We start from the raw sequence: 57,671 nt of genomic DNA, 5'->3' as shown, positions 1-57,671 counted from the left end.
CATCCCATAATTTGTAGCGTCCTCAAAACCTTTCGGGAGATTATCATTTACCGCATCGTAAAGCTTTTTGAAAGCTTCCTGTCTTTCTTCAGGAATCTTTGAGATATAATCTTCTATGGAAACTGACTGAATCTGCATATTGTAATTTTTTCTAAAATACGATTATTTTATAAAATTGTATACACTGAACATCTGAACATCTTTGCTGCTCTTTTGAAGGAACATCATTTTGTTGACATTCGGAACATACTGAATCATATTTCCATCTGCAAAACCGTAGTTCTGGAAGAAGTTTCTTCCTTTATAATCAAGGCTTACTTCCTGAGGTTTCAGGTTGGCAAAATCAAAAACTTTCATAGAAAATCCTGTATTTCCAAATGCTCCTTTAGGGTAAAATGCAGAAATATAAAGTTTATCTCCGGCTTCAACCACGTGAATTCTTTTTCCTGTAGAAGTTCCAGCTGCCACAAATTGCTTTACTTCCCCTTCTTTATTAAATTTAATCAGCATTCCTGCATCCAGTGAATATACAGGATCCGGGAAACGATTCATTGTGGTAGGCATCGGTCTTGTCACCGTCTCCTGCTGAACAGCCATTAAAGTTTCATCCCCTTTCACAATAGTTTTGATAACCTTCACATCGTTCATATCTTTGCTTCCCGCTAAATTGGTATTGCTGATCACCGCTTTTCCGGATTTCATATCGTAGTACATTACCGTTCCGAAAGTACTTGCTCCGATAGTAACCGCCGCATTTTTTCTTCCAAAAGTTACCAGATAATCGTTATCGTTTTTGCTGAAAGCATATAACTTCTCAGGAATATATTTATCATCGAACGGAAGGTCTTTATCTTCCGTATTGGAAACCAGTTCCAGCTTATAAGATTCTTTCCATCCTGACGCTTTACGCAATACAACAATTTTTGCTGAATTCGTTAATGTCAAAGACTTTTCAACATAATCACTGCTCAATGTAATTTCTTTGTTCCAAACCGGAGAAAGAGTTCTCAGGTCCAATACCAGAACATCATTTATATTATCTGTTTTTTTGTTGGCAAATCTGTCATTGAAGATGGCTGCATATTTTCCGTTTTCTGAGAAAAGAACATACGTTGTACCCGATCTGTTGGTAGATTCAATATTGTATCTTGCAATACTCTTTGTTGTAAAAGTGCCTTCCTTTCTGCTGAAAACATGTTGAAAAACTTCCTTTCTGTTTTCTTTTCCGAAATATTCTTCTGTAAATGCTATAAATTTATCATCATCAATCTGCTGTGATCCCAAATAGTTGTGAAGAACACCATTCGTTTTGTTGGCGTAATCTTTCACATAAGTATCCACAAGACTTCCGTTCTGATCCAGTTTTCTCATCAATAATTTCTTGTGAGGGAAAACATTTCTCATCAGTCCGTCAATATTGATGGCACTGAACATATAAGAATTGTAATCATCTGCCAGTACCAGTTTATCATCCGTTTCAAGATTGGCATCCACCGTGAATTTTGTTCCCTCAGTCACTTTCGTCTGTGCATAAGAATACACAGAAGCAGTAATTAATGCCGAAGCAATAATCTGTTTAATCATATCGTTTTCTTTAGTTATTATAAATTTTTTCTTCTAATCTTTTCAGTTCAAGATTAGCATCGTAGGATAGTTTAATATCTACTAAGTGTTCCTGTAACTCATTTAAATATTTCTCTGCTTCCTGGTAGTTCCCTAATGCAATATTCAATCTGATCAGGTTGAAATAAAGATACTCCCCGATCTTTTGGTTGTAAAGCGCTTTCTTATCGTTGTAATTTACTTTTGTCAAAGCACTTTTCCAAAGATCAATCCCTTTCTGCATGTTTTCCATAGCTACTTTATTCGGAGCATAATCTGATTTTGCCTGAAGTTTTTTAAGATTGGTCGTAACGTAGATGTATGCTTTTTCCAAATCGTCATACTCTCCTTTGTTCTTTACAGTTGCCAAAGTCACTGTAGAATTGATGGTCTGATACCCAAAATTTTCATTAATAATATTCCTTGTACGGTCAATGGTTCTTTGCAGGAATCTTTTTTCCTGAGCATTAAGATTAATTTCATTGGTCGGAACGCTTGCTATTTCCGCAAAATCTGAGAAATAAGTTTTATCCAGTTTTACAGCACCACCCTGCTTCGCCGTGATCCTTGTAGGCTGATTGGCGAAAGTTTTCCCCTGATTGTCCTGAAAATTTGTTCTTTCCATTTCAATGACAATATCAAGATAATTTCCGCCTTTTGAAAAACCGATCACATCTATTTGTGAAGCCAGAATTTTATTATCCACAATTAAGGCATCTCTAAGATCTGGCTGCTGATACACCGGAACCGGCGGAATATTAAGGATAGGTCTTGAAGGTAATCTCAGCGTAGGAGCGCCATTAGTTGCCGCAATTTTTTCAACTGCTGATAACTTGCTGTATTCTGCAGACTCAAGTTTGTACTTTTCCTGAAGCTTTTTCACTTCAGCATCATAATCCTTCAATCTTTCTCCATGTTCATATTTGGCATTTTCAACGTTTGCCTGATAATTATCCACCTTTTTCTGGTGATCTTCTTTTGACAGTCTTACAACATCATCTTTTGTAATGTTATAGGGAGATTTTACCGTAATCGTATAGTTTCTGTTGGAAAGGTCTGTAGGAAAAACCGGTTCTTTCAAAAGCTGGAAGCTGATCATTTCTTTGTCAATTCTTTGAGCCTGTGAAAATTCGGAATAAAATAATGGGAGTAAAAAAAGTAGTTTTAATTTATTCATGGATGTTATAGTTTTCAGTGCAAATGTATAATAATTTCATCAACATTTTTTAAGAATAATTTGTCCAGTTATTATGTAATGGATGATAAAAAAGGCAGCCACACGAATGCAACTGCCTACAGAAATTATTAACTCAAAAAATTTTATTTTTTAATGGCTTTTACAGTAGATTTTGAACCATCTTTAAAGTTCATTGTCACTAAGTATAAACCAGTATTTAATTCTCCTAACTGAAGTTCTGTCGTTGGATTATCAATAGTTTTCACTACTCTTCCTGCCACATCAGTAACCGTTACAGATTTAACATTTTTGATATCTGCAACATGCAGAACATCTTTGAAAGGATTAGGATATATATTCACTTCTTTTTTCTTCAGATTTGTTTCTGAAGTTGATAAAGAGGTAGCCACTTCAAAGGTAAAATCAATAAATTCTCCTCTTGAAATAGCTCCACAAGGGTTTGATGGCGCTGTACTGTTATAATCAGTTACTACTCTCATTCTATAAGTTCCTAGAGGAGTTCCCGCAGGTACAGTAATAGTTCCGGAAGTATTTGTTATATAAGTATTAGTAACAAACATTCTTTCCGAAGCTTCAAAAGTTAAATTGTTATTCCAGTCTACCCAAACCGCTATTCCACATGTTGGACCTCCTGCAGTGAAAGACACTGAAGTGTCGGATCCTGGAGCATTTATAATCTTGTTATTGCTTGTTATTAAATTTTGATATCCACCTGCAACACTTGAGCCAGATGAATAAGCCATATTTATCAATCCTCCGGTAGAACTGAAGTCAGAAAGCCACGAGTTCTGAGAAGCAGATGAAGGCAGACAGTATCCTGTTCTGAATGCAGTAACTTCACTCCAGATACTTTTGTCACTGCCACTACATACAGATCTTACCCATGCATAGTAATTCGTGTCAGCAGATAGTGAACTTAATGGTGCTGAAGTTGTGGTAGAAGTTACGGAATTGGTAGCATTCAACACAGTTGTAGCATCAGGTGCGGTATTGGTTGTACTGTAATATACTTCGTATCCGTTTGCAGGAACTGAGGATGGTGCTGTCCAACCTATCATTGCAGCATTCGTTGTCACGTTTGATGAAGTAGCTGCTGTTGGCTCAAGACAGGAAGGAATATTCTGAACGGTAATATTATCAATATAAATAGAACGTGAAGTACCTCCCAAACCATGTTTAAATGCTAACTGTAAATCAGAACCCGCAGGAATATTAACAGTATATTGTGTGTGGGTAGTTGTCAGAGCAATAGGAGAACCAATTGGTGTAAAAGAAGCAGGATCAGCAGGGTTTGATAATGTCCCCACTAATAATGTGTAATTACTTCCTCCTCCTTTTGCATAGAATCTTACACGCTTGGTACCATCTGAAAGGTTTACAGTTGGAGGTGCAACCAGCATTTGGCTACCCGTAGTAGCAGTTGAATTGGTCATGTAATACGCATTAGGTGCTGAATAGTTACTTGTTGTAGTTACATACCCATAGCCTGCAAATGATGCACTTTCCAGATATGCCCAGCAGCTTGGTGCATTAGTATTTGATGAGGAACCTGTACTTGTTGTATCAAAGTTTTCTGTGTAAGGAACCGTAAAAGTAGAACAAGCTGTTTTAAATGTTCCTGCAAAAGACCATACACTTTGGCCTGTCGCCGTGTTACAATTGGATCTTACCCAATAATAATAGGTTGTATTGGAGTTAAGACCTCCAATCGTTGTACTTGTCCCTGTTACTCCCGGATAAGTAGGCATTACTGTGCTTGCCGGTGTTGTATTTGATGTACTGTGGTATACATCATAACTGGCAGCACTACCTGTCCATGACACTAAAGCAGAATTAGCTGTGATGCCTGAAACCGCCTGCAATACAGGAGGCATACAATCCGAATAAGCGTCTGCTGAAAAAGCAAAAATATTTGGTATTCCTGAACCACTTACCTTAGTTACTGTTACACTTTGTATCAGTTTTGTCTGATTTGCTGCATCTATTGCCAGTTCAGCCTGATATAATCTTGGATTGGTTCCGCCTTCAGGAGAAGGAACATCATCACCAGCTCCAGGAGTAGCTCCCGGCTTTTTAATCCTTCCTATTCCCTGGATTGCAAAATTAGATCCATTATACCAGTCTGCAAGACTGATACTTGAAAACGTCTGTGAACTCCCATCTGTAAAATTGACCACTACACTTACTGTAGAAGTCCCACTTCCACTTACAGCAAGCATATAGAGTTTGGTCGCCGCCTTTGATGTTGTAAATGCCAAAGTTCCGTTATCACTGGTTGCAGCCAGTCTTAAAGAATTGTTCGCATTCAAACTTGCTAACTGAAAACTCAATCCGGGAGTGGTTCCCACTACAGAATTAATAACTCCATCAACAGGAATACCATACGTAATCGCTGCACTTGTGGAGGTCAGCTGAAAATCTTTCGCTATAAAAGCGTAAGAAACTCCGTCTACGTCATTATTTGTAGTAACTGTTGAAGAACCTATCCCGTTGGCAATTACATCAGCTGTAAAGCCTGAAGAAACCGGCATAGTTTGATAATTTTGAGCCATGAGTACACTGGCAGAAAAGAGAGCGATAGCAGGTACCACTCTAGAAAATAAATTTATTACCATTTTAATCACATTTGAGGCGAAATTTAGTAAAAATAATAATACGAAAATGTTATTTTTAACAAAATCTTAAACTTTATTCAAAAAGTGTGAAAAATTAACACCAAACATCATTTAAATAAGCAACTTTCAAAGACAACGTAAAACTTAATGAAACATCTTCTTATTGATTCTTAATTTTATTATTGAGAAATTAAATCCTATTTTTGTCATACAAATTTTTTGAACAATGCCGAATATTTCAAACAGAGCACTGCATATGCCGCCATCGCCGGTAAGAAAACTGGTTCCCGTTGCATTACAAGCAAAACAGAAAGGAATAAAAGTATACCACCTTAATATCGGACAGCCTGATATTGAAACTCCGGAAACAGCTTTAAATGCTTTAAAAAACATCGATTTAAAAGTATTGGAATATGCGCTTTCTGAAGGAAATATAGAATACAGAAAGGCCCTTACAGAATATTATCATTCTTTAGGTTTTTCAGATCTTACTCCTGATAACTTCATTGTTACCAATGGAGGTTCTGAAGCCCTGAACTTTGCCATTTCTACTTTATGTGATGAGGGTGACGAAGTGATTATTCCTGAGCCTTACTATGCCAACTACAATGGTTTCACCAGCACATTTGATGTAAATGTAGTAGCCATATCTTCTACTATTGATACTGGTTTTGCTTTGCCTCCTATTGAAGAATTCGAGAAAAAAATCACAGAAAAAACAAGAGCAATCATTATCTGTAACCCAGGAAACCCTACCGGATATCTGTATACCCGCGAGGAACTTCAGAAGCTTGCAGACATTGCTTTGAAATATGATATTGTAATCATTTCTGATGAAGTATACAGAGAATATGTATATGACGGAAAACAGCAGATCTCTATGTTTGATTTCCCTGAATTAGCTGAAAACTGTATCATCATTGATTCTGAATCCAAACGTTATTCTATGTGTGGAGTAAGAATCGGATGTCTGGTTACCCGTTCTAATAAAATCCGTAATGCTGCCATGCTTTTTGCACAGGCGAGATTAAGCCCGGTTCTTTTAGGACAGATTGCCGCAACAGCAGCACACCAGAATGATGGTGCCTACATCAGAGCAGTAAGAGAAGAGTATACTCACAGAAGGAATGTATTGGTAGATCTTTTGAATGCTATCCCAGGCGTAATCTGCCCAAAACCTAGAGGAGCTTTCTACTGTGTTGCTGAACTTCCGGTAGATGATACTGAAAAATTTGCACAGTGGCTGCTTGAAAAATATTCTCTTAACAACGAAACCATCATGGTAGCTCCTGCAGGAGGATTCTACAGTGATCCTGAATTAGGAAAAAAACAGGTAAGAATTGCCTACGTTCTGAAAGAAGAAGATTTAAAAAGAAGTGCTGAAATTCTGAAAGAAGCTTTAAAGAAGTACAGAGAAGAATTCAGTCTGTAAAATATATCCTATGCCGACAACAAAAAAACTACATCTGAAAATACCGTTTTCGATTCTTTTGCTGTCGGCATTTTTTTCCTGTGATTCCAAAAAAACGGAACAGACTATTTCTCATCAAAATCCGCACGAGATTACTTTCATCAGTGTTTCCGACATCGGAGGACATCTTGGGAATTACAGAATTGTTAAAGTCACAAAAGATTCCGTTTTTGCAGAAAAAGGAATGACGGCCAATCAGACCCATAAAAAATGGACATCTGCCATCAGTTCCAACACATGGAAACAGCTTGTATCATCAGTAAGGATTGTAGATCTCGACCATATTAAAAGCTCTCCCAGCCTACAATCGGTAGACGGAACAGATGAAACTTTTCAGATCCGGACTCCGAAAAAATCACACATCTACGTGAATGCTTATGTAGACACTTTACATTACAAGCAATTACAACAACTTAAAGAACAAATAGACAAAATTCTTCCCAAAGAATACAAATAAACATGCAGGAAAATTTTTCACTAAAGCCTTATAACACATTCGGTGTTGAAGCCAAAGCCCGCTATTTTACTGAAGTCAATACAATTGATGAACTAAAAGAGGCTCTTATTTTCTCGAAAAACCAATCTCTTCAGCTTCTGTTTTTAGGAGGAGGAAGCAATATTCTTCTTACCAAAGATTTTGACGGTCTTGCCATCAGACTTAATTTAAAAGGAATTGCCGAAGAGAACATCAATGAAAATGAAGTATTGGTAACAGCTAAGGCAGGTGAAAACTGGCATGAATTTGTAATGTACTGCCTGCAGCAGAATTTTGGAGGGTTAGAAAATCTTTCTTTAATCCCGGGAAATGTAGGTACTTCTCCGATGCAGAATATCGGGGCTTATGGGACAGAGATCAAAGATATTTTTGTAAGCTGTGAGGTATTGGATTTAGAAAATCTTGAACTGAGAACATTCAATCTTGAACAGTGCAGGTTCGGTTACAGAGATTCTATCTTTAAACAGGAAGGAAAAGGCAGATATGTTATTCTCGAAGTCACTTTTAAGCTTACCAGAAAAGACCATTCGATCAAAACAGAATATGGTGCGATCAAATCTGAACTGGAAAATCTCGGCATTGAAAATCCAACCATTCAGGATATTTCAAAAGCAGTTATCAATATAAGACAAAGCAAACTGCCGGATCCTAAAGAAATCGGAAATGCCGGAAGCTTTTTCAAAAATCCAACTATTCCTCTAGCTCAATTTGAAGATTTAAAGCAAAAGTTTGAAAATATTCAGGGGTATCCTAATGGTGATATGGTAAAAGTTCCTGCAGGATGGCTGATTGAACAATGTGGCTGGAAAGGAAAGCAGATCGGAAATGTAGCTTCACACAAATTGCAGTCCCTGGTGATCATCAACGCTACCGGAAATGCTACTGGAAAAGAAATTTTTGATTTTTCCACAGAGATTATTAATTCTGTAAAAGAAAAATTCGGAATTGAACTCGAAAGGGAAGTTAATATTATTTAATCTAAAAAATATATAAAGGCTGGTGAATACAGTCTTTTTTTATACACTATTTCTAAAAATATTGGTAAACGCAAAGGCGCAGGGGTATTAATTTCTTTGAGTTTTTAAGGCACAAGGATTTTATCTCAGATAAAATGCGTTATGGCTGCATGATAGCTGGAAAATGTAAGGCTGGATTCTTTCAGAATGACAAACACAACGCTTAGCTTATCCGTACACTTTGTCATTCCGTAGGAATCTATGCATAGATGGAATGAAAAATACAAGGATACAAGTTATTTTCTAAGCTTTATGTTGTAAGGCGCTAAGATTTATCTCCGATAAAATTCAATGCTGTTCGATCTTTGTGCGACAAAAAGGATTAACCTTATCTTATTTCATTCTCACCCTTGCAGAAAATCTCACATTGAGCGGAGTCGAAATGTTCTTGCGCCTTAAAACAGCATGTCATTCAAAATCTTTGCGCCTTTGCGTTTTCCAACAATAACTCGTCACAAATTATTCCTGCATCCCAAAAAATCATTATTTTAGCTTAAAAATTACAATTTGTGATGAAAATAGCTATTCTTGGAGCCGGAAACATGGGACTTTCTTTTTCGAAATCATTTTTGAAATACGAGCTGATCAAACCTGAACATCTGCATCTGATTATCAGAAATCAGGAAAAAATCTCCAAAATAGCTGAAGAATTTCCCAAATCTAAAATTTCCACCTTTGAAGAAGTAAAGGAACTCGATGCTGATTTGATTATCATCGCTGTAAAACCTCAGGATTTTCAGTCCGTTGCCCAAAATATTCAATTTACTTTAAAAGAAAACCAGATGGTATTATCCATTATGGCGGGAATCAATATTGAAAAAATTCAAAAATTACTGAATCATCCGCTCGTTGTAAGAGCAATGCCGAACTCCCCTACCCTTTTGGGAATGGGAATTACGGGATATACTGCTGCAGACGGAATTTCTTTCAGTCAACTGATAAGTATAGAAAGATTACTGAACAGCACCGGAAGATCGGTTTATCTGGAAGAAGAAGAACTTCTGGACGGTGTTACGGCGCTTTCAGGGAGTGGCCCTGCTTACTTTTATTACATCATTGATGCAATGATTAAGGCTGGTATTGAAATGGGAATTGAAGAAAACCTCTCTAAACTTTTTGTAAAACAGACAATGCTGGGAGCTTACCACCTGATCAACAACTCAGAAAAAAACCTTGAAGAACTTATTAAAGATGTTGCCTCTAAAGGCGGAACTACTGAAGCTGCTTTAAAAACATTTGAAGACAACAGTTTCAAAGAAATTCTGAAAAAGGGAATTCTGAATGCCGAAAAACGCGCCAAGGAACTTAATAATTAAATCTTTTTTCAAAAATCCTGCAAAATACCCATCCCAGATACACCCCAAATGTATTCAGGATGATATCGTCTACCTCAAATATTCCCATTCTTGTAAAGTATTGCAGTGCTTCAACAATAACTATGCACGAGATAAAGCTAAATAGTAATGGTTTTAGTTTTTTCAGATCAGGCAAAACCCAGCCCAAAAATCCAAAAGGAATAAACATGATAATATTTCCAAGGACAATCATTACAATATCTATTGTCCTATTCGGGCCCTGGATAAATCTTATTGTAGAAAAAACAGGTTCTAACGTAAGGAGATTTTCTTCATACTGAAACCTGCCCATTCCCAAAAACATCAGGTAAAGCAGAAACAGAGTGTACGGAACAATACTAATTTTATATATTTTCTTTAACATTGAACTGCTAATATATTCATTTCAAAAACATTAAATTTGTGTATTAAAATAATTTAATGAAATACGTTCTACTTACACTTATTTCAGCAATGCTGCTGTCGGTTTCATGGCCAACTTATGGAGTTCCGTTTTTTATATTTTTTGCCCTTGTTCCTCTTCTGATGATGGAGCATGGAGTTTCAAAATTCTCAGATTATAAAAGGAAAAGCTGGGTCGTCTTCGGATTGTCTTATCTATGTTTTGTGATCTGGAACATAGTCACTACAGGATGGCTGTATGGCTCAAAGAATCCTGACGGAAGCCATTCTCTGATGGCTGTAGTATTCCCGGTATTGGTCAACTCTCTTTTATATTCATTAGTATTCCAATGTTATCACTGGTACAAAAATGCTCAGGGAACTTATTGGGGACTAGGATTCCTAATCGCGATCTGGATGAGCTTTGAAAAATTTCATTTGGGATGGGAACTGACATGGCCATGGCTGAATCTGGGGAATGTATTTGCCGACTACCCAAAACTGATCCAATGGTATGACACTTTAGGAGCTACCGGAGGAAGCTTCTGGATTCTTCTGATCAATGTTCTGATTTTTTATACCGTAAGAACCTGGGAAGCTGGAAGAAAGAGAAAAGACCTGATTAAAAATTCAGCCATTGTTGGAGCTTTAATTATTCTTCCGATGATTATTTCAATGATCAAATACAATAATTTTGACGAAAAACCAGCCGGACAGGTCAGCGTTCTGATGCTGCAGCCGGATCTTGACCCTTATGCTGAAAAGTATTCGAAAGACAGCCTTACCATTGAACAGGATTTACTGGCACTTGCTGAAAAAAATTCTACCGGTAAAATTGATTATTATATTGCGCCGGAAACTGCTCTTCCCGGCAGAGGATCTATTTCCGAAACAGCTTTTGAAAAGAGTTTACTTTTAAACAATATCAAAGGATTTCTATCCAATCATCCGGGATCTGTTTTTGCAACCGGAATTTCTTCGCACCGTTTTTTTTATAATCCTGCTGATTTACCTAAAGAAGCTTACCAGATCAATAGCGGTGTTTGGGTAAGCAGTTATAATACGGCGATTCAACTTGTGCCTAATCAGAAAGTACAAGCCTACCACAAAGGAAAACTGGTACCTGGTGTTGAAATATTTCCTTATATGAATGTTTTAAAACCTCTTTTAGGAGATGCCATGCTTAATCTGGGAGGTACTGTAGCCTCGCTGGGAACAGACAAGGAAAGAGTTGCTTTTTCAAATCCTTATAATAAAGGAAAACTGGCACCTATCATCTGCTATGAAAGCATCTATGGTGAGTTTGTAACAGACTACGTAAAAAAAGGAGCTAATTTTTTAGCCATTATGACCAATGATTCCTGGTGGGGTGTTACAGAAGGCCATAAACAGCTTTTATCTTATGCTAAACTGAGAGCTATTGAAACCAGAAGAGAAATTGCCCGTGCTGCAAACAGTGGAATTTCTGCCCATATCAATGCTAAAGGTGAGGTGACCGCTGATACTTTCTATGGAGACAAAACAGCCTTATTTGCAAAAGTGAACCTGTATGATACAATGACATTTTATACAAGGGCGGGTGATCTTCTTTCAAGATTTTCAATATTTGCACTCGGATTTTTACTGTTTTATTTCTTAATCGAATGGTTCAAAAAGAAAACAAAGAAAGCATAGTTTTTTAAACACAAATTGCACAATTTTTTGCACGAACAACACAAGAATCAACGATCAAAGATTCTGCAGATTATTCAGATTTATTCCATAAAAAAGAGAAAAGCCAGCTGGACGTCTGGCTTTTCTCATTGATAGAAGATAGAATTGATTCAATTACTTAATCGTAAGCTTCCTTGTGGTTATTTCAGTTTTTATCTTCAGTTTTAATAAATAGACTCCTTTAGGTAAATGAGAAACATCAATTGACTGATCTCCATTTACACTGATATTCAGCTTTTTTCCATCCATTGAATACATTTCAGCTTCTGAAACCTTCTCTCCTTTGATATACACTTTATCTGATGTAGGATTCGGATAGATCACAACATTTTTATCAGATTTAATTTCTGCTGTTCCCAGTACACTTTGCACGGAAGCATCAGAATATACCTTTGAAGCATCAATAGATTTCACACTCCAGTACACATTCTGAATGGCCGGATCAAGATCCAGAAACCATGATGGGGTCGTCACGACATATTTAGCAATATCATGAGCGCCCTGTGTAGATCCTACCGTAATTTCATAACGCAATGCATTTACCGGAGTTTTGTCATCCGAAGCACCACTCCATGTAAAATTAAAACGGTTTCCGTTTTTGGTCATATTCAGTTGAGTTGGCGGTGTAGGCTTTGCATTTGCGGCAGCAGAATTATTTTTAAATACTTTAGTGAGTGAAGGCAGATCAGAAGCAGCCCAGTCAAATCCACCCAACAGGATATCCAGATGATGATCATTATTAAAATCAAACAGCTGTACCAGTCCCGGACCTCCAAGCGCAGTTATACCCGTTAATGCTCCTTCATTAAACTTGTTATTAGAAACATCATAAATATATGTCTTCACAACAGCATTATAGTTTTCATTTCCTGAAATGATAAAGTCATAATACCCGTCATTATTAAGGTCACCAACACTCAGCGAAAGATCTGAAATATCAGTTCCGGTAATTGTTTGAGGGGTCAGATTACCTGTACCATCGTTCATCAGAACAGCAAAATATCCTTCATCATTTCCGTCTCTCCCAATCACCACAACATCCTGAAAACCATCCGCATTGAAGTCTGCAAAATCTATCTTCCCAACAGCTACAGGTGCGAGATCCTGCGTAGGAGTAAGAACGCCTGCCTGATTCATATATACTTTAGAAACCGGATCACCATTGATATCTGATCCGATAATGACCAGATCAAGAAGCTTGTCATTATTAAGATCTACTACTTTAAAGCTTCCGCTCTGAGTTCCGTCCACCCAGTTTGCTGTCAGATCAAAACCGGTACCTGTATTCTTATAATAATCCAATGTATTTCCAAACCCTCCTCCATGGGCATATTGAGTTCCGTTGATGGCATAATCCGATTTCCCATCATGATTAAAATCAAAAACTTCTACAGATCCATAAATTTTCCCGGGAAGTTCAGCTTCTTTTACAAACCCTGTTCCTGTATTTTTGAATCTGTATAGTTTATAATTTACAACATCCATATAGCTGAGTCCTGTGGAGATAATATCCATCAACCCGTCATTATTATAATCAATAAATCTGATATCTCCCAGATGGGTCACATCAGCTCCTAATCCGGTATAAGGCAATAATGTCGTTCCATTGTTCTGATATACTTCATTATAAGTACTGTCTACATTTCCATCACCATCAGAATCTATTGCTCCGTTCAGCACGATATCCATTGTACCATTGTTGTCTATATCAGCAATGTCTGCCGCTGAATAATAAAAATTATTCATGCTGGTCTGTACCTCTGTAAAATTCTGGGCCATCAGACTTACAGGCAACATAGACAATAAAATATAAATCCTCTTCATAGTTGTTTTTATTTAGATTAATTAAAAACAAAGATAGAATATTAACTTCTTTGCTTAAAAAAAAGGCTGTATGAATTATATCAGCACTGATTATCTGCTGTATCCCAAGGATTCTGCTATTTTAAAAATTCATGATTATTAATCAGTCACTTATTTGCAAATATTTTCTAAAAGATTTGTCTATCTAAAAAATTCTTCGTTATTTTGCACTCTCAAATATTATACAAATAAGAACATCGAGATATGTCAAGAATTTGCCAAATAACAGGAAAGCGTGCAATGGTTGGTAACAACGTTTCTCACGCTAATAACAAAACGAAGCGTCGTTTTGAAATTAACTTATTAGAGAAGAAGTTTTACCTTCCAGAGCAAGATAAGCACGTAACACTGAAAGTATCAGCTCATGGATTGAGAGTGATTAACAAGATTGGAATCGAGGAAGCTATTGAAAGAGCTACTAGAAACGGATTGATTAAAAAGAATTAATAAATCATGGCAAAAAAAGGAAATAGAGTTCAAGTAATCCTTGAATGTACAGAGCACAAAGAAAGCGGTATGCCAGGAATGTCTAGATACATTTCTACAAAAAATAAAAAGAACACTACAGAGAGATTGGAATTGAAAAAATACAATCCTGTTCTTAAGAGATCTACCCTTCACAAAGAAATTAAGTAATTTATAAATAATAACTTACCATGGCAAAGAAAGTAGTAGCAACCCTACAAAGCGGTCAGTCTAAGAAAATGACAAAAGTGGTGAAAATGGTTAAGTCTTCTAAATCAGGAGCTTACGTTTTCGAAGAAAAAGTAATGAATGCTGACGAAGTAGACGGTTATTTGAAAAAATAATCAGTACTTTGTTTACAATATAAAAAACTACTCATATTTTGGGTAGTTTTTTTGTTATCTTTGTGCACCAGATTATTAATCAGTAAAGTATGAAAAAGATACTTGTTCTGGCCTGCACAGCAACTTTTCTATTTTCATTCAGTCAGAAAACAATGAACCCTGTAGAATATAAAAGTTCGCCAAAAGTTTTCAACATCAAAGGACTGTCACAGTCAGTAAGTATTGACTGCGGGAGTTCCAAAATGATTTTATTATCCGGACAGGTGCCTTTGGATCCGGAAGGCAACCTTGTGGGGAATACGATAGAGGAGCAGACTCAGCAGGTTTTCAAAAATATCGAGAACATCCTGAAAGAATATGGAGGAACAGGAAAAGACATCATTAAGCTGGGAATCTTTACCACAGACATCAAAAAAACACCTGATTTCAGAAAAGTAAGGGATTTGTATGTCAATCTTCAAACCCCTCCTCTAAGCAGCCTTGTGGAAGTAAGCAGGCTTTTCAGAGATGATGTGCTTATAGAAGTAGAAGCCACAGCAGTGATTAAAAATAAATAAGAATAAACTAAAACTATGAGTTGGTTTAAAAATATTTTCAAAAAAGAAGAAAAAGAAACCTTAGATAAAGGATTGGAAAAATCCAGCCAGGGATTCTTTGAAAAAATGACGAAAGCCGTAGTCGGTAAAAGCAAAGTAGATGACGAAGTTCTTGATGATCTTGAAGAAGTACTTATTGCATCCGATGTAGGCGCCTCTACTACTATTAAAATCATAGGAAGAATTGAAGAACGTGTTGCCAGAGACAAATATGTAAGTGTAAACGAACTGGATAAAATTCTTCGTGATGAGATTTCAGGATTATTGCTTGAAAATCCTCACGCCGGTACAGGAAATATTGATACCTCCAAAAAACCTTATGTCATCATGGTGGTAGGAGTAAATGGAGTGGGAAAAACAACGACTATCGGAAAACTGGCTCACCAGTTCAAATCAGAGGGTAAAAAAGTAGTTCTCGGAGCTGCTGACACCTTCAGAGCCGCTGCAGTAGATCAACTGGTGATCTGGAGCGAAAGAGTGGGCGTCCCTATCGTAAAACAGGAAATGGGATCTGATCCCGCTTCTGTGGCATTTGATACTGTACAAAGCGCTGTAGCACAAAATGCAGACGTTGTGATTATTGATACGGCGGGAAGACTTCACAACAAGATCAACCTGATGAACGAACTTTCCAAGATCAAAAGAGTAATGCAGAAAGTAATTCCTGATGCACCTCATGAGATCCTGCTGGTTCTTGACGGCTCTACCGGACAGAATGCCTTTGAACAGGCAAAACAGTTTACAGCAGCCACGGAAGTAAATGCATTGGCAGTTACAAAACTAGACGGAACAGCAAAAGGAGGTGTGGTAATTGGTATCTCTGACCAGTTCCAGATTCCGGTTAAATATATTGGTGTAGGCGAAAAAATGCAGGATCTACAGCTTTTTAATGGTACGGAATTTGTAGACTCATTCTTCAAGAAAAGATGATTTATATCATGTTTTCCCTTATATTAGCAACAAATCAATTTTAAATACTAACAATTAAAAAAATTTGCAACTATGGGAATACTAACATGGATCTTATTCGGTCTTATTGCAGGTGCAATCGCTAAAATGATCATGCCCGGAACTCAGGGAGGAGGATGGCTAATCACTATTATCCTGGGGATTCTGGGAGCATTTATAGGGGGAGCTATAGGAGTTTACATTCTCCATTGGGGAGATGTCACTTCATTCTGGAATCCGAGAAGCTGGATTCTTTCAATCGGAGGCGCATTAATCATCCTCTGGATTTACGGAATGGCTACCAAGAAAAGCTGATATTAACGCTGATAAAAAATAAAATCCCGGATCTGAAATTTCAGATCCGGGATTTTTGTATACAATATAAATTTAGTTAGTTGTTGATTCTGATCTGGTAAGGCATTTCCATTTTTACCTCAGACTGCAGCTTTTTGTCTGTAATCTGCTGTAGAATCTCATAGTTGGATTTACCGATCTTGTTCTTAATAATTCTTGCAGAAACGTCCTCTTCATTCAGATCCTTGAAGATTTGCTCAAATGGTGACATTCTCTTAGGGAAAGCGTCTACCTGGTAAGACTTCAGTCCTGCTTTTTGTGCAGCAAATTTCACAGCATCATTCAAAGTACCAAGTTCATCTACTAAACCGATCTCTTTGGCACGAACTCCGCTCCATACTCTACCACCACCTACATTATCAATCTGCTCAAAAGTTTTCTTTCTGTTCTGCGTTACAAAATGTACAAATCTTTTATAAGTACCTTCCACACTTCTCGTCATCATATTTACCCCATAAGGAGTCACTCCGTTTAGTCCTGAATAATACATAGAATTAGCATTCGTAGAAACAATATCCGCACGGATTCCGTTTTTGTTCGCAATATCTTTATAATAAGGCATTACCCCAAATACTCCGATAGAACCGGTAAGTGTATTAGGCTCTGAATAAATCTTATCAGCTGCCATGGCAACATAGTATCCTCCTGAAGCCGCATAGTCACCAAAAGAAACTACCAATGGCTTTTTCTTTTTCAGCTGCTGCAATTCAAATAAAATCTCATCTGAAGCATTGGCACTTCCTCCAGGAGAGTTGATTCTGAAAACTACTGCCTTCACTTTGTCATCATCCTGAAGCTTTTTAATATACTTCACATATTTCTCAGAATGAATATCATTATATTCGTCTCCGTTGTTGATAGATCCTGAAGCATAAAGCACCGCGATCTTTTCACCGGATTTGTCCTCATCAGCATAAGAATTGATATAGCTCGTCAAAGAAACCTTATTCAGTTTTTCTTTTTCTTTTACACTCAGTTTTGCCTTAAGAAGATCTTCATATTCTGATTTCTGAATAAGTTTATCCGCAAGCTTATATTTTAAGCTCTGCTCAGGAATCATTCCGTATAAGCTGTCTGTAATTGTTCTGAACTGAGCGGTATCAATTTTTCTTGAAGCAGCCATTTTATTGGACGTATTTTTCCAAAGATCATTCAAGAGAGTACTTAACTGTTCTTTATTTTCAGGAGAAATATCATTTCTTAAAAAGGGTTCTACGGCAGATTTGAATTTACCATGACGGATCACTTCAATCCCAATACCATATTTATCAGCAAAATCTTTAAAGAAAGTAACTTCAGTGGAAAGACCTTTCAATTCAATACCTCCAGCAGGATGCAGATAATATTTATCTGCTACTGATCCTAAATAATAAGCTGATTGTGATACTCCGTTTCCGTAAGCATACACAAATTTTCCGCTCTTCTTAAAATCTTCAATAGCATTTCTAAGATCATCAATCTGAGTCAGACCTGCATTCAGATTATCTGCCTCAATACTGATTCCTTTGATATTATCATCGGTCTTTGCTTTATTAATAGCTTCCAATGCATCATATAAAAGAACACTTTTATTTTGGCCACCTATACCAAACAATCCCATCTCCTCTTCAGTAGGACTATCGATTATATTTGTCTTTAAATTAATCGTAAGAACCGAGTTCTTTTTCACCGCCACCGACTTATCATTTCCCATAGAACTGAACACGAGCATCATAATGAAAAAGATGAAAAATAAAGCGCAAAGTATGACAATTGCTACTATATTTGCCAAAACATTTTTGAAGAAACTTCTCATAAATCAATCAATTTTCTAATATGTCGCAGCATAAGGTCGTTTTGTTACTAGGAAGTAACTTAGGAGAGCAAAAAAAAAATGTAGAGCTTGCATTAAAGAAGCTAAAAGATGCTGGAAATCACATTTCACAAACCAGCGAATATTTAATGTCTGAGCCTGTAGAGTTTGTCAGTTCCAATATTTTTTGTAATATTGCAGCAATAATATTCACTCCTCTTTCACCAATTCAACTGCTTGATTGTATTAAGAATATAGAAGTTGAGATGGGAAGAATTAATGATTCAAAAGTATCCGGAGGCTATACTGACAGGATAATAGACATTGATATCATTAAGTATAATGAATTAAATTTTCAATCAGAAAGATTAGAAATCCCTCATAAAAAACATCTTTTTGAAAGGGATTTTTCCAGAGTATTATTAAAAGATTTTATTTAAAACATAAAACATATTGTATGAAATTAGGTTTATTATTATTGGCTACGACATTGCCAATTGCAGCTTTCGCACAGAACAGCAGCACTACAGTAAACTCTTCCACAGAGTATCCTAATACATTCTCCTCAGGCTCCGCTAATGTACAACCTTTCGACAATAAAGCCAGACGCTTCAGAGACTGGTCTATTTCTGTCGGTGGAGGTCCTGCATTTATGGTTCACTCCGATTTAAAATCTATCCGCAAGGATAAGACCAATTGGGGGTACAATGCCTATGTAAGCGTAGACAAACAAATCACACATGCATTCGCTCTAAGCGTTATGTATATGAGAGGAGAAACGAAACAGACAGCACAGCTTCCCGGTGTTGCAGGTGTAAAATCAGGAATTGCTACTGCAACAACACAGTTTGACAACATCTCTTTATTAGGAGATATTAACTTCTCGAACTTATTCAGAAGAGTAGACAACCATTCCCCATACAGATGGGCATTCCATGGATATATGGGAATTGGAGTTCAGGGATTCAGAACGTCGTTACATGATAATGATGAATTCAGATGGAGCACTACCCCAAGAAGAACTCCTTTATTCATTAAGCAGGACATTGACATCAATTCTATCTTCTACCAGGGAGGTGTAGGAATTAAATATAATGTCTCAAAACTTATTGATGTTGAAGCAAGAACCATGTACATCATCAGTGGTGATGATGAATTTGATGGCGGCGGATGGGCTGATCCTAATGACTATGATCCTTCAACGCCAGGTTCAAAATATAATATGCTAAACCCTAGAAGATCAGATAATGCCTGGACAGTAAGTTTAGGAGTATCTTTCAAATTAGGAAAGCAATTATCTCATCTTGCTTGGCATGACCCACTTCAGGAAGCTTACTACAGAACCAGTGTTCTTGAAAATGCATCAACAGATCTTGTTGTTTGCGAAAAAGGAGATGCTGACAATGACGGAGTATGTGATGATTGGGACAGACAGCTTGATACTCCTGCAGGAGCAAGAGTAGACGGCGCCGGAGTTGCTTTAGACATGGACCTTGACGGAGTTATAGACCTTTATGATAAGTGTGTAACTGTACCAGGACCTGTTGAAAATAACGGATGTCCTATCAAATAATTAAAAATCTAAAAATTCTTTCTCAAAAGAAATCAAATAATAATACACGATGAAATTAAGTTTAGCAATTGTAGCATTAGCTTTGGCAATTCCTTCTGCCACTTATGCACAAGACTCAACGGCAGTTTCAAAAGGAGAATACCCTAATACGTTTTCTTCAGGATCTGCTAATGTTGCTCCATTTACCAATCAATCTAAAAGATTTAACGATTGGTCTATTTCAGTAGGAGCTGGAGTTCCTCTTCTTCAGTCGGCAGATTTAACCTCTATCAAAAATGGTAATGGTAAAAATCTTTTTGGATATTCAGCCTATGTAAGTATTGATAAAGCAATTACACATGCTTTCGGAATCAATCTACAGTATGACAGGGGTGAAACCAGACAAGGATGGTTCAATACTAAAGATTCAGCACCAGATGCAACAGCAGTGGGAGCAAGAACTCAGTATGATGCTATCTCAATCTTAGGAGACATTAACTTTTCTAATTTATTAAGAAGAGTTGATAACCATTCTCCTTACAGATGGGCTCTTCATGGATATGCAGGTATCGGTACTATCGCATACAGAACATACCAGAAGGACGGAAACAACAGACAGAGATTGATGACTGAAATTAAACCTTTCCAATTAGGTTCTATGTTCTTTCAGGCTGGTACAGGTCTGAAGTTTAAAGTGAACAGAAGAATTGATATTGAAGGTAGATTAATGTATGTGGTAACCGGTGATGATGAATTTGATGGTGGAGGTGATGCTTACAGCGCTATCAACAAACGTTCTGAGCAGGTTTCTGACAACTTCTTCAATGCGACTTTAGGTCTTACTTTCAAATTAGGAAAACATGAGTCTCACTTAATGTGGCATGACCCGCTTCAGGAGATCTATTACAAACTGGATGTACTGGCTAATAAAAACCAGGATATCGAAGTATGTAAAAAAGGAGATGCTGATAACGACGGAGTATGTGATGATTGGGACAGACAACTTGACACTCCTGCAGGAGCAAGAGTAGATGGTGCCGGAGTTGCTCTTGATGTTGATTTAGATGGCGTAATCGACCTTTACGACAAGTGTGTAACGGTTCCTGGACCTGTTGAAAACAACGGATGTCCTATCAAAAAAGACAACAAGGAAACTGCTGTAGAAGTAGAGAAAACCCTTAAAGATATTTACTTCAATTTTAATAAAGCGACTATCAGACCTGAATCTAATGAAAAATTGGATCTGGCTGCTTCAATTATTAAAGAAAACGGAGGAAACTATCTATTGACAGGACATACCGATATCAAAGGAAATGCAGCTTACAACTTAAGACTGTCTAAAGAAAGAGCAGCTGCTGTTGTAGGAGCTCTGGAAACCAGAGGTATCAATGAAAATGTACTGAAATCAAGAGGAGTAGGCTCTGCAGAAGCTACGATCCCTGCATCAGCTTCAGATGCTGAGAGAATGGCAGACAGAAAAGTTACAGTAAGATTTATAGAAACATCTGAATGGGATTCTATCAAAAAGAAAGACTATGAAGATGCACCTGTAAAGAAAGCAGTAAAAAAAGTACCTGCTAAGAAAAAGAAGAAATAATTTTCATAATACACCAAAACCGAAAAGAATTACTCTTTTCGGTTTATTTTTTTTCTACTACGAATTATTTTACATACCTTTATCATTATTTTCAGGATAGTAGTATGAAACACATTAAAAATCAACTAGTTTGATTTGAAAAAAAATAACATAAAATCGCTTTTTGGCGTAAAAAATCATTTAAAATAACTTAACTTAAAAAAATAACACTATGAAATTAAGTTTAGCAATTGTAGCATTTGCTTTGGCAATTCCTTCTGCCACTTATGCACAAGACTCAACGGCAGTTTCAAAAGGAGAATATCCTAATACATTTTCTTCGGGATCTGCTAATGTTTCCCCTTTCACCAGCCAATCTAAAAGATTTAACGATTGGTCTATCTCTGCAGGGGTTGGAGTTCCACTTCTTCAGTCGGCAGATTTGACTTCAATCAAAAATGGTAACGGTAAGAACCTTTTTGGATATTCTGCCTATCTAAGTATTGATAAAGCCATTACTCATGCTTTCGGAATCAATCTACAGTATGACAAAGGTGAAACCAGACAAGGATGGTTCAATACTAAAAATGCTGCACCTGATGCAACAGCAGTAGGAGCCAGAACTCAGTATGATGCTATCTCAATCTTAGGAGACATTAACTTTTCTAATTTATTAAGAAGAGTTGATAACCATTCTCCTTACAGATGGGCTCTTCATGGATATGCAGGTATCGGTACTATCGCTTACAGAGCATACCAGAAAGACGGAAGCAACAAACAGAGATTAATGACTGAAGTAAAACCTTTCCAATTAGGTTCTATGTTCATGCAGGCTGGTACAGGTCTGAAGTTTAAAGTGAACAGAAGAATTGATATTGAAGGTAGATTAATGTATGTGGTAACCGGTGATGATGAATTTGATGGTGGCGGTGATGCTTACAGCGCTATCAACAAACGTTCTGAACAGGTTTCTGACAACTTCTTCAATGCTACTTTAGGGGTTTCCGTAAAATTAGGAAAACACGAATCTCACCTAATGTGGCATGACCCGCTTCAGGAAATCTATTACAAACTGGATGTACTGGCTAATAAAAACCAGGATATCGAAGTATGTAAAAAAGGAGATGCTGATAACGACGGGGTATGTGACGATTGGGACAGACAGCTTGACACTCCTGCAGGAGCAAGAGTGGATGGTGCCGGAGTTGCCCTTGATACAGACCTTGATGGTGTAATCGACCTTTACGACAAGTGTGTAACGGTTCCTGGACCTGTTGAAAACAACGGATGTCCTGTAGCAACAACAGGACCTGTAGTAGAAACAGAAACTAAATTGGAAGGAATTGAATTTGACTTAAATTCTGACAGAATTTTACCTTCAAACACTCCAATCTTAAATAATGCTGTAAACTATATCAATTCTTCAAATGGTTCATATAGTGTAATCGGAGCTACTGATACAAGAGGTACTGATGCTTACAACCAAAAACTATCTGAAAGAAGAGCAAACAACGTTAAGAACTATCTGATCAAAAACGGTGTTCAAACTGGTAAATTACAGGCAATAGGAAAAGGTGAAAAAGACCTTAAATATCCTGAGTGTGAGCCAGCAACGAAGTGCCCTGAGTGGAAAAACAGAGCCAACAGAAGAGTTTACTTTGAAGCTAAATAATAAACTTATTTATATTATATGAAAGTCACGCCAGGCGTGACTTTTTTTGTCATAATACTTTCCTTATTTTTACAACATGATTTCGCCGCAGGATTTTCAAAAGCTCAAATATGATACTCTTAAGTATTTCTGGGGTTATACCGATTTCAGAGATGCTCAGGAAGAAATTATTAATGCTGTCATCAATGAAAAAGATACTCTGGTTCTGTTACCCACAGGAGCAGGGAAATCTTTATGCTATCAATTGCCCGCTTTACTGAAAGAAGGAACCTGTCTGGTAGTTTCTCCCTTACTTGCGTTAATGAAAGATCAGGTAAATCAGCTTAAATCCCGTGGTATAGAAGCAGAATATCTTTCTTCTGAACTGGATGAATATGATGCGGAAGCAATTTATGACCGCTGTAAAGAAGGTCTTACCAAATTGCTTTATGTTTCTCCTGAAAGACTTACCAACACTCAGTTTATTCAGAACATGCAGGAAATTCAGTTATCCTTTATTGCGGTTGATGAAGCCCACTGTATTTCAGAATGGGGGCAGGATTTTAGACCAAGTTATCAGAATATTAAAGGATTCAGAAGTAACAATCCCGAGATCCCTTGTCTTGCTCTTACAGCCACTGCAACGCCAAAAGTTCTGGAAGAAATCAAAAATAAGCTGGAACTGAAGAAACCTTTTGTTTTCCAAAAAAGTTTCAAAAGAGAGAATATCAAAATATTTACAGATGAAGTATCTGATAAATTTCAACGCGTTTTTGATATCTTAAAATATAGTAATGACTCTGGAATTGTATATGTAAGAACCAGAAAAGAAGCTGAACTGCTGGCAGAATTTTTGAAAAAAAATCAACTGAAAAATGTAGATTATTTTCATGCAGGTTTAACAACTAAAGAAAAAAACACCAGACAAAATCTTTGGAACAACAGTGACAATCATGTTCTTATTTCTACCAATGCCTTTGGAATGGGTATTGACAAAGACAATGTACGATTTGTAATCCACTACTCTCCTGCCGCCTCTCTGGAAAACTATTACCAGGAAATCGGAAGGGCCGGAAGAGACGGAAAAGACAGTTTTGCCTTCATGCTTTGGAATAAACAGGAACTCCTGAATTTTGATCAGATCTTAAAAAACCAAACACCCAACAAAGCAGAATTTTTGAAGATCATCAGCTACCTCTACTCTATTTTTCAGGTAGCAGAATTTGAACTTCCTGAGAAAACATTTCAGCTGAATACTCTTGGGATACAGAATTTCACAAAGCTGTCGAAAGCAAAAATCAATAACATACTTAATTTTCTGCACAACCAGGAAATTATCTATTACAATGAAAACAAAAGCCTGTCTTCTCTCGAACTATTTATCAAAGCAGACGAGATAGATCAGTTACCACAAAAAGATGCTCATTTTATGGAGCTTCTTTTCCGTACGGTATCCGGTATCACGACCCATAAGGTAATGTTCAGTGAACAGCAGGTAAGCAATAAAATCAATGTCAGCGTCCCGTTGATCAAAGAACGTCTTAAGGAGCTGCAGCAGAAGAATTACCTTGAATATATTGATGGCGCGCTGTCCAGTATTAAATTCCTGAAACCCCGCGATGAAAGAGCGGTAAATAGCGCTTATTGGAAGTTATTTGAACATATTCAGAGAAATAAAATCCAGAAATGGGAAGAGATGAAGTTTTATGCAGAAAATAATGAATACTGCAAAATGAAGCTCATCCTGGCCTATTTCGGTGAAAAAAATTCAAAAAACTGTGGGCAATGTTCTGTTTGTGAAAAAAATAAACAGTCAATGTTTGGTAAAAATATTTCTCAGCAAATCATTAATTTATTAGCTAAAAAGCCGGCAACAATTGAAGAGCTTTCTATACAGTTGAGCTATCATTCTAAAGAAAACATCTTAGAAAACCTTATTTTCCTTTTAGATTCCGGAAAGGTAAGAATGCTGAACTTCAGAACGTATGAGCTCAATCATTAATAATTAATAATGAGCAATGAGCAATGAGTAATAATAAGCATAGAATGATTTTTTAATTAAAAGATAAATATACTCATCCTATCTCTAAAACTCTACTACCCTCAGACTCTAACACCCTTCGACTCTCAGATCAAAAACTTATCTTTGTACTATGAAATCATTGAAAGTCGTTTTTTTAGGGACTCCTGAGTTTGCAAAAACATCTTTGGAGGCAATCCATCAATCTCACCATCAGGTGGTAGGTGTTGTAACTGTAGCTGATAAAGCAAGCGGACGTGGACAGAAAATTCACCAATCCCCTGTAAAAGTCTATGCTGAAGAAAACAATATTCCTGTTTTTCAGCCGGAAAAGTTGAGAAATCCTGAATTTTTGGAAGAACTTAGAAAACTGGACGCCGATGTTTTTGTGGTAGTAGCTTTCAGAATGATGCCTAAAGTTCTTTTTGAAATGCCTAAAATGGGTACCTTCAATCTTCATGCATCTTTACTTCCGGATTACAGAGGCGCTGCTCCCATCAATTATGCAGTCATTAACGGTGAGGAAAAATCAGGAGCAACAACTTTCTTTATCAATGAAAAAATTGATGAAGGTAATATTCTCCTTCAGCAGGAAATAGAAATTTTACCTGACGAAAATGCAGGAAGTCTTCATGACAGACTCATGGAAATGGGTTCAAAACTCGTAGTGAAAACATTGGATGGTCTTGCTGAAAACTCTATTGAAGAAAAACCTCAGCCACAGGTAGAACATCCTAAAAATGCTTATAAAATTTTCAAGGAAGATACCAGAATCAAGTGGGATCAGTCTTCAAAAACTATTCATCAGTTTATTCTGGGAATGTCTCCTTATCCTGCAGCTTTCACAACTTTAAAAATTGAAAACGAAGAAAAAGGATTAAAGATATTCGGTGGTAAATTTGAACTTTCTGACCATGGAAAACCGGTAGGAACTTTAGATATTTCCAAAAATGAATTTAAAATCTATACTCAGGACGGAATTTATTATCCTCTGGAACTTCAGCTGGAAGGTAAAAAAAGAATGACTGTAAAGGATTTCTTAAATGGTTTCAGGAATTTCGATGGAATCACATTAAACTAAGGAAGAGATTCAGATCATTATCTTACTATATAAAAGCCATAAAAGTTTTATTTTCAAATACTTTTATGGCTTTTTAAATTTTATATCATTAAAAAAGGTTTAGGAAGTCCTAAACCTTTTTTATTGTAAACAGTCAAAACTTATCGTTAACTATTCAATTTATTATATTATTATAGTTGTACCATCTCAGTAACCTCTACATCATATCCTCCAACCTGAGGTTTGATATTAGGGTTTTGAGTGATTACTTTGAACTTATTGATTCCTAAATTCTTTAAGATCTGCGTTCCAATTCCATAATCTCTGTAATTGTACGCTAAAGTAGGATGCTGCTCCTGACCGTCCTGATAGTTCAGGAACTGCTGAAGTTTTCTCAATGTATTTTCAGAGTTAGAAACGTTATTGATGAAAATGATTGCTCCTTTTCCAGCTTCATTTACCATACCGGTTACTTTTTCCAACAATGGTTTTTCACCGTTGTTTAATCTTGTCAATACATCAAAATAAGAATCTGAAGACTGTACTCTTACCAAAACAGGCTCATCTACAGTCCATGCTCCTTTTGTCAATGCAAAATGGATCTGCTCATTAGAAGTTTCTCTGAAAGCATAAAAATCAAACTCACCGTAGTGCGTTTTCACTTTTTTCTCTTCAAGTCTTTCAACCAGGTTACCTTTTTTAAGCTGATAATGGATCAGATCTTCAATAGAAACAATCTTCATATCGTGTTTTTGAGCGAATGCATGAAGTTCAGGCAGACGGGACATGGTACCATCCTCATTCATGATCTCACAGATTACTCCACCTTCTTTTAGCCCTGCTAAATTCGTAAGATCGATAGCAGCTTCAGTATGTCCGGCTCTTTTCAATACTCCTCCTTTTCTTGCACGAAGCGGGAAAATGTGGCCAGGTCTCATAAAGTCTGTAGGTTTGGATTTTTCATCCATCAGTGCTAAAATTGTTTTTGCTCTGTCTCCTGCAGAAATTCCGGTAGATGTTCCGTTTCCTAAAAGGTCAACCGATACGGTAAAAGCAGTTTCTTTAGGATCGCTGCTTCTGCTTACCATCACTTCAAGCCCAAGCTCATCACATCTTTTTTCAGGAAGCGGCATACAAATAAGCCCTCTTCCGTGAAGAGCCATAAAATTGATAATTTCCGGTGTTGTCAACTCTGCTGCGCAAAGAAAATCTCCTTCATTTTCTCTGTCTTCATCATCTACTACTATGATTATTTTACCATTTTTAAGGTCTTCAATAGCCTCTGGAATAGTATTTAATTTAATATCGGACATTTTTACTTTTTATTTTTGCAAAGATACTCATAAAAATAAGCATCTGCCAATTAATTATGAAGGGTTTATTACGCTTCGGATAAAGAGTTCGCTGCCTCTCTGAAAATTTCGTAAGATCTCAATCTTTTCTGATGGTCGTAGATATGGGAGTTGATCATCAGTTCATCCACCTGGAATTTTTCCTGGAAATTTTTAAGCTTTTCCTGAACTTCATCCTGATCTCCGATAAAAGTATATCTCAGTTTCTGCAGAACCATGGATTTTTCCATTGGTGACCAGATTTCGTCCATATCATCAACAGGTGGAGCGAAAGGCTTTCTGTCGTTTCTTACAATATTGATGAAGGCCTGGAATAAAGTAGTAGAGATTTTATGTGCTTCCTCAGACGTTTCTGCTGCGACACCGTTTACACAGGCAATAATATAAGGTTTATCCAGATATTTTGAAGGCTCAAAATGTTCTCTGTATATTTTAAAGGCCATTTCCATCTGCTCCGGAGCAAAATGTCCTGCAAATGCATAAGGTAAGCCCAGTTCCGCAGCCAGCCATGCGCTGTCTGTACTTGATCCCAGAATATAAATTGGTATATCCAGCCCTTCCCCGGGAATAGCACGAACCATAGCATCTGCATTTTCCTTAGAAAAATAACGCTGAAGTTCCAGAATCTGTCTTGGAAACTGTTCATTAATAATAGCAGGATTTCTTCCTAAAGCTTGAGCTGTCAATCCGTCAGTTCCTGGCGCTCTTCCAACCCCAAGATCTATTCTTCCGGGGAAAAGAGACTCCAAAGTACCGAACTGTTCTGCAATAATCAGAGAGCTGTGGTTCGGAAGCATAACACCGCCAGATCCCACTCTGATTGTCTTCGTTCCGTTGGCAATAAAACCGATCAGAACTGAAGTAGCAGAGCTCGCAATACTTTCCATATTGTGATGTTCTGCCAGCCAGAATCTTTTATAGTTTAAATTTTCAGCATGGTTCGCTAATGATAAGCTGTCCTGAAAAGTATCGTGAATGCTTTTGCCTTGCTTTACCGGTGCAAGATCTAAAACAGAAATTTCAAAATTTTTCATATTGAGATGTTAATTTTTCTTTGGTCTCAAAAAACCATACAAATTTAAAACATAAAAACTGCATTAGTTACTTTTTGTAATTAATAAAACCGATCGGTTAATTCAGGGAAAAACTATTGGAATTAAAATTTTCTTTAGTTGATTTTAGTTATATGATTTTTGAATAAATACTTTACTAAAATCTATATACTTTAACAATAATAATTCAATAAAAAGAGAAATATTTATTATATTCGTATACCAAATCATTAAAAAAACTTTAATATGAACAAAAAAACCAATGGGCTTTTTTCGCAGAAAATATTCCCAAAAAGAACTGTCCTTATGAGCATTATTATGACTGCAGTTCTAGCATCGTGTACTAAAAATAATGAAGAAATCACTTCAGAAGCTCAAACCAATGCTTTCAATGTTGAAAACGTTAAAAAAGGACAATTGAATGGTCAGGAAATCACTTATGAAAGAAAAAACGGAATGAATTTTTTCCAGGGAGATATTGTTCTGTCCGACAAACAACTGGCAGAAGGTAGTGAAGCCAATAAGGGCGGCGCCAGTTTTTCAAGATGGCCAAACGGTAAAATTTATTATACCATTGCCAGTAACATGGGCTCTATCAATGTCAATAAAATCAATTCTGCAATCAGCGAGTACAACAACAAAACCAATACTCAGTGGATCTACCGCACCAATCAGTCTAATTATGTTGAATTTATTTTTGGAAGTTCATCAGGATCGGATGGCTGGGCACATATCGGTTATCAGGGAGGAAAACAAACCGTTTCTCTGGACCAGTATATTTCTGTAGGGTCGGTAATTCATGAAATGGGACATACGGTAGGCCTTTATCATGAGCACACCCGTAAAGACAGGGATCAATATGTAAAAATCCTGTGGAACAATATCCAGAGCGGGCAGTCTTATAATTTCAATATCTATAATTCAGGAACGGACATTGGCCCTTTTAATATTAATTCTGTGATGATGTACTGGCCGACTTCTTATTCTAAAAATGGACTGCCCACTATCACAAGAGCAGACAATTCAAATTTTACGTATAACAGAACCGGTTTTACAACAGGAGATATTAATACGATCAATACAATGTATCCTTAATTTTCAGGAACATATGTAAATAAAAAAAGAACTCTTATGAGTTCTTTTCTTTTTTATAGTTATAATGATTGATCAGAATCCTGATTTCATTGAATTCAAAATGACTAGGAAGTGCACTCTTCCACTCTGTGAGGGTTTCGTGCGGGTTTTTGTAAAATTCATCTTCAAAAGCCTTGATCTTATCTGAAGTGATGACTCTTGAGATATCCAGCAATCCCTGTTCTGCAAATTTGGCAAGATGTCCGATAACTGTTTCTTTTACCAAACCTCTTTCCAAAGCAATTTCACCGATAGTTTTTCCCTGTTCAAACAACTGGAAAGTTAAAACCTGAGATGGAACTTTAGCTATTTTCAGGTTGATTTCTTTATCGTTCTTTTCATCTAAAAGTTTAGTTTCCAGAAGATAAATTTCTCTTAAACTATTCAGGTATTCTTCAATATCTTCCAGCCAGTTCTTGAATTCCTCGTTATATTGTTTTAAACCTTTTGCTCCTTTTATTTCAGCATAAAATTCTTTCAGAGGATCGAAAATTTTATTTCTGGTTTCTGTAAAGAAGAAATTAACGGCACCTTTTGATTTACTTTCAATTTCGGACCAGTCTTCTTTTTGCTCAATAAAATTATTGACTTTCTGGAAAATGATTCGTTCCAGCTTTTCAAAGATTTTCCCAAGGTTTACCGCTTCATGTTTCAACTGAAGATAAAGCTGCTTAGTCTTGGCATGATCTATATTCTTGGTCACAATTGAAAGGTTATTCCACTCTTCTACTTCTTTTAAAAACCATGTGCAGTCAAGGGTACGAAGCACTTTTCTGATGCTGTAGTCATATTTCTCCTGATTCAGAATAGTTTCCACATGATCGTTGGCAATAGTATCGGTATGAAAATGTAAAATCCTGTTATCCTTGAAAATAACTTCAGGGGTAATTTTTGATTTTAAAACAATTCCTTCCAGTGTTCTGCAACGGGATAAAGCCACATATACCTGACCTGCCGTGAAACTTTTCCCGGCATCAATGATTACTTTATCAAATGTAAGTCCCTGACTTTTATGAATGGTAACTGCCCAAGCAAGTTTTATCGGAAACTGTTCAAAACTTCCCAATACTTCTTCCTGGATATTTTTATCGGTATCAAGGAAATATTTTTTCTGCTCCCAGGTTTCTCTTTTAACTACAATTTCATTTTCACTTCCATCCAGAGCAACACGAATTTCATTTTCATCCAATCCAATGATCTCTCCTAATTTCCCATTGAAATATTTCTTTTCTCCGGAAATATCATTTCGGATAAACATGATCTGTGCTCCGATTTTCAATTCTAAAAACTGTTCGTTTGGAAACTGGTTTTCTTTAAAATCACCTACAAGTTTAGCTTCATAAATCTGAGGATCTACCTTGATCTCCGCCAATTTTTCCAGATTGATTTCATCAGCCATTTTATTGTGAGAGCACAGATATACGTAAGATTCTTTCCCCATGTCAAAATCAGGATCGTATCTTTCATTGAGGTGGTTAAAATCTATATTATCCACATCACCGTCCCGGATAGCATTCAGAATCGAAAGAAATCCCTGGTCAGACTGTCTGTAAACTTTTGTCAGTTCAATGGTAACAATCGGGATTTCCTTAATGGCATGGCTGTCAAAAAAGAAAGGTGAATTGTAATACATTTTCAGAATATGCTCATCCCTTACCACAGGCGGAAGCTGAAACAAATCTCCAATAAAGAGCATCTGCACCCCTCCGAATCTTTGATTATTCCTTCTGATAAATCTCAAAGAAAAATCCATCATATCCAGAACATCAGCTCTCAACATTGAAACCTCATCAATGATAATGATCTCAACTTCTCTCAGAAGTTTAAGTTTATCTTTACGGTATTTGAAATGGGGCATCAGATCGGCAATATTATTAGCCAAACTGGTGTCTATTCTTTCTGTCGTAGGAAGAAAAGTTCTCAACGGCAGCCCAAACATGGAATGAATGGTAACGCCTCCCGCATTGATTGCAGCAATTCCCGTGGGTGCTACTACAATATGCTTTTTCTTTGTACGTCTTACAAAATCATTGAGAAATGTCGTTTTCCCTGTTCCGGCTTTCCCGGTCAGAAAAACACTTCTGTTCGTATATTCTATTAAGTCAAAAAAATGATTGTTCATCGTTGTCAAAAATACGGAAATGAATTTGAATTTCTTACCTTGGCATAAGTTTTGAAAATTCTTAAAAAGAAAAAAGTTTATTGTGAAAAAAATATTCTTCTATTTCCCGGTGATAGTATTAAGTACTACATTAACTCTGGTTTCCTGTAATACCTCAAAAAATACCAATACCAATCTTCCTGTAGATATCGCAGACAGACCTGCTGATGAAGACAGCCAGAAGTATGAGCAGGCACAGCTGGATAGATTAAAAGCCTCTATTGAGTCTGAAGTGTCCGGAGAAAAATGTACGGATGCCAGTGAATGGGCGTTTGCACCCATGGGAGCAAAATCCTGTGGCGGACCTCAGCAATATATTGCTTATCCAAAGAAAATAGAAGCAGCCTTCTTACAGAGAGTGAATGATTACACGGATAAAGTAAAAACTTTTAATGAAAAATATAATATCATGTCGGACTGTGTAGTCATCACACCTCCTACCTCTTTGAAATGTATTCATGGAAAAATCAGACTGATCACGCCTGACAATAACTAACAATAAAACAAAGGTTCTATATCAAATCGAAAAAGCTCTGTCCTGCGACAGAGCTTTTATATTTATTTTAAATAGATCAATGGTGAATTGTGCTTCGCAAGTGAATAGTGAATTTTTTACTGCCAAAAATAATTGACAAGCGCAGCGGATTGACGATTCACTCTTCACTTGACAACCTAAAATTGATGATCTTTTACATTCTCTTTATACCATGAGGAATATTTGACATAGTTATCGGCAATTCTGTTTACTTCTCCTTCCAATAACTGTGCATTAATATCTTTGATTTTTTTCGCTGGAACTCCGCCCCATACTTCTCCGGATTTGATATGAGTACCCTGAGTTACTACAGAACCTGCTCCTACAATAGAATTTTCTTCCACCAAACAGTCATCCATTACAATAGCTCCCATCCCGATCAGAACATTATCTTTAATAGTGCACCCATGAACAATTGCGTTATGTCCGATAGAAACATTATTTCCGATATTCAGCGGATGTTTCTGATAGGTACAATGCAGCATTGCATTATCCTGAACATTTACCTTATCGCCCATTTTAATATAATGAACATCGCCTCTGATCACAGCATTATACCAAACGCTGCAGTCTCTTCCCATCGTAACATCACCAATAATAGTAGCGGTTTCCGCTAAAAAAGTGTTCTCTCCGATCTGTGGTGCTTTTCCTAAAAGTTCTTTTATAAGTGCCATAATATTAATTTGAAAATTTGAAAATATGCCCAATTGAAAATAGTTATCTTCTGCCTTATAATTTGTGGTATCTAACTTCTAAATTACAGCGATAGCAAAAATCTAACTCTCAATTCTCAGCTTCTAACTTCTAATGCGTATTTTTGTATCTCAAATTTAACGAAAAAATGCGTACCGTACTTATAGAACCTACCGAAAACCCGAAAGTAATGAAATTTGTTGCAGATTACAATCTCATTCCGGGGTCTTTAGAGTTGGACAGAACTTCAGATATTTCAGAAATTCCTTTAGCACAGGAGCTTTTCAATTATCCGTTTGTGGAAAGAATTTTCATTACGGCTAATTTTGTAGCTGTAGCAAAACAGGATACCATAGAATGGGAACATGTAGCTGAAAGTCTGAAAAACGTGATTGAGGATGAATTATTGGCCAACCCAAGAATTTATCTTCAGAAGAAAAAAGAAATGTATCAGATCTATGCTGAAATGACTCCGAACCCTAATGTAATGAAATTTGTTTCAAACAAATTGCTGATGGAAGGTTTCGTGGAAGTAAAATCAATTGAAGCTGCTGAGGAAGTTCCTTTGGCACAGGCAATCTTTAAAGAATTTGAATTTACAAAAGAAGTTTTCATTTCTGATAATTTTGTAGCGGTTACCAGAGACAATTCTGTAGAATGGCACCAGGTGATGATGACTGTTCGTGCACTTATTGCCGAGTATCTTCAAAACGGAGGTGAAATTTCTAAAATAGAACCTCAGAAACATGAAAACCCTGTTGAAAAGATCATCAACAGAGATTATACGGAAGATGAGCAGAAAATTTCTGACATTTTAAATGAATATGTAGCGCCTGCAGTAGAAAATGACGGTGGAAAGATTTCATTGATGGAATATGACCAGGAGAGTAAAACTGCAAAAATGCTTTTACAGGGAGCTTGTTCAGGCTGCCCTAGTTCTACGGCTACTTTGAAAAACGGAATTGAAAATATTTTAAAACAATTCGTTCCGGATCTGGTAGAAAAAGTAGAAGCTGTAAACGGATAATTCAGTTTTAAAATGCCTCCCCAAAAGAAAATTGTCGTTATTATTGGAAGTGCTTCGGAAAACTCCAGCAATCAGAAACTGATGGAGCAGGTACTGGAAAAGATAGAAAATACAGATTTTCTGATGTATGATAATCTTGCTGTTCTTCCCCATTTTGATACTGCAATAACGGATGAAAATATTCCGGATGAAGTTCTGAAGATCAGAGAATATATTAAAAATTCAGCAGGTGTCATATTTTCCACTCCTGAATATATTTTCAGTATTCCCGGCAGATTAAAAAATATGCTGGAATGGTGTGTTTCTACAACGATCTTTTCTGATAAGCCGGTTGCAGTGATTACCGCTTCAGCCAGTGGAGAAAAAGGCCATGAAGAGTTATTGATGATTTTAAATACTCTTGGAGCAACAACAGATGATAAACATCAGGCATTAATAAAGGGGATAAAAGGCAAATTTGACAGCAATGGCTTACTGGAAAGTAATACCTTTGCTAAAGTATCAAAATTAGTAGCAGATTTTACAACGTCTGTTTCATAATTAAAAATTAGAATATTGAATAATAAAGGAATTTTACTGGTCAACCTCGGATCACCGAGATCAACCTCTGTAAACGACGTAAAGGAATATCTTGATGAATTTTTGATGGATGAAAGAGTAATCGATTACCGTTGGATCTTTCGTGCTCTTCTTGTACAGGGAATCATCCTGAAAACAAGACCTGCCAAATCTGCTGAAGCCTATAAAACGGTTTGGACAGATGAAGGTTCACCACTGATTGTCATCACTGAAAAAATTCAGAAAAAACTTCAGAAACTGGTAGATGTTCCCGTGGAAATAGGAATGAGATATGCCGAACCCAGCATTGAAACCGGTATTCAGAAACTGGTAGATCAGGGAATCACGGAGATCGTTCTTTTCCCTTTATATCCTCAATATGCCATGAGTACTACGGAAACAGTAATTGAAAAGGCAGAAGAAGTAAGAAAAAAGAAGTTTCCAAAAGTAAAAATCAATTATATTCAGCCTTTTTACAACAGGGATATTTATATCAATTGTCTGGCAGAAAGTATTAAAGAGAAGCTTCCTGAAAATTTTGATGCCCTGCAGTTTTCTTATCATGGAGTTCCGGAAAGGCATATTTATAAAACAGATCCTACCAAGACCTGCAATCTTAATGACTGCTGTTCCAGAGACGATAATCCGAGTCATCAGTTCTGTTATCGCCATCAATGCTATAACACCACACAGCGTGTTATTGAGAAACTGAATTTACCCAAAGAAAAAACCATCGTTTCTTTCCAGTCAAGATTAGGAAAAGATAAATGGATTGAACCTTATACCGACGAAACGTTGGAAACTATTGGTAAAAAAGGGATAAAAAATCTGGCCATAGTGTGTCCTGCATTCGTTTCTGACTGTCTTGAAACCCTGGAAGAAATTTCTGTAGAAGGAAAAGAGCAGTTTATGCACGGAGGGGGAGAAAATTTCCATTACATTCCATGTCTGAATGATGAAGACCGATGGATTGATGTTGTAAAAATTCTTTGTGAAGAAAAACTGAATGATTTCTATCTGGTGTAATTCACTTTACTCAAAATATACAAATGGCCACAAGTAATTCTTGTGGCCATTTTGCTAAATATATTAAAATTAAATTTGGTGTTTATTTTTTAATCAGGTTTCCTGCTTTCTGTCCGTTTACCATTACGATATATACTCCAGGAAGTATATTGGAAGGAAGCTGGATGTTCAGTTTATTGGCACCTTCTGTAATCTCAACTTTTTCAGAAATCTCTTTCTTACCTGTAAGGCTTACCAATTCTACAATTCCTTTTCCGGCTTTACCTTCAAAATTCACAGTGAATCTGTCAGTTGCAGGATTCGGGCTGATGGTATAAGCTGAAACATTTGAAGTTGCTGCAACAAGTCCTGCCGCAGAAGTTCCGCCTCCTACACCTACTGCGTTCCATGCATTAGTAACCTGTGTCACTTCATTGCTTCCGGCTCCATATAGATCTGCTGCTGCCTGAAGAGAATAAGTTCTTGTGTTCGCATAGTTGGATGATGAAGTCAGGTAAGTCGTTAATGTTCTGTAAGCAATAGCACCTGCTTTATCCAGTCCGATTCCGGAAACATTATAAGCAAAACCGTTATCATTGGTACCTGAACCTCCTGTTACCAATAAATAGTACCAGAAGTTAAGGACTCCCGAATTGGTATGAACACCGCAATAATCATTGGTTGTCTGTCCCGGCACTGCACATCCTGTAGTTGTAGCATCTTTCCAGTAGGTACCTTTATAAGTATCCGGCTGACGGTAAGCATTAGGGTTAGACATATCTCTGATGACATAATTGAAATCTTCTCCTAATGTCCAGCTTGCCTGTGTTGGTCTTGCCCAACGTTCTATTGAATTTCCGAAAATATCAGAAAAACCTTCATTTAATGCTCCCGGCTCTCTTTGATACACAAGGTTTGCCGTTTTGGAAGTCATCCCGTGGGTAATTTCGTGACCACAAACATCAATAGCGGTTAATGGTTTCCCTCCGTTAGTTGTAGAACTTCCGTCACCATAGGTCATTCTGGAGCCATCCCAAAATGCATTAAAATAATTGGTAGAGTAATGAACATAAGATTTTATTGCAAAATTATTATTGTCAATACTCTTTCTTCCAAATTTTGTATATAAATAATCAACAGTCATTTCTGCTCCCCAATGGGCGTCTGTAGCATATTGATCTTTGTTGGTATTTACATTATTCCATACATTATCTGTATCTGTAAAATCTACTGCTGCAGAATAACTAGTACCTTTTTTAAGATTGTATGTTTCTACCGCTGTACCCGCATTTCTGCCGGTCTCTCTTAATCTGTAGCTTCCGTTATAAGAATCAGCTACAATACTGCGGCTTCCGCTATATCCTGTAGTTGCTGTTCCTGGAGTATTCACTTCGTGGATAATAGCGTCTGTTCCCAAAACTTTTCCATTTTTAGCATCTACAAAAACATATTGTCTGCTTAATGGCTTTTCTGAGTAAATATCAAATTTATAGGCTAAAGTTAAATCATTCAGCTTTTCATCGGTAGGATCTGAATAATATACCAGTTCACCTTTAGGAGCAAAGCTTGCATTGGGATTATTGGATTCTTTTTTAAGAAAGTCTTCCTCTTCTTTATTCTGCCATTTGTAGGATTCTGCCCCAACGAATGATAAAGCACTCTGCAGAGCGATACTTTCAGAAATATTGGTTTTCTTCTCAAGTCCTTTTGGAAGCTGAAGAACCCATTTTCCTGATTGCCCTACTATTTTACCGCCTTTTGTTTGTACCGCCATCATTCCGTATTCTACAGGAATATCATTAACGGTCTGTTGGAATCTATGAGTTTCAAAACCCAGCGCATCTTTTTCCAAGCCCAGTTTAAGTGCTTGTCCAGGAGAAAGTCTCTGTGAAGTTTCATCAAATAAAACAGGACTCCCTTGAAATGCAGGTGCATTTTTATCAAATCTCATAAAATCTGCATGTAATCCACTTTTACCCGGATTTAATTTTGATGGTGTGTTTTGCCCAAAAACAAAAGAGCAGGCGGCAACGCTTGCCACTAAGATAAATTTCGTTTTCATAATAATATTGGTTGATTGTGATGACGAATGTATAAACTTTTCGCAATAAAACAATAATTAAAGTATCAAAAACCCAATTGATTTTATAAATCAATAAAGAAAACACAATAATGATTTTAAAACAAAGAAAATTATTTAAAGATAATTTTTCTGCAATACAGATTTTACATTAATATATTTAACAAAAATCAAAATTTTGTGAATTATTTTTTTCACTATTCAGTGCATTATATTTTATAAATTAGTAATAATTAAAGCCCGGAAAGATTTAATTCTTTTAATAATGGATAAAAAATAAGGACCATCTTAAAAGACAGTCCTATTTTATAAGAATATTTTAAAATAATAATGATCTCAAATCATTACCGTTTATTCGCTATTGGAGTTCTGAATTCACCATAACCCATCAACCCGTCATAATTTCTTCCGAATGGTGCATAATAAAGAAATGCCTGGTAAAGGTTTTCTGTCTGCCAGAAATTACCGTTTACCTCACCAAAATTCAATGCTCCATTTCCTTCTTTGGTTACTAAAACGTAGTTATAAAAACCCTGCTTCAGGAATATTTTAGCCACATACTGCTTCGTAGCAGCATCATACTGCATTTGATTTTCTTTAGTTGGCTTATAATTATTAAATCCTCCTAAAACATAAATCTCTTTATCCACAGGATCCGATTCCAGATAGAAATGTACCCATGAGTAATCAGCTTCTCTTTCTGCATCTCTTTCTCTGCCTAAATCATTTCTTCTGTAATACCATGCTCCGTTGACATCCGGCTGATATTGATAATTTAAAGGAAATGCCCATACCGGATGAAGATAGGTCTGGTTAACATCATCTTTTATTTCGGTTGCACGCACCATATCCGCCGCCATATTCATATTTTTATTATCGAAATAATAAAATTCATTGTCTCCGGGAAACGTAAGATTCATCTGCTGGAAAAGCACCTGATTTCCTAAAACACTGCTTGGCTTCAGATTAGAAATCACCATATTCGGGTTGTTATTCTGCATCACATTCATTGTGATTGAATTGACATTGGAGGAAATATCTCCTCCTTTCGGAGTAACATTCACTTCTACCCTCTGGTTAAGATTGGGATTTTTAGCATCTGCAAACCTTGAAATATTTAACCCTACAGCTGTTGCATCTTCTACCAGGTAAAATCTTTTTTTGAAAAGAGGCTGATCCGCAGAATCTTTGTAAACAATCAGTTCATAATTCCCGGAAATTTTCAACTGGATTTTATCATTCGGAAAAACAAGTTTATAATGCGTATAAGCCTGCAAGGTATTGAAAGAATACTGAAACTGATCCAGAAGCGCGTTCATACTTCCGGTAGCAAATTCTGTAAAAAACAGATTATCATCGTTCCAGTTTCTGTCATAATGTTTGAATGTGTATCTATAGATCTGGCTGCCGTTGGTAAGATCATCAAAGCCCAGAACTAATTGTTCACCAATCCTGATTACCGGGGTTTCATCATTGGTCTGAGGATTGAACAGCTGAACACTTTGGATATTTTGTCCAAAAACCAGTCCGCCCAAAGTAAGTAAGAGTATTCGCAAAGTTTTCATTATGACGAAGATAACGAAAAATAGCCATTTTCTTAATAATATCGTATTTTTGAATAAAAAATATTCAGATATGCTTCAGATTCAAGGTTTCGTATTCAACTTTGCGAGCGAAAACACTTACATCATTTATAACGGGAATAAAAATGCATGGTTAATTGATCCGGGAAATATGAAAGGGCAGGAAACTCAGGCTATTGAGAGTTTCATTTCAGAAAACGGACTGAAAATTCAGAAAATTCTTTTGACTCACGCACATATTGATCATGTATTGGGGCTTCAATGGGCTTTTGATACGTTCAAAGTACCTGTAGTAATGCATCAGGAAGATCAGGAGGTTCTGGATATGCTTCAGGCAAGCGGAATGAGATTCGGAATGCAGATAGATCCTGTAAAAGTAGATGTAGAATATATTAAGGAAGGAGATGAACTGGATCTGGATGGTGAAAAATTTAAAATTTATCATGTTCCGGGACATTCTCCGGGAAGTGTTGTTTATCATCACGAAAATCAGAAATTCATGATCTCAGGAGATGTTCTTTTTGAAGGCAGTATCGGAAGAACAGATTTATATAAAGGGAATTATGAACAGCTGATTGATGGTATTAAATCAAAGCTTTTCGTTTTAGATAATGATACTCAGGTTTTCTCAGGACATGGAAATCCTACTTCGATTGGTTTTGAGAAGCAGTATAATCCGTTTTTAAAGTAAAAGAGTTTCAGAGTTGGAAGGTCTGAGGGTTTGAGGGTTTGAGAACTCTGCAAGTGTCTGAATTCAAATTTAGCTCTGATACTTAATGCATAATGTAAGTGAACATAAAAATTACAAAACCGTCAGAAATTCTGACGGTTTTGCTGTTATAAAGAAATAGAATTTAGAAATCCAAAGTGATTGAAGCTCTGGCTGCAGCTCCCATAATAGGTCTGGCCATAATGATTCCGTCTCCGTTTGGAGAACCTGCTCTTGGGTCACCTTCTGTGATTCCGATTGTATTAAAGATATTGGTTCCGTCCACGGCAAAACGTATTTTTCCTAGTTGGTAAGACATTCCTGCTCCAAATTCGGTGAATGAAGGTAATGTCTGCATATTCTTCTCATCCTGGAAACGTTTTCCATAGTAATTCATGCTTGCATATGCTCTCCATGATTTTGTAATATTGAATGCCGGTGAGATATTAAAGAAAAATTTAGGCATTCTTCTTACTACATTTCCTTCAAGAACGCTTCCGGCCTCAAGGTTTTTATATTTTGGACTCTGAATGGTCCCGTTGAATGTTACTTCTAAAGTATTGTTGAATAAACGGGCGAAACCTTCCAATTCAACTCCATAGTTTTCTGTATTGGCGAATGTATTTTCGGATGTACCATCAGAGAAAACATCTGTAAATGAAAGGTTCTTCAAGGTAGAATAGAACGGAATCACTGCTATATCAAAAGTACGCGAGTAATATTTATATCCTACTTCCAACTGATTGGTTGTTACAGATTTTAAAGGTTTATCAGGGTTCGGATTGGAGAAATAATTGTAATATGCTTCTTCATTCGGAGATCTGAAGCCGTTAGAAAAACGCGCATACACTGCATTCTCTCTGTTGATTTTATAATTAGCCGCAACCGTGAAAGATACTTTATCAACATTATAATTCCAGTATGTGTATTTGTTTCCTAAAACGCTCATATTATCATCAGCAGTTGTAGTATCGAAACCATGAGTCCCATCCGTTGTTAACCCTGAATTATTTAAATTGGAAGAGGTTGTATTGGCAAAATTTCCTTTATAATAATCATGGCTGTAGCGAAGGCCTCCATTTACACTTAAAGCATCGGTAATATTATAATCAAGGTTTACATAAAGATCATTCAAGCTTCCCTGAGTCTGAGTATCTCTCTGCAAAAATGTCATATTGGCAACTCCGTTATATGTTTTGGAATATCCAACATCTGAAGGGCTTAAAGAAGTATCTACCAGATTCAATAATTCCGGTCTGTCTGTAGCAGTAGTCAGGATATTACTCCAATTCCAGTATTGACGGGATTTCCAGTTGGATTTATAAAAACCTGCAGTAACATTTCCCTTATCAAATTTATAATTGAACTGAAGATCATTAACGAAGTTATTCATCTGCTTGTCAATGGCCCAGAATCCCAGTTTCTGTACATATTCAGGATTAACTACAGCTCCATTGCTCACCAATGAATACTGATAATTGTTGCCGGCAATTCCGTTACTTTTAGCATATTCTGCCATCGTTTGTGGACCTCCTGCAGGGAAAATCCCTGTATAATTCATGTTGATATTGGTGTATCTGGTCTTGTTTAAAACGCTGAAATTATTTCCAAGATCATATTTAAACTCAGCTCCCAGTACATCTACTTTCGGATGAATTCCGTCTTCAAGATTTCTGTTGAAAAATCCGCCTCCTGCCTGTGGGATATTCAGCTGGCTGATTGCTCTGTAACTATATGTTCCGTAATTAGGATCAAAATTCTGGAATCCTTTCAGCTTGTTACCGTTTTGTACTAAAGGGATAGGAAGGAAGAATGTATTTCTGTCATCCAGTTTTTTGTAATACACTTTTACGTAGCCTTTATCAAAGACGTATTTCAGATTCATCCTGATTTGTCCTCCATTATTAGCTTTGAAGCCTGTTTTTCTGATCCCGTCATCTGTCCTGTAAAAACCTCCTACATTAAAAAACAATTTATCCTGAACCAAAGCTCCACCCACATTCACGTCAGTACGCATCAATCCATATGTACTTGTCTCCAATTTTGCCGTACCTCTGAAATCATTGGTTCCTTCTCTGGTGATAAAGTTGATCAACCCGCCGGGAGAATTGGTTGCAAAAATGGATCCCGAGCCACCTCTTAAAGCTTCCATACGGTTTACCGAATTATCTACACGAAAAAAGTTATCCGCATTGGCAAACTGAAGGGCTCCGTCTTCAAAAACCGGAAGACCATCTTCCTGTACCTGCACAAACTCGTAAGCTCCTGCGGAAGGAATTCCTCTTGCAAAAAGGTTATTTCCTACTTCACCTCCTGAAGTTTCCACCGCAAATCCGGGAACTCTTTGCAATAAAGCAGCGGCACTAATGGGGTTCTGCTTCTGGATTTCTTTGGAACTGAATGTGGAAATCGCTGTACTGGATTCTATTTTTTTCTTCGGATTTGAATTTCCTGTGATGACAATCTGATCGATAGAGGAAATTTTTGCAGAATCCTGCGGAGTTTCCTGGGCATAAGCATTATTAAAATATAACGTAGCTGTTGCGGCGATTAAAAAGATTGATTTTTTTTTCATAGCCTTATTTTTATTGTTAGTTTCAGTTTTGTTGTAATTGTAAATACACTCCATTGGTCCAACCGAATCCATCCTGATTAGGGTATTCCCCACCGCCTGCTATTGTTTCTGTGTCTAATGCATTGTATTTTTCCATTAGTTTTCCGGTGTTTTTGTAGACTCTTTCTACATTGGAACACCAGTTATTTTTAATTTGTTCTGCCAGTTCATCAAAGCCATAATTTTTCATTGCTTTAAAGCCCAGCCACTGATAAGGAGCCCATGCATTGGGAAGATCCCACTGCTGTCCTGAGTTTTTAGTGGTGGTGACCAATCCACCTTTATAAAGAAATTTTTCAGCTATAGCTTTTGCAACCGCCTCTGCCTGTTCCTGATCTGCCATTCCCAGGAATAAAGGGTAAAGAGCAGCAATATGTTCAGACGGTGTTTTTGTGTTTTTTTTAGTGTGATAATCTTTATAATTGTTAGTATTTCCATCCCAGAAATATTTATGGATCATCTGTCTTCGGCTTGCTGCTCTTTCTGAAAAATAATTTTCTTTTTCACTCAGATTCTGATGCGCTGAAGATTTTGCCAAAGTCATTTCCAAATGCCATAAAAGGCAGTTCAGATCAACCTGTGCTAAGTTCAGCGTTTCTATCGTCTGTATATTTTCTCCGTCTGCAAACCATCTGCTGGAAAAATCCCAGCCTGATTCACAGGCGCTTCTTATATTTCTGTAAAATTCATCTCCCGAAGTTTTTTCATAATCCTCAATATCAATCAGATAACTTTCGGGACGTGGTGCATTTTCTGCATCGTAATAGCGGTTCAGAATATCTCCGTCTATTGTTTTAACCACTCTTTTTACACTGGAATTATTTTCCAGCCATTCTTCACCATTCATCCAGAAAGCATATTCTTTTTCTAAAGTATCATGGTATTTTGTATAAACTTCTTCGTCATGCGTTGTTTCAAAAAGAAGATCCAGCATTAATGAAAAATAAGGAGGCTGTGATCTGCTCAGAAAATGAGTTCTGCTGGCATTCGGGACAAATCCTACATTTTGAATCAGGTAAGAACAGTTTTCAATAATGTTTTCCATCATTTCTATTCTGCCGGAAACTTTTAATCCCAACATAATAAAATAGCTGTCCCAATAGAAAAACTCATTAAAACGACCTCCCGGAACAATATAAGGTTTTGGTAATTTTAAAAGGGTTCCCTTTTCTTTATCGGCTATACGCGTCAATTCATCCCATAATTTTTCAATATGTTCTTTGATAGGAAGATGATCTTCTCTCTGCACCGAAACTCTGGCCCCTAAAAAGTCAAAATGGGTCATCACAAAATCTTTCAGATCAAAACCTTCTGTATTTTTTGATTTTTCATAATCTTCATTAATCTTTGCAATAGGGAAAAGAGGAACTGCATCCGTCATCATTTTCTGATCTTCAAAAATTTCAGATCTCTGCACCTCATCAAACAGACTTTGAATTTCGTTTATGTAAAGCTGATTACTCATTGTTATTTTTTAGGATTAATTTTTAATTTATTCATGAAAACTGCCGAAGTGATCAGTAATGAAAGCGGAATCAAAGACAGATAAAATGCCTGCTGACCGCTGAACTCCTGAAACACAAAACCGGTAATGATAGAACCTATAGTTCCTCCGATTGCTGAGAAAACAACAATCAATCCTGACATGGCACTGTGTAAATATTTCGGGATAGATGCCAGAATCACAGAATTAATGCTTGGATAAATTGGGGCCAGCAAACCACCCATCAAAGGAAATAAATAAACTACCAAAGGAGCATTCAGCCAGCTTGTATTTGTATCAATATGAATATTGTGGGTCAATGGTAAAACTAACAGTAAGCTGATAGCAAAACCTATCACACAAAAAGAAACTACATAGATCCAGTTGAATTTCTTAGAGAAGAATCCCGACAAAAATCTTCCTAAAGCAAAAGCTCCTGCTAAAACAGCTCCCGCCTGAATACTCATTGAAGTAGGTACTTTTAAAATTTCCTTATAAAAAGTAGGCGTCCATGTTTGAAAGCTCTGCTCTACCAGTACAAAAAGGAAAGCGCATAATAAAAAGAACAGCACTTTTTTATAGCTGAATAAGCTTGCACTATTTCTTAAATCTCCCAATAAATCTGTTTTCTCACTTTTTGCTTCCTGCTCATTTAATTTTGAAAAGAACAGGAATAAAAAAGATAAAGTGGAAAGCCCTCCCAAAACCCAGTATACATTTAGCCAACGCGTAGATTCCGGATTATGATCATCAATATATAAACTGAACAATACATTTCCTGCAAGAACTCCAATCATGAAAAAACCTTCAAGAAATCCCATAAAGCTGGAATGTTCCTTGTCTGTTTCCGTTACCAATCCAATAGAAGTAAAAACCGAAATTTTAATTAAAGCAAAGGAAACTCCTACCGTAGCAAATAATAATTTAAAAACCCAAAAGCTATTGGTAAACGGCATTACAAAACACATACAGCTTACCAGCAATAAAGCAATCAACATTGATTTTTTAATTCCTATTTTGGGAAGAAATGAAGCCAGAATGAATGAACATATGGCAATGGGAAGATCTTTGAAACCTTCCAAAACACTGGCCGAAGACTTTGAAATCCCAAAATTCTGCTGTACCTGCAGGATCACTGTGCCTACAGAATTCAGAAGAATGGCAAAGACAAAATAATTTAAAAATAAAACGGCCTTGATGTTAATATTTTTCATTCAGGTTATTTCTTGTCGGCTAAGATAGAAGCATTTGTGTTAACGATAATTTAACACAGTAAATCAATATTTGAACTATATTAATATAATTAGTATTTTTAGTAATTAAATATGATTAATTAAATGAAAGTTACTTTTGAAAGGGTAATTCCTAATGAAAAGAGCTCGTTCCGCACGATTCATAACAACTCCCCTATTTCAGAATTCAAATGGGAGTATCATTACCATCCCGAAATTGAGCTGGTATGTGTCATTTCCGGGAACGGAACCCGCCACGTTGGCTATCATAAAAGTAATTATACGAATGGCGATCTGGTATTAATCGGGTCTAATATTCCTCATTCCGGATTTGGATTAAACTCGATTGATCCGCATGAAGAAATTGTACTTCAGTTCAAGGAAGAAATTCTGCAGTTTCCCCAACAGGAGGTAGAAGCCAGATCTATTAAAAACCTTCTGGAACTTTCAAAATATGGAATTCATTTTCATCATAAAGTAAAAAAAGTGATGCTTCCCAAATTGAAACTTATGCTGGAATCGGAAGGTTACAAAAGGTATTTGCTGCTGCTTGAGATTCTTTTTGAACTTTCAAAATGTGAAGATTATGATCTTCTGAACAAAGAAATCATGCCCTACACTATTATTTCTAAAAATAAAACCCGCCTTGAAAATATCTTCACGTATGTAGAACATCATTATGACAAGGAAATCGAAATTGAAGAAGTAGCAAAACTGGCCAATCTCACTTTGCCGGCTTTCTGTAATTTCTTTAAAAAAGCGACTCAGATTACGTTTACAGAGTTTGTCAATAGATATCGAATTAATAAGGCATGTCTGCTGATGGCACAGGACAGATCTATTTCGGAATGCAGCTACCAATGCGGTTTTAATAATGTAACATACTTTAATAGAATGTTTAAGAAATACACCGGGAAGACTCCTTCAGAGTTTATTAGGAATTATTCTCATAATAACGTGAATGTAGATTTGAAGGTTGAGAATGAGAGTAAAACCAAGGCAAGCTTTTAATAGAGAAACTACGCTGAGGTTCCTACGAGTGACAGAGTGAATGAATAGACAATGCTTTCGTATTTGTCATTCCGTAGGAATCCAGACTGATTTACGTAAATTTTGAAAAGGTTTACAATCAAAAAAGACAAGACATGCTATGCTGAGACTCCTACGGAGTAACAATTCGCGTGGTTACAATAAACGCTGTGTTTGTTCATTCCGTAGCAATCCAGACCGATTTACATAAATTTTGAAAGGTTTACAATCAAAAAAGACAAGACATGCTATGCTGAGACTCCTACGGAGTGACAATTCGCATGGTTACACTAAACGCTGTGTTTGTCCATTCCGTAGGAATCCAGACTTACTTATGGAAATTTTGCAGGCACTTACAATAAAAAGATCAGTTGTGCCGAGACTCCTACGGAGTGACAATTCGCATGGTTACACTAAACGCTGTGTTTGTCCATTCCGTAGGAATCCAGACTTGCTTATGGAAATTTTGCAGGCACTTACAATAAAAAGATCAGTTGTGCCGAGACTCCTACGGAGTGACAATTCGAATGGTTATACTAAACGTTGTATTTGTCCATTCCGTAGGAATCCAGACCGATTTACATAAATTTTGAAAAGGTTTACAATCAAAAAAGACAAGACATGCTATGCTGAGACTCCTACGGAGTGACAATTCGCATGGTTACACTAAACTCTGTGTTTGTCCATTCCGTAGGAATCCAGACTTACTTATGAAAATTTTGCAGGTACTTGCAATAAAAGATCAGTTGTGCCAAGACTCCTACGGAGTGACAAACTGTGTGAATAATAAATGAGCTATATTGTGATCAATAAAAAAGCCACTCTAAAAAGAGCAGCTCTATATTATTATAATGAGTAAAAACTAGTAACTAAATAACCAGCAAACCAGCAATTATTTCCATTTAATATTACATCCCATGCTTGGTCTTTGAATTTCTTCCTGAGCTTCTCCAGCCAAAAGATTTTCAAAAGCAATAATAAGATCTTCACCTGTAACATCTTTATTGTTTCCCGGTCTTGAATCATCCATCTGACCTCTGTACACAAGATCCAGCTTATCATCAAAGAAATAAAAATCCGGTGTACAAGCCGCATCGTAAGCTTTAGCTACTGCCTGACTTTCATCAAATAAATAAGGGAAATCAAAATTTCTTTCAATCTGAAATTCTATCATTTTCTCAGGAGAATCTGCCGGATATTTCTCAATATCATTAGCATTGATAGCGATAAATTCTATTCCTCGCTCGTTATAATCTTCATATAATTCGTTGATCTTATCAATCACATGAAGAACAAACGGACAGTGGTTGCACATAAAGATCACCAAAGTACCATTTTCTCCTTTCAGTTCCTCTAAAGACTGAAGTTCATTCGTTTTTGACGGGTTAGGAAGTTCAAAAAACGGTGCCTTTGTTCCTAATGCCAGCATATTTGATGGAGTATTCATATCCTTTTTTCTTTACCGGCAAAGATAGATATTTCTTTTATTAATTGAGCTGAGTTCTGAAACAGACATTTTATTTTTGTAGAGGAAGGAAGATATTTGCCTCTAAAAAATAGTTATAGTCAAATTCTATTAATAGTGTTTTTTTAACGCGAAACAACTTCCAGCTCCCATTCTTCAAGCTTCCAGCCTTTGATATATTTTTCTTTAAATAGCCGGCAAATCTATAAAACTCATAATATCCTTTGGAAGTTATATTAAAAAGTTTGTAGTTTTGCTAACGCTGTTAGTAAATAAATATCATGGGTCTACATGAACGCCGTCAACGAGAAAAAGAATCCATCCGTGCAAATATTTTGCAGGCTGCTTTTACTTTGGCTAAAACTGAAGGCTGGGGTTCACTTTCTATGCGTAAGATAGCTGATGCTATTGAGTATAGTGCACCTGTAGTATATGATTATTTTGAAAATAAAGAAGCTATTCTATTTGAAATTTCTTTAGATGGCTTTCATAAGCTACACATAGAATTATTAAAAGCTCAGCAGAAACATGACACTCCGGAAGAGCAGCTTGTTGCGATTGTGGATGCCTACTGGAACTTTGCTTTTAAAAACAAGGAATATTACCAGCTTATGTTTGGTCTTGGAATGCAATGCTGTGGAAAAGGGCAGATGAAAAAAGAATTCTCATCATTCCAGGAACTGATCTATGAATGTACCTATGAGATTATCAAGAAAAACGGATCCAATCCGGACAATGCCTGTCATATGTCTCACGCTCTGTTTTCTGCCGTTCACGGAATGATCTCTATCATGATGATGCGTACTGCTGATATTCCTTCCACAATGAACAAGACGACATTGGACGAAACTGTTTCGGCTTTTATTAAGTCTTTGTAAATTTTTTTTGAATTTAAAATTAACACCGTTAGGAAATTTAACACCGAATTAAGTTAAATTATTCAGTTTTTCCTGATTAAAAATGAAATCATTTATGGAGCAATTCATATCATTCAGTTGTTAAAAGTGATCATTTTTTGCTTATCAATTAACACTGTTAGTAAAATTAACACACCTTACACCATCATTATACACTTAAATACATTAAAAACAATTTTCAATTATGGAAACAATCGACTTTATCGGACATTAAAAATTCTGTAATTTTTTTTGAACTAATTATTAACACTGTTAGGAAAAAAAACAGCATTTATTAAAAAGACTTTTACTTAAATCTAACACTTCATTAAAAAAATTAAACCACAATGAAAATACCTGGAAAAACAAGGTTTATTGTACTTATTGCAAGTATAATTCTTTTACAGAGCTGTACCAAGGCTGCAGAAGGACCCAACGCCGCGCCGCCAGCTCCAGAACTTCCGGTTTATACCGTTCTTACATCACCCGCTACTACATATCAGGAATTCCCTACTGCCTTAGAAGGGAAAAACAATGTTGAAATAAGATCTCAGGTAGATGGCTATCTTGATAGAATCTATGTAGAGGAAGGATCTTACGTAAGAGCCGGACAGCCATTATTTAAAATAGACTCCAGAAGCTACGGAGAACAAATGAATATGGCACAAGCCAATCTACAGGCTGCTAATGCCAATATCCAAAAAGCAAGAGTAGAGGTAGACAGACTTCAGCCATTGGTTGCTGCAAAAGTAGTATCTGATGTACAACTTAAAACAGCTAAAGCCAATTATGAAGCTGCTGTTGCTGCTGCATCACAAGCCAAAGCTTCTGTAGGAAGCGCAAGAATCAATGTAGGATTTACAACCATTACCGCTCCTGTAAGTGGCTATATCGGAAGAATCCCTTACAAAAAAGGAAGTCTGATCTCAAGAACAGATGTAAATCCATTGACATTATTATCTGATATCAGTGAAATATATGCTTATTTCTCTTTAAGTGAACTGGACTTTATTGCTTTTCAGAATAAATATCCGGGCGCTACTTTGGAAGAAAAGCTGAAAAATATGCCAATGGTAGAATTGGTGATCGCTGACAACAGTACTTATCCTGAAAAAGGAAAACTGAGCATCGTAGACGGACAGTTTGATAAAACTACCGGAGCCATCAGTGTACGTGCCGTTTTCCCTAATGCCAACGGAGCTTTAAGAACCGGAAATACAGGAAGAGTGCGTATGCCGCAACTGATCTCAAATGCCGTAGTGATTCCACAGGAATCTACTTTCGAAATTCAGGATAAAACCTATGTATATGTAATGGGTAAAGACAAAAAGGTAACCGGAAGACCAATCAAAATATCAGGAAAAACGGATAGTTATTATTTCATTTCTGAAGGACTTGCACCTGGAGAAAAAATAGTTTACACAGGAATTGGAAACCTAAAAGACGGAGCTTCCATCAATCCAAAAAATATTTCTTCTGACAGCTTGCTAAAAGCAAAACCATTATAGTCCATCCCGAATACAGAAGACTAAAAAAAATAAACTTCTTATGTTAAAACAATTTATAGAAAGACCGGTCCTTTCAACGGTCATCTCCATAATACTCTTATTATTGGGAGCCCTGTCTCTCTTTAATTTACCGATTGCCCTCTTCCCGGACATCGCTCCACCGAGTGTACAGGTAACTGCATTCTATCCGGGAGCCAACGCGGAGGTTGTAGCACGTTCGGTTGCCACCCCTATTGAGGAAGCCGTAAACGGAGTTGAGAACATGACCTATATGACCTCAAACTCCAGTAACGACGGTACAATGACACTGAGTGTGTTCTTCAAACAAGGTGCTGACGCTGATAATGCAGCTGTAAACGTACAAAACCGTGTATCGAAAGCGATGAGCCAATTACCTCAGGAGGTAGTACAGGCCGGGATTTCAACACAGAAAGTACAGAACAGTATGATCATGTTCATGGGATTGACCAGTGAAAATGAAAAACAATATGACGAATTATTCCTTCAAAACTACCTGAAAATTAATGTTATTCCACAGATTCAGCGTATTCCGGGGGTAGCACAGGCTCAGGTATTCGGAACGAGGGATTACTCTATGAGAATCTGGCTGAAACCGGACAGACTGGCAGCTAACAACCTTTCTCCTCAGGAAGTTCTGGGAGCCATTAAAGACCACAACCTTGAAGCAGCTCCGGGCCGTTTAGGACAAGGAAGTAAGGAAACTTACGAATATATCCTAAAATACAAAGGAAAACTGAATAAGAATGAAGACTACGAAAACATCGCTATTAAAGCCAATAGTGACGGTTCTTTCTTACGATTAAAAGATGTAGCAAGAGTAGAATTCGGGTCTTATACTTATACTGCGACTAACAGAGTGGATGGGAAACCGGTTGCCGGATTTGCCATTCTACAGACTGCGGGTTCCAATGCGAATGAAATCCTGACTGAAATTGAAAGTCAGGTGAAAGTAATGGAAACTACTCTTCCAAAAGGAGTAAAGCCGATTATCATGTATAACTCTAAAGACTTCCTGGATGCCTCTATCCATCAGGTTGTTGAAACGTTAGTTATTGCTTTCATTCTGGTATTTATTGTAGTATATATTTTCCTTCAGGATTTCAGATCTACATTAATTCCTGCTATTGCAGTACCGGTTGCGATCATCGGAACATTCTTCTTCCTTCAGCTATTTGGCTTCAGTATCAACATGCTTACGTTGTTTGCATTGGTTCTGGCCATTGGTATTGTGGTGGATGATGCCATTGTAGTGGTAGAAGCCGTCCATTCCAAAATGGAACAGACAGGAATGCCTGTAGAACATGCTACTATGAACTCGATGAGTGAAATCTCAGGAGCCATCATTTCCATTACACTTGTAATGTGTGCGGTATTTATTCCGGTTGGTTTCATGCAGGGACCTGCAGGGGTTTTCTACAGACAGTTTGCATTTACATTAGCAATTGCGATTTTAATTTCAGCAGTGAATGCATTGACATTAAGTCCGGCATTGTGTGCAATGTTCTTAAATGATCCTCAGGGAGAACATGGAGAGCATGGCCATAAAACAGGTTTTGGAGCAAGATTCTTCAATGCATTTAATGCAAGCTTCAACAGCATGACCAGAAAATATATCTACAGCCTCAAGTTTTTAATTAAAAATAAATGGGTGGCTATAGGAGGTCTTGTTCTTATTACAGCAGCAAGTGTCTTTCTGATCAAAAAAGCACCGTCAGGATTTATTCCTACTGAAGACCAGGGATTCGTATTATATGCTGTGAATACTCCTCCGGGAAGTTCATTGGAAAGAACACACAGAGCGACAGCACAAATTGATAAAATCATCAACAGTGAGAAAGCCACCAATCACCTTTGGGTAGCCGATGGAATGAACTTTATCAGTAATGCCAATGCTTCTCCATATTCTGCAGGTTTCATTAAGCTTAAAGATTATGACAAACGTGGTGAAATGAAAGACCCGGATCAGATTGCAGGAACTTTAACAGGAAAGGTAAGCCAGGTGAAAGATGCCAATGCATTCTTCTTCAACTTCCCTACTGTTCAGGGATTCGGTAACGTTTCCGGATTTGAATTCATGCTTCAGGATAAAACGAATGGTTCTTTTGAACAATTGGGAACAACCACTCAGCAGTTCATTGGTGAATTGATGAAACGTCCTGAAATTGCTTTCGCATTCACTACTTATGCAGCAGGAAACCCTCAGTACACCATTGATGTAGATACTGACAAAGCCAACCAGCTGGGAGTTTCCGTAACGGAATTGATGCAGACGATGCAGATTTATTTCGGAAGTAGCTTTGTATCGGATTTCAACAGATTCGGGAAATACTACAGAGTAATGGCGCAGGCAGATATTCCTTACCGTACTGATATTAACTCTCTGGAAGGAATTTATGTTAAAAATAAATCAGGAGAAATGGTTCCTGCGAAAACATTAGTAACGTTAAAAAGATCTTTCGGACCTGAAACGGTAACAAGAAATAACCTTTTCAACGCTGTAACAATCAACGGAACACCAAAACCTGGATACAGTACCGGAGATGCCATCAAAGCGGTAGAAGAAGTGGCTCAGCAATCACTTCCAAGAGGATATGGATATGAATGGACAGGGATTACCCGTGAGGAAATCAAAACAAGCGGACAGACTGCATTCATTTTCTTCTTAAGTATTCTGTTTGTGTACTTCTTACTGGCAGCTCAGTATGAAAGTTATATCCTTCCTTTTGCTATTATTCTTACGATTCCAACAGGGATTTTCGGAGTATTTGCCTTCACAGGGTTAGCCGGAATCGATAATAACATTTACGTTCAGGTAGGATTGATCATGCTTGTCGGGCTATTGGCAAAAAATGCCATCCTTATCGTAGAGTTTGCCGTACAGAGAAGAAAAGCAGGAAAAACTTTGATTGAGTCTGCACTTCAGGCATCAAGATTACGTTTAAGACCGATCTTAATGACTTCTTTTGCCTTCATCGTGGGGATGCTTCCATTGGTATGGACGCAAGGCGCTTCTTCAAAAGGAAATCACTCTATCGGATACAGTACTGTAGGAGGAATGCTTACAGGAGTAATATTCGGGATTTTTATTATTCCGGTGATGTATGTGATCTTCCAGTATCTGCATGAAAAAATGCCAAGCAGAAAACAAAAAAGACTGAAGAAAAAACAAATGGAGGAAGAACTTTTAGCTTCAGCTCATTAATAAAAATGAATTACAAAAACTTAGAGAAAATTTTAAGACAAGGGATTCACTATTTTCCTGCTGTTCTTAATGGTTTAAAAAAGTCAGCTATTTTCTCCTACTAAAGACAATTTTGCATAAATCAAAACCTCTCTAAGTTTTGTATTCAATTAAAAGTTTAAAAACTATGAAACGAGTAAAAAATATTATTCTAACTTTTGCGCTGGCTATAGGCTCTGTATCATGTGTGTCCAAACTGGCATACACGGAGCCTGAACTGCCACTTCCGGAAAAGTTTCAGTATACTGCAACTGCCGATACTGCCAGCATAGCGAATCTGGAGTGGAAGCAGTTCTTCAGCGATCCTATTTTGCAGGGATTGATTGAAAAAGGAATCAAAAATAATTATGACCTTCAGATTGCCCTAAAGCAGGTTGCTGCTTCACAGGAAAAACTGAAACAGGCAAAATATATGCAATATCCGGATGTTGGTTTCGGAGTAAGCGGGCAAATTTCAAGACCTTCCAAAAACAGCATGAACGGGCAAAGCTTAAATTTATTTTTAGGATCAAGCCATGTTGAAGATTATAATGCAGCCTTCAACCTTTCATGGGAAGCTGACATCTGGGGAAAAATTAAAAACCAGCAGGAGGTTTCAAGAATGCAGTATCTGCAGACTTATGAAGGGTCAAAAGCCGTTCAGACCCAAGTAGTAGCAGCTATTGCACAGGGATATTATAACCTGTTGATGCTTGACAGACAATTAGCTATTGCAAAATCTAATCTGGAGTTAAGCAGCAATACCCTGATGATCACACAAAAAATGTGGGAAAGTGGTGATAACACCTCTTTAGGAGTACAGCAGGCCTCAGCACAGAAACAGGCAACAGAACTTCTGATTACTCAGCTGGAACAGAATATTGCCATTCAGGAAAATGCATTAAGTATTTTGGTGGGAGAACTGCCTAATAAGGTAAACAGAACAATTGAAATGTCTGATACTTCATTACCTCAGAACATTACTGCCGGACTTCCTGCAGCTATGGTAAGCAGAAGACCGGACGTTCGTCAGCAGGAACTTGTTTTACTGGAATCGAACGCTATTGTAGGAATTGCTCAGGCCAATATGTATCCTGCATTAAAGATTACAGCAAATGGAGGGGTAAATTCATTCAAGTTTGATAACTGGTTTCAGATTCCCGCTTCATTATTCGGGTCTGTTCTGGGAGGACTTACCCAGCCTATTTTTCAGAAAAGACAGTTGAAAACAGATCTTGAAGTAGCTAAAATTCAAAGAGAGAAAAATGTTCTGGCATTCCGTCAATCGGTATTAAATGCTGTAGGTGAGGTTTCAGATGCTTTGGTATCTAACGAAAACTTAAAAGCTCAGGAACAAAAAGCTACCGAGCAGGCAACTACCCTGAAAGATGGAATTAAAAGCGCACAGCTTCTTTACAAAGGAGGTTCAGCCAATTACCTGGAAGTGATTACAGCACAAGGGAATTCCCTACAGGCAGAGTTGAATCTGGCTTCCATTAAAAGACAGAGATTAAGCAGCATTGTAGATCTATACAGAGCGCTGGGCGGCGGTTGGAAGTAGTAAATTAAATTATATTTGTTTTAAGATGCGGTTCTTTTCAGAGCCGCATTTTTTTAGTATAAAAACGCCCTAATTAATTACCATCTGTACTGTCATTCTGAATGGAACAAAGTGGAATGAAGAATCTTTAAAAACAATCGATGAGATTCTTCCTTCGTCAGAATGACAAACTAAGCGCTTAGTTTTCCCACGCACGATGTCATTCCGTAGGAATCTATATTTTCAAAGCTTCTAAAGTCGTTTAATAATGTAAAAGTATTTACTTTTCAAACTCCTCCGCAATCCATTGAAGCAAATCTTCATACTCTTTTTCAGAATACCCCAACTGCAAATAATGAATATCATCCGCTTTCCTATACCACGTCAGCTGGCGTTTTGCATATCTTCGGCTGTTCTTTTTAATTTCTGAAACCGCGAAATCAAGATCCCACTCTCCATCAAAATATTGGAATAATTCTGCATAGCCCACGGTATTCAAAGCTGTCAAATCTTTGAATTGTTCAAGACCTTTTACCTCATCCAGCAAGCCGTTTTCCATCATTATATCCACTCTTCGGTTGATTCTGTCATACAGTTCTTCCCTTGGCGCTTCTATTCCGATTCTGATCACATTAAAATCTCTTGAATCCTGAGATACTGCAATCAATTCAGAATATTTTGTATCAGTCTGCCAGATCACATCAATAGCACGCAAAAGTCTTCTGTGATTGTGAATATCCACCACGTTGAAATATTCGGGATCGAGTTCCTGTAAAATTTCCTGAAGTTTTTCTATACCCTCCTCCTCCATCATCATCTGAAGTTTTTCCTGGTTTTCAGTATTGGCTTCAGGAAGATCATGCAGACCTTCTATCACTGCTTTTTCATACATCATACTTCCGCCAACAAGAATAACGGTGTCATGAGTTTCAAAAAGTTCATTGAGTTTTTGAAGCGCATCTTCTTCGTACTGGCCGATAGAATAATATTCTTCAACTGAAAGATTTCCGATAAAATGATGAGGTGCCCCGGCAAGTTCCTCTTCAGAAGGTGCGGCGGTTCCTATTTTCATTTCTTTAAAAAACTGGCGGGAATCACAGGAAATAATCTCCGTATTGAAATGTTGAGCCAAATCAATTGCCAGTCTCGTTTTACCAATTCCGGTGGGTCCTACTACAGAAATCAAATTTTTCTTTTTCACAGCGCTAATTTACGAAAATGAGTTTATTTGAATTTTTATTTTTAAATACAAATAAAGCTGCTGTTTATTTTGAACCATTAAGTTTTTTTAATGAAGAAGTTGAGAATATTAAGATGGGCTTCGCTATTTAGCATAACGCTTATCAAAATCTATGAGATTTTTTTCTTAATTAAACTTAAAAGCTTAAATGGTCTTAATGGTTCAAAATAAATTAAAAACAGAATAATATAAACTTTACGTTGAAGTTTCATGGTATTATATTATACACTTAAATGTTTATCTTTGTAGAACAATAAAAAACTATGATTTTATCAATGACCGGATTCGGTAGAGCCGAAGATGTTTTTGAAGGAAAAAAAATTACAATAGATATTAAATCATTGAACAGCAAGAGCTTTGATTTGAATATTAAAATTCCTTTACGTTATAAAGAAAAAGAATTTGAAATCAGAAAAATTCTTAACGATAGAATTATCCGTGGAAAAGTAGACTGCTACGTTAATATTGAGAACCTTGAAGAGTCCAATGATGTAAAAATTAATAAAAATTTAATTGAATCTTACATCAATGAGCTTAAAAACATAGCTTCTGACGGTCCCGATTTCGAATACCTTAAAATGGCGGTAAGACTTCCTGATGCCATCTCATCAAGACCTGATGAGCTTACAGAAGGTGAATGGGAATCACTGGCAAAAATTGTCAATAATGCTGTAGACAGATTTGAAGAATTCAGAAGAACCGAAGGCAGCATCCTGCATGAAGAATTAAACAGGAATATTCAGAATATTGACAAATATCTTGGAGAAGTAATTCCTTTTGAGGAAGAAAGAATTGTCAGCGTGAAAGAGCGTTATCAAAAATCTTTGAAAGAATTTGAAAATGTTGATGAAACGCGTTTCTACCAGGAAATGGCCTATTTCACTGAAAAACTTGATATCTCTGAAGAAAAGGTAAGACTTACCCAGCACCTGAAATATTATAAAGAAGTAATGGATAATGAATCTTTCAACGGAAAAAAACTGGGCTTTATTTCTCAGGAAATCGGAAGAGAGATCAATACATTAGGTTCTAAAGCCAATCATGCAGAAATCCAGAAACTGGTAGTAATGATGAAGGATGACCTGGAAAAAATTAAAGAACAGACGTTAAACGTATTGTAATGATAGGTACGGGTTACGAGATGCGTGATTATCATTCCCAACAATGGACTCCGTAACTCGAAACCCGAAACCCGAAATTGTAAAAAATGGATAAAGTAATTATATTTTCAGCGCCATCAGGGAGCGGAAAAACTACATTAGTAAAACATTCACTGGAAACATTTCCTGAACTTGAATTTTCAATCTCATGTACCACGAGACAGCCGAGAGGAAGTGAAGTTCATCAAGTAGATTATCATTTTCTGACGCCGGATGAATTCAGGCATAAAATTTCTGAAGATGCTTTTGTAGAATATGAAGAAGTATATACTGATAAATATTACGGTACTTTAAAATCTGAAGTAG

At 36.8% G+C, this 57,671-nt stretch carries 48 protein-coding genes (2 of these 48 only partly in view); 30 read left to right on the top strand and 18 right to left on the bottom strand.

Annotated features, from left to right (window positions below):
- From ACLMCG_RS15155 to ACLMCG_RS15140, 4 genes are all read right to left on the bottom strand, one after another.
- A protein-coding gene (locus ACLMCG_RS15155) for a DUF1801 domain-containing protein (protein ID WP_413960033.1) crosses the window boundary here: on the bottom strand, positions 1-138 show its 5' end (the start). Its footprint begins 318 nt before the window's first position; 138 of the gene's 456 nt are visible here — the first part of the coding sequence; its start codon is at positions 136-138; its stop codon lies beyond the left edge, outside the window.
- A 24-nt stretch (positions 139-162) separates the two neighbouring features.
- The gene (locus ACLMCG_RS15150; RefSeq protein WP_413960034.1) at positions 163-1,584 is read right to left on the bottom strand and encodes a hypothetical protein; all 1,422 of its coding nucleotides are present in this window, start codon (positions 1,582-1,584) and stop codon (positions 163-165) included.
- 10 nt (positions 1,585-1,594) lie between these two features.
- Positions 1,595-2,779, bottom strand: a complete 1,185-nt coding sequence (locus ACLMCG_RS15145; RefSeq protein WP_413960035.1) for a hypothetical protein — start codon at positions 2,777-2,779, stop codon at positions 1,595-1,597.
- Between the two features lie 143 nt (positions 2,780-2,922).
- A complete protein-coding gene (locus ACLMCG_RS15140; RefSeq protein WP_413960036.1) occupies positions 2,923-5,415 on the bottom strand; it encodes a GEVED domain-containing protein in 2,493 nt (830 codons plus the stop codon).
- A gap of 226 nt (positions 5,416-5,641) precedes the next feature.
- Here ACLMCG_RS15140 and ACLMCG_RS15135 point away from each other — a divergent pair, with 226 nt between their 5' ends.
- From ACLMCG_RS15135 to proC, 4 genes are all read left to right on the top strand, one after another.
- A complete protein-coding gene (locus tag ACLMCG_RS15135; protein ID WP_413960037.1) occupies positions 5,642-6,847 on the top strand; it encodes a pyridoxal phosphate-dependent aminotransferase in 1,206 nt (401 codons plus the stop codon).
- Positions 6,848-6,857: 10 nt separating this feature from the next.
- On the top strand, positions 6,858-7,343 hold the full coding sequence (locus ACLMCG_RS15130) for a hypothetical protein (RefSeq protein WP_223599930.1): 486 nt from the start codon (positions 6,858-6,860) through the stop codon (positions 7,341-7,343).
- Complete coding sequence (murB, locus tag ACLMCG_RS15125; RefSeq protein ID WP_413960196.1) at positions 7,340-8,359, top strand: UDP-N-acetylmuramate dehydrogenase; 1,020 nt, start codon at positions 7,340-7,342, stop codon at positions 8,357-8,359. Before ACLMCG_RS15130 ends, murB begins: the two co-directional genes overlap by 4 nt.
- A gap of 551 nt (positions 8,360-8,910) precedes the next feature.
- Positions 8,911-9,714: a pyrroline-5-carboxylate reductase gene (gene proC / locus ACLMCG_RS15120; RefSeq protein ID WP_223599929.1), complete on the top strand. Its 804-nt coding sequence runs from the start codon at positions 8,911-8,913 to the stop codon at positions 9,712-9,714.
- Here proC and ACLMCG_RS15115 read toward each other — a convergent pair.
- Entirely contained in the window at positions 9,704-10,117 is a 414-nt protein-coding gene (locus ACLMCG_RS15115) for a VanZ family protein (protein ID WP_223599928.1), read from the bottom strand. The two genes, proC and ACLMCG_RS15115, sit on opposite strands and share 11 nt — an antisense overlap.
- 56 nt (positions 10,118-10,173) lie before the next feature.
- On the opposite strand from ACLMCG_RS15115, the gene lnt reads away from it, so the two are divergent.
- A complete protein-coding gene (lnt, locus tag ACLMCG_RS15110) occupies positions 10,174-11,808 on the top strand; it encodes an apolipoprotein N-acyltransferase (RefSeq protein ID WP_413960038.1) in 1,635 nt (544 codons plus the stop codon).
- A 153-nt stretch (positions 11,809-11,961) separates the two neighbouring features.
- On the opposite strand, the gene ACLMCG_RS15105 is transcribed toward lnt, so the two are convergent.
- A complete protein-coding gene (locus ACLMCG_RS15105; protein WP_413960039.1) occupies positions 11,962-13,671 on the bottom strand; it encodes a T9SS type A sorting domain-containing protein in 1,710 nt (569 codons plus the stop codon).
- A gap of 243 nt (positions 13,672-13,914) precedes the next feature.
- Here ACLMCG_RS15105 and rpmB point away from each other — a divergent pair, with 243 nt between their 5' ends.
- From rpmB to ACLMCG_RS15075, 6 genes are all read left to right on the top strand, one after another.
- A complete protein-coding gene (gene rpmB, locus ACLMCG_RS15100; protein ID WP_002976757.1) occupies positions 13,915-14,157 on the top strand; it encodes a 50S ribosomal protein L28 in 243 nt (80 codons plus the stop codon).
- A 6-nt stretch (positions 14,158-14,163) separates the two neighbouring features.
- Complete coding sequence (rpmG, locus tag ACLMCG_RS15095; protein ID WP_027373683.1) at positions 14,164-14,346, top strand: 50S ribosomal protein L33; 183 nt, start codon at positions 14,164-14,166, stop codon at positions 14,344-14,346.
- A 20-nt stretch (positions 14,347-14,366) separates the two neighbouring features.
- Positions 14,367-14,519, top strand: a complete 153-nt coding sequence (locus tag ACLMCG_RS15090; RefSeq protein WP_002976755.1) for a DUF4295 domain-containing protein — start codon at positions 14,367-14,369, stop codon at positions 14,517-14,519.
- 89 nt (positions 14,520-14,608) lie between these two features.
- A complete protein-coding gene (locus tag ACLMCG_RS15085) occupies positions 14,609-15,076 on the top strand; it encodes a RidA family protein (RefSeq protein WP_413960040.1) in 468 nt (155 codons plus the stop codon).
- A 15-nt stretch (positions 15,077-15,091) separates the two neighbouring features.
- Entirely contained in the window at positions 15,092-16,045 is a 954-nt protein-coding gene (gene ftsY, locus ACLMCG_RS15080) for a signal recognition particle-docking protein FtsY (protein ID WP_047425904.1), read from the top strand.
- A 72-nt stretch (positions 16,046-16,117) separates the two neighbouring features.
- Positions 16,118-16,378 carry a GlsB/YeaQ/YmgE family stress response membrane protein gene (locus tag ACLMCG_RS15075; protein ID WP_050019846.1) on the top strand — a complete coding sequence of 87 codons (261 nt, stop codon included), beginning with the start codon at positions 16,118-16,120 and terminating at the stop codon, positions 16,376-16,378.
- A gap of 76 nt (positions 16,379-16,454) precedes the next feature.
- On the opposite strand, the gene sppA is transcribed toward ACLMCG_RS15075, so the two are convergent.
- The gene (sppA, locus tag ACLMCG_RS15070) at positions 16,455-18,212 is read right to left on the bottom strand and encodes a signal peptide peptidase SppA (protein ID WP_413960041.1); all 1,758 of its coding nucleotides are present in this window, start codon (positions 18,210-18,212) and stop codon (positions 16,455-16,457) included.
- 20 nt (positions 18,213-18,232) lie between these two features.
- Between sppA and folK the strand changes: the two genes are divergently transcribed.
- The 6 genes from folK to fmt all read left to right on the top strand — a co-directional run bounded on the left by folK (position 18,233) and on the right by fmt (position 26,089).
- Positions 18,233-18,649 carry a 2-amino-4-hydroxy-6-hydroxymethyldihydropteridine diphosphokinase gene (folK, locus tag ACLMCG_RS15065; RefSeq protein WP_047425898.1) on the top strand — a complete coding sequence of 139 codons (417 nt, stop codon included), beginning with the start codon at positions 18,233-18,235 and terminating at the stop codon, positions 18,647-18,649.
- A 17-nt stretch (positions 18,650-18,666) separates the two neighbouring features.
- Positions 18,667-19,782: an OmpA family protein gene (locus tag ACLMCG_RS15060; protein ID WP_413960042.1), complete on the top strand. Its 1,116-nt coding sequence runs from the start codon at positions 18,667-18,669 to the stop codon at positions 19,780-19,782.
- Positions 19,783-19,831: 49 nt separating this feature from the next.
- Positions 19,832-21,358, top strand: coding sequence for an OmpA family protein (locus tag ACLMCG_RS15055; RefSeq protein ID WP_223599922.1), 1,527 nt, complete (start codon positions 19,832-19,834; stop codon positions 21,356-21,358).
- A 211-nt stretch (positions 21,359-21,569) separates the two neighbouring features.
- The gene (locus tag ACLMCG_RS15050; RefSeq protein ID WP_142717790.1) at positions 21,570-23,009 is read left to right on the top strand and encodes an OmpA family protein; all 1,440 of its coding nucleotides are present in this window, start codon (positions 21,570-21,572) and stop codon (positions 23,007-23,009) included.
- Positions 23,010-23,085: 76 nt separating this feature from the next.
- Entirely contained in the window at positions 23,086-24,990 is a 1,905-nt protein-coding gene (locus ACLMCG_RS15045) for an ATP-dependent DNA helicase RecQ (protein ID WP_413960043.1), read from the top strand.
- A gap of 151 nt (positions 24,991-25,141) precedes the next feature.
- Positions 25,142-26,089: a methionyl-tRNA formyltransferase gene (fmt, locus tag ACLMCG_RS15040; RefSeq protein WP_413960044.1), complete on the top strand. Its 948-nt coding sequence runs from the start codon at positions 25,142-25,144 to the stop codon at positions 26,087-26,089.
- A 170-nt stretch (positions 26,090-26,259) separates the two neighbouring features.
- Here fmt and ribB read toward each other — a convergent pair whose 3' ends face one another.
- Together ribB and ACLMCG_RS15030 are read right to left on the bottom strand one after the other, a co-directional pair.
- Complete coding sequence (ribB, locus tag ACLMCG_RS15035) at positions 26,260-27,381, bottom strand: 3,4-dihydroxy-2-butanone-4-phosphate synthase (RefSeq protein WP_413960045.1); 1,122 nt, start codon at positions 27,379-27,381, stop codon at positions 26,260-26,262.
- Between the two features lie 68 nt (positions 27,382-27,449).
- Positions 27,450-28,454 carry an LLM class flavin-dependent oxidoreductase gene (locus ACLMCG_RS15030; protein ID WP_413960046.1) on the bottom strand — a complete coding sequence of 335 codons (1,005 nt, stop codon included), beginning with the start codon at positions 28,452-28,454 and terminating at the stop codon, positions 27,450-27,452.
- Positions 28,455-28,718: 264 nt separating this feature from the next.
- Here ACLMCG_RS15030 and ACLMCG_RS15025 point away from each other — a divergent pair, with 264 nt between their 5' ends.
- Positions 28,719-29,567, top strand: coding sequence for a M12 family metallopeptidase (locus ACLMCG_RS15025; RefSeq protein WP_413960047.1), 849 nt, complete (start codon positions 28,719-28,721; stop codon positions 29,565-29,567).
- 34 nt (positions 29,568-29,601) lie between these two features.
- Here the strand turns inward: ACLMCG_RS15025 and ACLMCG_RS15020 are convergent, their stop codons facing one another.
- Positions 29,602-31,728: a helix-turn-helix domain-containing protein gene (locus ACLMCG_RS15020; protein WP_413960048.1), complete on the bottom strand. Its 2,127-nt coding sequence runs from the start codon at positions 31,726-31,728 to the stop codon at positions 29,602-29,604.
- Positions 31,729-31,810: 82 nt separating this feature from the next.
- On the opposite strand from ACLMCG_RS15020, the gene ACLMCG_RS15015 reads away from it, so the two are divergent.
- On the top strand, positions 31,811-32,263 hold the full coding sequence (locus ACLMCG_RS15015) for a hypothetical protein (RefSeq protein ID WP_223599914.1): 453 nt from the start codon (positions 31,811-31,813) through the stop codon (positions 32,261-32,263).
- Between the two features lie 176 nt (positions 32,264-32,439).
- On the opposite strand, the gene ACLMCG_RS15010 is transcribed toward ACLMCG_RS15015, so the two are convergent.
- Positions 32,440-32,976, bottom strand: a complete 537-nt coding sequence (locus ACLMCG_RS15010) for a gamma carbonic anhydrase family protein (protein WP_047378983.1) — start codon at positions 32,974-32,976, stop codon at positions 32,440-32,442.
- 167 nt (positions 32,977-33,143) lie between these two features.
- Here ACLMCG_RS15010 and ACLMCG_RS15005 point away from each other — a divergent pair, with 167 nt between their 5' ends.
- Genes ACLMCG_RS15005 through hemH form a run of 3 tightly spaced genes read left to right on the top strand, consistent with a single transcriptional unit; the run spans position 33,144 to position 35,606 of the window.
- Entirely contained in the window at positions 33,144-34,022 is an 879-nt protein-coding gene (locus ACLMCG_RS15005; RefSeq protein WP_413960049.1) for a NifU family protein, read from the top strand.
- A 12-nt stretch (positions 34,023-34,034) separates the two neighbouring features.
- Positions 34,035-34,562: an NADPH-dependent FMN reductase gene (locus tag ACLMCG_RS15000; protein WP_413960050.1), complete on the top strand. Its 528-nt coding sequence runs from the start codon at positions 34,035-34,037 to the stop codon at positions 34,560-34,562.
- Between the two features lie 15 nt (positions 34,563-34,577).
- The gene (gene hemH / locus ACLMCG_RS14995) at positions 34,578-35,606 is read left to right on the top strand and encodes a ferrochelatase (RefSeq protein WP_309436081.1); all 1,029 of its coding nucleotides are present in this window, start codon (positions 34,578-34,580) and stop codon (positions 35,604-35,606) included.
- A gap of 82 nt (positions 35,607-35,688) precedes the next feature.
- Here hemH and ACLMCG_RS14990 read toward each other — a convergent pair whose 3' ends face one another.
- Together ACLMCG_RS14990 and ACLMCG_RS14985 are read right to left on the bottom strand one after the other, a co-directional pair.
- A complete protein-coding gene (locus ACLMCG_RS14990) occupies positions 35,689-37,647 on the bottom strand; it encodes a M4 family metallopeptidase (protein WP_413960051.1) in 1,959 nt (652 codons plus the stop codon).
- 362 nt (positions 37,648-38,009) lie between these two features.
- Positions 38,010-39,230 (bottom strand): DUF5103 domain-containing protein, encoded by a 1,221-nt coding sequence (locus tag ACLMCG_RS14985; RefSeq protein ID WP_413960052.1) that lies wholly within the window; start codon positions 39,228-39,230, stop codon positions 38,010-38,012.
- A 70-nt stretch (positions 39,231-39,300) separates the two neighbouring features.
- Here ACLMCG_RS14985 and ACLMCG_RS14980 point away from each other — a divergent pair, with 70 nt between their 5' ends.
- Positions 39,301-39,939, top strand: a complete 639-nt coding sequence (locus tag ACLMCG_RS14980; RefSeq protein ID WP_413960197.1) for an MBL fold metallo-hydrolase — start codon at positions 39,301-39,303, stop codon at positions 39,937-39,939.
- Positions 39,940-40,102: 163 nt separating this feature from the next.
- On the opposite strand, the gene ACLMCG_RS14975 is transcribed toward ACLMCG_RS14980, so the two are convergent.
- The 3 genes from ACLMCG_RS14975 to ACLMCG_RS14965 are packed head-to-tail and all read right to left on the bottom strand — an operon-like array spanning position 40,103 to position 45,268.
- Positions 40,103-42,532 carry a TonB-dependent receptor gene (locus ACLMCG_RS14975; RefSeq protein ID WP_413960053.1) on the bottom strand — a complete coding sequence of 810 codons (2,430 nt, stop codon included), beginning with the start codon at positions 42,530-42,532 and terminating at the stop codon, positions 40,103-40,105.
- A 22-nt stretch (positions 42,533-42,554) separates the two neighbouring features.
- The gene (locus ACLMCG_RS14970) at positions 42,555-44,036 is read right to left on the bottom strand and encodes a trehalase family glycosidase (RefSeq protein WP_413960054.1); all 1,482 of its coding nucleotides are present in this window, start codon (positions 44,034-44,036) and stop codon (positions 42,555-42,557) included.
- A 2-nt stretch (positions 44,037-44,038) separates the two neighbouring features.
- Positions 44,039-45,268 carry an MFS transporter gene (locus tag ACLMCG_RS14965; protein ID WP_413960055.1) on the bottom strand — a complete coding sequence of 410 codons (1,230 nt, stop codon included), beginning with the start codon at positions 45,266-45,268 and terminating at the stop codon, positions 44,039-44,041.
- A 123-nt stretch (positions 45,269-45,391) separates the two neighbouring features.
- Here ACLMCG_RS14965 and ACLMCG_RS14960 point away from each other — a divergent pair, with 123 nt between their 5' ends.
- Positions 45,392-46,297, top strand: coding sequence for an AraC family transcriptional regulator (locus tag ACLMCG_RS14960; protein WP_413960056.1), 906 nt, complete (start codon positions 45,392-45,394; stop codon positions 46,295-46,297).
- Between the two features lie 910 nt (positions 46,298-47,207).
- On the opposite strand, the gene ACLMCG_RS14955 is transcribed toward ACLMCG_RS14960, so the two are convergent.
- Positions 47,208-47,762, bottom strand: coding sequence for a thioredoxin family protein (locus ACLMCG_RS14955; protein ID WP_149833491.1), 555 nt, complete (start codon positions 47,760-47,762; stop codon positions 47,208-47,210).
- Between the two features lie 299 nt (positions 47,763-48,061).
- Between ACLMCG_RS14955 and ACLMCG_RS14950 the strand changes: the two genes are divergently transcribed.
- The 4 genes from ACLMCG_RS14950 to ACLMCG_RS14935 all read left to right on the top strand — a co-directional run bounded on the left by ACLMCG_RS14950 (position 48,062) and on the right by ACLMCG_RS14935 (position 54,986).
- Positions 48,062-48,658 carry a TetR/AcrR family transcriptional regulator gene (locus tag ACLMCG_RS14950; protein WP_034694942.1) on the top strand — a complete coding sequence of 199 codons (597 nt, stop codon included), beginning with the start codon at positions 48,062-48,064 and terminating at the stop codon, positions 48,656-48,658.
- Between the two features lie 365 nt (positions 48,659-49,023).
- The gene (locus ACLMCG_RS14945) at positions 49,024-50,184 is read left to right on the top strand and encodes an efflux RND transporter periplasmic adaptor subunit (protein ID WP_413960057.1); all 1,161 of its coding nucleotides are present in this window, start codon (positions 49,024-49,026) and stop codon (positions 50,182-50,184) included.
- Between the two features lie 40 nt (positions 50,185-50,224).
- Complete coding sequence (locus ACLMCG_RS14940) at positions 50,225-53,407, top strand: efflux RND transporter permease subunit (RefSeq protein ID WP_413960058.1); 3,183 nt, start codon at positions 50,225-50,227, stop codon at positions 53,405-53,407.
- 166 nt (positions 53,408-53,573) lie between these two features.
- Positions 53,574-54,986, top strand: coding sequence for an efflux transporter outer membrane subunit (locus ACLMCG_RS14935; RefSeq protein WP_413960059.1), 1,413 nt, complete (start codon positions 53,574-53,576; stop codon positions 54,984-54,986).
- Positions 54,987-55,245: 259 nt separating this feature from the next.
- On the opposite strand, the gene miaA is transcribed toward ACLMCG_RS14935, so the two are convergent.
- Complete coding sequence (miaA, locus tag ACLMCG_RS14930; protein WP_413960060.1) at positions 55,246-56,166, bottom strand: tRNA (adenosine(37)-N6)-dimethylallyltransferase MiaA; 921 nt, start codon at positions 56,164-56,166, stop codon at positions 55,246-55,248.
- 302 nt (positions 56,167-56,468) lie between these two features.
- Between miaA and ACLMCG_RS14925 the strand changes: the two genes are divergently transcribed.
- Together ACLMCG_RS14925 and gmk are read left to right on the top strand one after the other, a co-directional pair.
- Positions 56,469-57,326 carry a YicC family protein gene (locus ACLMCG_RS14925; protein ID WP_081983652.1) on the top strand — a complete coding sequence of 286 codons (858 nt, stop codon included), beginning with the start codon at positions 56,469-56,471 and terminating at the stop codon, positions 57,324-57,326.
- Between the two features lie 86 nt (positions 57,327-57,412).
- Positions 57,413-57,671, top strand: the 5' portion of a protein-coding gene (gmk, locus tag ACLMCG_RS14920; RefSeq protein ID WP_413960061.1) for a guanylate kinase. The gene runs 305 nt beyond the window's last position; 259 of the gene's 564 nt are visible here — the first part of the coding sequence; its start codon is at positions 57,413-57,415; the stop codon falls past the right edge of the window.

The organism is Chryseobacterium sp. S90, from assembly GCF_047444895.1.
Lineage (GTDB): Bacteria > Bacteroidota > Bacteroidia > Flavobacteriales > Weeksellaceae > Chryseobacterium.
The sequence above is the reverse complement of the archived record's forward strand: the minus strand, read 5'-3'. Positions and strand labels throughout refer to the sequence as shown.

What these genes read in the sequence shown, in the direction of transcription:
- ACLMCG_RS15150 (WP_413960034.1), bottom strand. Translation starts at nt 1,584, where the DNA reads ATGATTAAACAGATTATTGCTTCGGCATTAATTACTGCTTCTGTGTAT.
- ACLMCG_RS15145 (WP_413960035.1), bottom strand. Translation starts at nt 2,779, where the DNA reads ATGAATAAATTAAAACTACTTTTTTTACTCCCATTATTTTATTCCGAA.
- ACLMCG_RS15140 (WP_413960036.1), bottom strand. Translation starts at nt 5,415, where the DNA reads ATGGTAATAAATTTATTTTCTAGAGTGGTACCTGCTATCGCTCTCTTT.
- ACLMCG_RS15135 (WP_413960037.1), top strand. Translation starts at nt 5,642, where the DNA reads ATGCCGAATATTTCAAACAGAGCACTGCATATGCCGCCATCGCCGGTA.
- ACLMCG_RS15130 (WP_223599930.1), top strand. Translation starts at nt 6,858, where the DNA reads ATGCCGACAACAAAAAAACTACATCTGAAAATACCGTTTTCGATTCTT.
- proC (WP_223599929.1), top strand. Translation starts at nt 8,911, where the DNA reads ATGAAAATAGCTATTCTTGGAGCCGGAAACATGGGACTTTCTTTTTCG.
- ACLMCG_RS15115 (WP_223599928.1), bottom strand. Translation starts at nt 10,117, where the DNA reads ATGTTAAAGAAAATATATAAAATTAGTATTGTTCCGTACACTCTGTTT.
- lnt (WP_413960038.1), top strand. Translation starts at nt 10,174, where the DNA reads ATGAAATACGTTCTACTTACACTTATTTCAGCAATGCTGCTGTCGGTT.
- ACLMCG_RS15105 (WP_413960039.1), bottom strand. Translation starts at nt 13,671, where the DNA reads ATGAAGAGGATTTATATTTTATTGTCTATGTTGCCTGTAAGTCTGATG.
- rpmB (WP_002976757.1), top strand. Translation starts at nt 13,915, where the DNA reads ATGTCAAGAATTTGCCAAATAACAGGAAAGCGTGCAATGGTTGGTAAC.
- rpmG (WP_027373683.1), top strand. Translation starts at nt 14,164, where the DNA reads ATGGCAAAAAAAGGAAATAGAGTTCAAGTAATCCTTGAATGTACAGAG.
- ACLMCG_RS15090 (WP_002976755.1), top strand. Translation starts at nt 14,367, where the DNA reads ATGGCAAAGAAAGTAGTAGCAACCCTACAAAGCGGTCAGTCTAAGAAA.
- ACLMCG_RS15085 (WP_413960040.1), top strand. Translation starts at nt 14,609, where the DNA reads ATGAAAAAGATACTTGTTCTGGCCTGCACAGCAACTTTTCTATTTTCA.
- ftsY (WP_047425904.1), top strand. Translation starts at nt 15,092, where the DNA reads ATGAGTTGGTTTAAAAATATTTTCAAAAAAGAAGAAAAAGAAACCTTA.
- ACLMCG_RS15075 (WP_050019846.1), top strand. Translation starts at nt 16,118, where the DNA reads ATGGGAATACTAACATGGATCTTATTCGGTCTTATTGCAGGTGCAATC.
- sppA (WP_413960041.1), bottom strand. Translation starts at nt 18,212, where the DNA reads ATGAGAAGTTTCTTCAAAAATGTTTTGGCAAATATAGTAGCAATTGTC.
- folK (WP_047425898.1), top strand. Translation starts at nt 18,233, where the DNA reads ATGTCGCAGCATAAGGTCGTTTTGTTACTAGGAAGTAACTTAGGAGAG.
- ACLMCG_RS15060 (WP_413960042.1), top strand. Translation starts at nt 18,667, where the DNA reads ATGAAATTAGGTTTATTATTATTGGCTACGACATTGCCAATTGCAGCT.
- ACLMCG_RS15055 (WP_223599922.1), top strand. Translation starts at nt 19,832, where the DNA reads ATGAAATTAAGTTTAGCAATTGTAGCATTAGCTTTGGCAATTCCTTCT.
- ACLMCG_RS15050 (WP_142717790.1), top strand. Translation starts at nt 21,570, where the DNA reads ATGAAATTAAGTTTAGCAATTGTAGCATTTGCTTTGGCAATTCCTTCT.
- ACLMCG_RS15045 (WP_413960043.1), top strand. Translation starts at nt 23,086, where the DNA reads ATGATTTCGCCGCAGGATTTTCAAAAGCTCAAATATGATACTCTTAAG.
- fmt (WP_413960044.1), top strand. Translation starts at nt 25,142, where the DNA reads ATGAAATCATTGAAAGTCGTTTTTTTAGGGACTCCTGAGTTTGCAAAA.
- ribB (WP_413960045.1), bottom strand. Translation starts at nt 27,381, where the DNA reads ATGTCCGATATTAAATTAAATACTATTCCAGAGGCTATTGAAGACCTT.
- ACLMCG_RS15030 (WP_413960046.1), bottom strand. Translation starts at nt 28,454, where the DNA reads ATGAAAAATTTTGAAATTTCTGTTTTAGATCTTGCACCGGTAAAGCAA.
- ACLMCG_RS15025 (WP_413960047.1), top strand. Translation starts at nt 28,719, where the DNA reads ATGAACAAAAAAACCAATGGGCTTTTTTCGCAGAAAATATTCCCAAAA.
- ACLMCG_RS15020 (WP_413960048.1), bottom strand. Translation starts at nt 31,728, where the DNA reads ATGAACAATCATTTTTTTGACTTAATAGAATATACGAACAGAAGTGTT.
- ACLMCG_RS15010 (WP_047378983.1), bottom strand. Translation starts at nt 32,976, where the DNA reads ATGGCACTTATAAAAGAACTTTTAGGAAAAGCACCACAGATCGGAGAG.
- ACLMCG_RS15005 (WP_413960049.1), top strand. Translation starts at nt 33,144, where the DNA reads ATGCGTACCGTACTTATAGAACCTACCGAAAACCCGAAAGTAATGAAA.
- ACLMCG_RS15000 (WP_413960050.1), top strand. Translation starts at nt 34,035, where the DNA reads ATGCCTCCCCAAAAGAAAATTGTCGTTATTATTGGAAGTGCTTCGGAA.
- ACLMCG_RS14990 (WP_413960051.1), bottom strand. Translation starts at nt 37,647, where the DNA reads ATGAAAACGAAATTTATCTTAGTGGCAAGCGTTGCCGCCTGCTCTTTT.
- ACLMCG_RS14985 (WP_413960052.1), bottom strand. Translation starts at nt 39,230, where the DNA reads ATGAAAACTTTGCGAATACTCTTACTTACTTTGGGCGGACTGGTTTTT.
- ACLMCG_RS14980 (WP_413960197.1), top strand. Translation starts at nt 39,301, where the DNA reads ATGCTTCAGATTCAAGGTTTCGTATTCAACTTTGCGAGCGAAAACACT.
- ACLMCG_RS14975 (WP_413960053.1), bottom strand. Translation starts at nt 42,532, where the DNA reads ATGAAAAAAAAATCAATCTTTTTAATCGCCGCAACAGCTACGTTATAT.
- ACLMCG_RS14970 (WP_413960054.1), bottom strand. Translation starts at nt 44,036, where the DNA reads ATGAGTAATCAGCTTTACATAAACGAAATTCAAAGTCTGTTTGATGAG.
- ACLMCG_RS14965 (WP_413960055.1), bottom strand. Translation starts at nt 45,268, where the DNA reads ATGAAAAATATTAACATCAAGGCCGTTTTATTTTTAAATTATTTTGTC.
- ACLMCG_RS14960 (WP_413960056.1), top strand. Translation starts at nt 45,392, where the DNA reads ATGAAAGTTACTTTTGAAAGGGTAATTCCTAATGAAAAGAGCTCGTTC.
- ACLMCG_RS14955 (WP_149833491.1), bottom strand. Translation starts at nt 47,762, where the DNA reads ATGAATACTCCATCAAATATGCTGGCATTAGGAACAAAGGCACCGTTT.
- ACLMCG_RS14950 (WP_034694942.1), top strand. Translation starts at nt 48,062, where the DNA reads ATGGGTCTACATGAACGCCGTCAACGAGAAAAAGAATCCATCCGTGCA.
- ACLMCG_RS14945 (WP_413960057.1), top strand. Translation starts at nt 49,024, where the DNA reads ATGAAAATACCTGGAAAAACAAGGTTTATTGTACTTATTGCAAGTATA.
- ACLMCG_RS14940 (WP_413960058.1), top strand. Translation starts at nt 50,225, where the DNA reads ATGTTAAAACAATTTATAGAAAGACCGGTCCTTTCAACGGTCATCTCC.
- ACLMCG_RS14935 (WP_413960059.1), top strand. Translation starts at nt 53,574, where the DNA reads ATGAAACGAGTAAAAAATATTATTCTAACTTTTGCGCTGGCTATAGGC.
- ACLMCG_RS14925 (WP_081983652.1), top strand. Translation starts at nt 56,469, where the DNA reads ATGATTTTATCAATGACCGGATTCGGTAGAGCCGAAGATGTTTTTGAA.